The 57,671-nt window shown below is 47.5% G+C and carries 51 protein-coding genes (1 of these 51 running past the window's edge); 16 read left to right on the top strand and 35 right to left on the bottom strand.

Annotated features, from left to right (window positions below):
* Window positions 1–39: 39 nt before the first annotated feature.
* The 3 genes from ACXAH1_RS01000 to ACXAH1_RS01010 all read right to left on the bottom strand — a co-directional run bounded on the left by ACXAH1_RS01000 (window position 40) and on the right by ACXAH1_RS01010 (window position 2,652).
* Entirely contained in the window at window positions 40–1,038 is a 999-nt protein-coding gene (locus ACXAH1_RS01000) for an aldo/keto reductase (protein WP_475193069.1), read from the bottom strand.
* Window positions 1,039–1,175: 137 nt separating this feature from the next.
* Complete coding sequence (locus tag ACXAH1_RS01005; RefSeq protein WP_475193293.1) at window positions 1,176–1,901, bottom strand: HAD family hydrolase; 726 nt, start codon at window positions 1,899–1,901, stop codon at window positions 1,176–1,178.
* On the bottom strand, window positions 1,888–2,652 hold the full coding sequence (locus ACXAH1_RS01010) for an AfsA-related hotdog domain-containing protein (RefSeq protein ID WP_171045257.1): 765 nt from the start codon (window positions 2,650–2,652) through the stop codon (window positions 1,888–1,890). Before ACXAH1_RS01010 ends, ACXAH1_RS01005 begins: the two co-directional genes overlap by 14 nt.
* A gap of 273 nt (window positions 2,653–2,925) precedes the next feature.
* Between ACXAH1_RS01010 and ACXAH1_RS01015 the strand changes: the two genes are divergently transcribed.
* Window positions 2,926–3,636 (top strand): hypothetical protein, encoded by a 711-nt coding sequence (locus ACXAH1_RS01015; protein ID WP_253046570.1) that lies wholly within the window; start codon window positions 2,926–2,928, stop codon window positions 3,634–3,636.
* Window positions 3,637–3,730: 94 nt separating this feature from the next.
* On the opposite strand, the gene ACXAH1_RS01020 is transcribed toward ACXAH1_RS01015, so the two are convergent.
* The 7 genes from ACXAH1_RS01020 to radC all read right to left on the bottom strand — a co-directional run bounded on the left by ACXAH1_RS01020 (window position 3,731) and on the right by radC (window position 10,214).
* On the bottom strand, window positions 3,731–5,074 hold the full coding sequence (locus tag ACXAH1_RS01020) for an aspartate aminotransferase family protein (RefSeq protein ID WP_475193072.1): 1,344 nt from the start codon (window positions 5,072–5,074) through the stop codon (window positions 3,731–3,733).
* Window positions 5,074–6,204, bottom strand: coding sequence for an aminotransferase class III-fold pyridoxal phosphate-dependent enzyme (locus ACXAH1_RS01025; RefSeq protein WP_475193074.1), 1,131 nt, complete (start codon window positions 6,202–6,204; stop codon window positions 5,074–5,076). Before ACXAH1_RS01025 ends, ACXAH1_RS01020 begins: the two co-directional genes overlap by 1 nt.
* 11 nt (window positions 6,205–6,215) lie before the next feature.
* On the bottom strand, window positions 6,216–7,742 hold the full coding sequence (locus ACXAH1_RS01030) for an AMP-binding protein (protein ID WP_475193076.1): 1,527 nt from the start codon (window positions 7,740–7,742) through the stop codon (window positions 6,216–6,218).
* Window positions 7,743–7,750: 8 nt separating this feature from the next.
* On the bottom strand, window positions 7,751–8,641 hold the full coding sequence (locus ACXAH1_RS01035; protein ID WP_475193077.1) for a TauD/TfdA family dioxygenase: 891 nt from the start codon (window positions 8,639–8,641) through the stop codon (window positions 7,751–7,753).
* Window positions 8,642–8,856: 215 nt separating this feature from the next.
* The gene (gene rpmG / locus ACXAH1_RS01040) at window positions 8,857–9,012 is read right to left on the bottom strand and encodes a 50S ribosomal protein L33 (RefSeq protein WP_005493124.1); all 156 of its coding nucleotides are present in this window, start codon (window positions 9,010–9,012) and stop codon (window positions 8,857–8,859) included.
* A 12-nt stretch (window positions 9,013–9,024) separates the two neighbouring features.
* Window positions 9,025–9,261, bottom strand: a complete 237-nt coding sequence (gene rpmB, locus ACXAH1_RS01045) for a 50S ribosomal protein L28 (RefSeq protein WP_010383680.1) — start codon at window positions 9,259–9,261, stop codon at window positions 9,025–9,027.
* A gap of 278 nt (window positions 9,262–9,539) precedes the next feature.
* Window positions 9,540–10,214, bottom strand: a complete 675-nt coding sequence (radC, locus tag ACXAH1_RS01050) for a RadC family protein (protein WP_054014844.1) — start codon at window positions 10,212–10,214, stop codon at window positions 9,540–9,542.
* Between the two features lie 160 nt (window positions 10,215–10,374).
* Between radC and coaBC the strand changes: the two genes are divergently transcribed.
* From coaBC to ACXAH1_RS01065, 3 genes are all read left to right on the top strand, one after another.
* Window positions 10,375–11,574 (top strand): bifunctional phosphopantothenoylcysteine decarboxylase/phosphopantothenate--cysteine ligase CoaBC, encoded by a 1,200-nt coding sequence (coaBC, locus tag ACXAH1_RS01055; protein ID WP_475193080.1) that lies wholly within the window; start codon window positions 10,375–10,377, stop codon window positions 11,572–11,574.
* Between the two features lie 156 nt (window positions 11,575–11,730).
* A complete protein-coding gene (gene slmA / locus ACXAH1_RS01060) occupies window positions 11,731–12,321 on the top strand; it encodes a nucleoid occlusion factor SlmA (RefSeq protein ID WP_138545261.1) in 591 nt (196 codons plus the stop codon).
* Window positions 12,322–12,473: 152 nt separating this feature from the next.
* The gene (locus ACXAH1_RS01065; protein ID WP_475193081.1) at window positions 12,474–15,233 is read left to right on the top strand and encodes an alpha/beta hydrolase family protein; all 2,760 of its coding nucleotides are present in this window, start codon (window positions 12,474–12,476) and stop codon (window positions 15,231–15,233) included.
* Window positions 15,234–15,276: 43 nt separating this feature from the next.
* Here ACXAH1_RS01065 and ACXAH1_RS01070 read toward each other — a convergent pair whose 3' ends face one another.
* Together ACXAH1_RS01070 and ACXAH1_RS01075 are read right to left on the bottom strand one after the other, a co-directional pair.
* Window positions 15,277–17,466, bottom strand: coding sequence for a YgiQ family radical SAM protein (locus ACXAH1_RS01070; RefSeq protein ID WP_475193083.1), 2,190 nt, complete (start codon window positions 17,464–17,466; stop codon window positions 15,277–15,279).
* Between the two features lie 63 nt (window positions 17,467–17,529).
* On the bottom strand, window positions 17,530–19,716 hold the full coding sequence (locus ACXAH1_RS01075) for a bifunctional diguanylate cyclase/phosphodiesterase (RefSeq protein ID WP_475193084.1): 2,187 nt from the start codon (window positions 19,714–19,716) through the stop codon (window positions 17,530–17,532).
* 184 nt (window positions 19,717–19,900) lie between these two features.
* Between ACXAH1_RS01075 and ACXAH1_RS01080 the strand changes: the two genes are divergently transcribed.
* Both ACXAH1_RS01080 and ACXAH1_RS01085 read left to right on the top strand, forming a co-directional pair.
* A complete protein-coding gene (locus ACXAH1_RS01080) occupies window positions 19,901–20,425 on the top strand; it encodes a hypothetical protein (RefSeq protein WP_475193087.1) in 525 nt (174 codons plus the stop codon).
* Window positions 20,426–20,427: 2 nt separating this feature from the next.
* Window positions 20,428–21,309, top strand: coding sequence for a TIGR03899 family protein (locus tag ACXAH1_RS01085; protein ID WP_253046549.1), 882 nt, complete (start codon window positions 20,428–20,430; stop codon window positions 21,307–21,309).
* 62 nt (window positions 21,310–21,371) lie between these two features.
* Here the strand turns inward: ACXAH1_RS01085 and ACXAH1_RS01090 are convergent, their stop codons facing one another.
* The 7 genes from ACXAH1_RS01090 to dusA form a co-directional block, all read right to left on the bottom strand.
* A complete protein-coding gene (locus ACXAH1_RS01090) occupies window positions 21,372–22,133 on the bottom strand; it encodes a TIGR04219 family outer membrane beta-barrel protein (RefSeq protein WP_475193088.1) in 762 nt (253 codons plus the stop codon).
* A gap of 4 nt (window positions 22,134–22,137) precedes the next feature.
* On the bottom strand, window positions 22,138–23,112 hold the full coding sequence (locus ACXAH1_RS01095; protein ID WP_253046968.1) for a DUF2333 family protein: 975 nt from the start codon (window positions 23,110–23,112) through the stop codon (window positions 22,138–22,140).
* Between the two features lie 32 nt (window positions 23,113–23,144).
* Window positions 23,145–23,657: a copper chaperone PCu(A)C gene (locus tag ACXAH1_RS01100; RefSeq protein ID WP_475193090.1), complete on the bottom strand. Its 513-nt coding sequence runs from the start codon at window positions 23,655–23,657 to the stop codon at window positions 23,145–23,147.
* Window positions 23,658–23,796: 139 nt separating this feature from the next.
* Window positions 23,797–24,120 carry a hypothetical protein gene (locus ACXAH1_RS01105; protein WP_475193092.1) on the bottom strand — a complete coding sequence of 108 codons (324 nt, stop codon included), beginning with the start codon at window positions 24,118–24,120 and terminating at the stop codon, window positions 23,797–23,799.
* A gap of 9 nt (window positions 24,121–24,129) precedes the next feature.
* Window positions 24,130–24,336: a PspC domain-containing protein gene (locus ACXAH1_RS01110; RefSeq protein ID WP_475193095.1), complete on the bottom strand. Its 207-nt coding sequence runs from the start codon at window positions 24,334–24,336 to the stop codon at window positions 24,130–24,132.
* Between the two features lie 60 nt (window positions 24,337–24,396).
* A complete protein-coding gene (locus tag ACXAH1_RS01115; protein ID WP_475193096.1) occupies window positions 24,397–25,062 on the bottom strand; it encodes a PspA/IM30 family protein in 666 nt (221 codons plus the stop codon).
* Window positions 25,063–25,233: 171 nt separating this feature from the next.
* Window positions 25,234–26,211, bottom strand: a complete 978-nt coding sequence (gene dusA / locus ACXAH1_RS01120) for a tRNA dihydrouridine(20/20a) synthase DusA (protein WP_475193098.1) — start codon at window positions 26,209–26,211, stop codon at window positions 25,234–25,236.
* Between the two features lie 435 nt (window positions 26,212–26,646).
* Between dusA and ACXAH1_RS01125 the strand changes: the two genes are divergently transcribed.
* Both ACXAH1_RS01125 and ACXAH1_RS01130 read left to right on the top strand, forming a co-directional pair.
* Complete coding sequence (locus ACXAH1_RS01125; RefSeq protein WP_475193099.1) at window positions 26,647–27,852, top strand: IS256 family transposase; 1,206 nt, start codon at window positions 26,647–26,649, stop codon at window positions 27,850–27,852.
* A 23-nt stretch (window positions 27,853–27,875) separates the two neighbouring features.
* Complete coding sequence (locus ACXAH1_RS01130; RefSeq protein WP_475193101.1) at window positions 27,876–28,244, top strand: site-specific integrase; 369 nt, start codon at window positions 27,876–27,878, stop codon at window positions 28,242–28,244.
* Window positions 28,245–28,558: 314 nt separating this feature from the next.
* Here the strand turns inward: ACXAH1_RS01130 and ACXAH1_RS01135 are convergent, their stop codons facing one another.
* From ACXAH1_RS01135 to ACXAH1_RS01170, 8 genes are all read right to left on the bottom strand, one after another.
* Window positions 28,559–29,677: a hypothetical protein gene (locus ACXAH1_RS01135; RefSeq protein WP_475193103.1), complete on the bottom strand. Its 1,119-nt coding sequence runs from the start codon at window positions 29,675–29,677 to the stop codon at window positions 28,559–28,561.
* Between the two features lies 1 nt (window position 29,678).
* Window positions 29,679–31,385, bottom strand: a complete 1,707-nt coding sequence (locus ACXAH1_RS01140) for an AAA family ATPase (protein ID WP_475193106.1) — start codon at window positions 31,383–31,385, stop codon at window positions 29,679–29,681.
* 9 nt (window positions 31,386–31,394) lie between these two features.
* A complete protein-coding gene (locus ACXAH1_RS01145; protein ID WP_475193107.1) occupies window positions 31,395–32,759 on the bottom strand; it encodes a restriction endonuclease subunit S in 1,365 nt (454 codons plus the stop codon).
* Entirely contained in the window at window positions 32,760–34,352 is a 1,593-nt protein-coding gene (locus ACXAH1_RS01150; RefSeq protein WP_475193108.1) for a class I SAM-dependent DNA methyltransferase, read from the bottom strand.
* A gap of 55 nt (window positions 34,353–34,407) precedes the next feature.
* Complete coding sequence (gene fic, locus ACXAH1_RS01155; protein WP_475193111.1) at window positions 34,408–35,511, bottom strand: protein adenylyltransferase Fic; 1,104 nt, start codon at window positions 35,509–35,511, stop codon at window positions 34,408–34,410.
* A gap of 291 nt (window positions 35,512–35,802) precedes the next feature.
* Window positions 35,803–39,318: a type I restriction-modification system endonuclease gene (gene hsdR, locus ACXAH1_RS01160; protein WP_475193112.1), complete on the bottom strand. Its 3,516-nt coding sequence runs from the start codon at window positions 39,316–39,318 to the stop codon at window positions 35,803–35,805.
* A gap of 1,077 nt (window positions 39,319–40,395) precedes the next feature.
* Window positions 40,396–41,412: a UDP-glucose 4-epimerase GalE gene (galE, locus tag ACXAH1_RS01165; protein ID WP_475193113.1), complete on the bottom strand. Its 1,017-nt coding sequence runs from the start codon at window positions 41,410–41,412 to the stop codon at window positions 40,396–40,398.
* A 77-nt stretch (window positions 41,413–41,489) separates the two neighbouring features.
* Window positions 41,490–42,362, bottom strand: a complete 873-nt coding sequence (locus ACXAH1_RS01170) for a TolB-like translocation protein (RefSeq protein ID WP_475193115.1) — start codon at window positions 42,360–42,362, stop codon at window positions 41,490–41,492.
* Window positions 42,363–42,532: 170 nt separating this feature from the next.
* Between ACXAH1_RS01170 and ACXAH1_RS01175 the strand changes: the two genes are divergently transcribed.
* From ACXAH1_RS01175 to yjjG, 3 genes are all read left to right on the top strand, one after another.
* Window positions 42,533–43,432 (top strand): phosphoribulokinase, encoded by a 900-nt coding sequence (locus tag ACXAH1_RS01175; protein WP_138550802.1) that lies wholly within the window; start codon window positions 42,533–42,535, stop codon window positions 43,430–43,432.
* Between the two features lie 74 nt (window positions 43,433–43,506).
* Window positions 43,507–44,040 (top strand): inosine/xanthosine triphosphatase, encoded by a 534-nt coding sequence (yjjX, locus tag ACXAH1_RS01180; protein WP_475193117.1) that lies wholly within the window; start codon window positions 43,507–43,509, stop codon window positions 44,038–44,040.
* A complete protein-coding gene (gene yjjG, locus ACXAH1_RS01185) occupies window positions 44,037–44,732 on the top strand; it encodes a pyrimidine 5'-nucleotidase (RefSeq protein WP_475193119.1) in 696 nt (231 codons plus the stop codon). Before yjjX ends, yjjG begins: the two co-directional genes overlap by 4 nt.
* A 31-nt stretch (window positions 44,733–44,763) precedes the next feature.
* On the opposite strand, the gene rlmB is transcribed toward yjjG, so the two are convergent.
* The 3 genes from rlmB to ACXAH1_RS01200 all read right to left on the bottom strand — a co-directional run bounded on the left by rlmB (window position 44,764) and on the right by ACXAH1_RS01200 (window position 50,249).
* Complete coding sequence (rlmB, locus tag ACXAH1_RS01190; RefSeq protein WP_138550805.1) at window positions 44,764–45,504, bottom strand: 23S rRNA (guanosine(2251)-2'-O)-methyltransferase RlmB; 741 nt, start codon at window positions 45,502–45,504, stop codon at window positions 44,764–44,766.
* A gap of 2 nt (window positions 45,505–45,506) precedes the next feature.
* Window positions 45,507–48,002, bottom strand: coding sequence for a ribonuclease R (rnr, locus tag ACXAH1_RS01195; protein WP_475193122.1), 2,496 nt, complete (start codon window positions 48,000–48,002; stop codon window positions 45,507–45,509).
* Window positions 48,003–48,086: 84 nt separating this feature from the next.
* Window positions 48,087–50,249, bottom strand: a complete 2,163-nt coding sequence (locus ACXAH1_RS01200; RefSeq protein ID WP_475193125.1) for an ATP-binding protein — start codon at window positions 50,247–50,249, stop codon at window positions 48,087–48,089.
* A gap of 246 nt (window positions 50,250–50,495) precedes the next feature.
* On the opposite strand from ACXAH1_RS01200, the gene ACXAH1_RS01205 reads away from it, so the two are divergent.
* The 3 genes from ACXAH1_RS01205 (at window position 50,496) to ACXAH1_RS01215 (ending at window position 53,413) form a co-directional block, all read left to right on the top strand.
* The gene (locus ACXAH1_RS01205; protein ID WP_475193127.1) at window positions 50,496–51,359 is read left to right on the top strand and encodes a DMT family transporter; all 864 of its coding nucleotides are present in this window, start codon (window positions 50,496–50,498) and stop codon (window positions 51,357–51,359) included.
* The gene (locus ACXAH1_RS01210) at window positions 51,356–52,075 is read left to right on the top strand and encodes a glycerophosphodiester phosphodiesterase (protein WP_475193130.1); all 720 of its coding nucleotides are present in this window, start codon (window positions 51,356–51,358) and stop codon (window positions 52,073–52,075) included. Before ACXAH1_RS01205 ends, ACXAH1_RS01210 begins: the two co-directional genes overlap by 4 nt.
* A gap of 132 nt (window positions 52,076–52,207) precedes the next feature.
* Window positions 52,208–53,413, top strand: coding sequence for a methyl-accepting chemotaxis protein (locus ACXAH1_RS01215; protein ID WP_475193132.1), 1,206 nt, complete (start codon window positions 52,208–52,210; stop codon window positions 53,411–53,413).
* A gap of 34 nt (window positions 53,414–53,447) precedes the next feature.
* Here ACXAH1_RS01215 and epmA read toward each other — a convergent pair whose 3' ends face one another.
* Both epmA and efp read right to left on the bottom strand, forming a co-directional pair.
* Complete coding sequence (epmA, locus tag ACXAH1_RS01220; protein WP_475193136.1) at window positions 53,448–54,446, bottom strand: elongation factor P--(R)-beta-lysine ligase; 999 nt, start codon at window positions 54,444–54,446, stop codon at window positions 53,448–53,450.
* Window positions 54,447–54,550: 104 nt separating this feature from the next.
* Window positions 54,551–55,117, bottom strand: coding sequence for an elongation factor P (gene efp / locus ACXAH1_RS01225; protein ID WP_253046514.1), 567 nt, complete (start codon window positions 55,115–55,117; stop codon window positions 54,551–54,553).
* Window positions 55,118–55,158: 41 nt separating this feature from the next.
* On the opposite strand from efp, the gene epmB reads away from it, so the two are divergent.
* A complete protein-coding gene (gene epmB, locus ACXAH1_RS01230) occupies window positions 55,159–56,178 on the top strand; it encodes an EF-P beta-lysylation protein EpmB (RefSeq protein ID WP_475193138.1) in 1,020 nt (339 codons plus the stop codon).
* A gap of 54 nt (window positions 56,179–56,232) precedes the next feature.
* Here the strand turns inward: epmB and ACXAH1_RS01235 are convergent, their stop codons facing one another.
* Entirely contained in the window at window positions 56,233–56,430 is a 198-nt protein-coding gene (locus tag ACXAH1_RS01235; RefSeq protein WP_040644570.1) for a hypothetical protein, read from the bottom strand.
* Window positions 56,431–56,502: 72 nt separating this feature from the next.
* Here ACXAH1_RS01235 and ACXAH1_RS01240 point away from each other — a divergent pair, with 72 nt between their 5' ends.
* Entirely contained in the window at window positions 56,503–56,796 is a 294-nt protein-coding gene (locus ACXAH1_RS01240; RefSeq protein ID WP_253046510.1) for a prephenate dehydrogenase, read from the top strand.
* A gap of 64 nt (window positions 56,797–56,860) precedes the next feature.
* Here the strand turns inward: ACXAH1_RS01240 and ACXAH1_RS01245 are convergent, their stop codons facing one another.
* Together ACXAH1_RS01245 and ACXAH1_RS01250 are read right to left on the bottom strand one after the other, a co-directional pair.
* Window positions 56,861–57,346, bottom strand: a complete 486-nt coding sequence (locus ACXAH1_RS01245; RefSeq protein WP_475193142.1) for a DUF3016 domain-containing protein — start codon at window positions 57,344–57,346, stop codon at window positions 56,861–56,863.
* 164 nt (window positions 57,347–57,510) lie between these two features.
* Window positions 57,511–57,671 carry the 3' end of an efflux RND transporter permease subunit gene (locus ACXAH1_RS01250; RefSeq protein ID WP_475193143.1) on the bottom strand. 2,896 nt of this gene lie beyond the right edge of the window, so 161 of the gene's 3,057 nt are visible here — the last part of the coding sequence; its start codon lies beyond the right edge, outside the window; it ends in the stop codon at window positions 57,511–57,513.

Here is a 57,671-nt window from a genome sequence, read left to right on the forward strand (position 1 = left end):
TGTTGAGGGGCACCCAAACCTGGGTGCCGGAACTTTGGATTACAGGTTAGTGCCTGCCAGAATCGCTTCCGGGTAGCGCTCACCCGCGACATTATCGCGAGAGAACAGCTCATCCAGAGACGTGATGATCGAGTCAGACAGGATGACGTTCTGTGCCGCAAAATTGTCGCGCAGATATTTCACACGTTTGGTGCCCGGGATAACATGGACGTTTTCATGACGGCTCAGTAGCCATGCCAGTGCAACCTGGCCTGTTGAGCAGCCAAGCTCGCGACTGATCTCTTCCACTTTATTAACCAGCGCCAGGTTAGTGTCGATATTTTCTTTCTGGAAACGAGGGAGTTTGGCGCGGAAATCTGAAGCCACGTCCGCCTGCTCGATTTGTTCTTTACTGATCTGCCCGGTTAAGAAACCACGCCCCAGCGGGCTGTAAGCGATAAACTGCACACCCAAGTCAATACAGGCAGGCAGGATCTCAGTTTCAATATCACGGCTCCACAGTGAATACTCACTCTGCAGTGCTTCAACCTGGTGTACCTGGTTTGCACGACGCAGTGTATCGGCAGAGACTTCAGACAGACCAATGGCCTTAATCTTGCCCTCTTTAACCAGCTCAGCCAGCGCTTCCATAGGCTCTTCGATAGGCACATTCGGGTCACGACGGTGCATATAATAAATGTCCAGCGCTTCGAGGTTCATACGCTTCAGTGACGCCTCGCACGCTGCTTTGACATATTCTTTGCTGTTATCAATGATCAGGTTGTATTTGTCGTTTGGATCGCGGCGAATACCAAATTTTGAGGCAAAGACGATATCATCACGCTTACTACCAATGTCACTGACAAACTGGCCCAGCAATGATTCGTTGTGACCCTGACCATACATATCCGCTGTATCGAAATGGTTATAACCCATATCCAGTGCAGCGTGCAGCGTTTCCAGAGATTGCGCATCATTGCGCTCACCGTAGAACTCACTCATTCCCATGCAGCCCAAGCCAATTGGAGATACCAGTTTGTTTGCTAGTCGTTTAGACATAATTCTCTTCCATTTTAGTTAAGTTAAATTGTGTTCAATTACATTACCTGGATGCCAGAAACAGCCTCCCCGCGACGGGGCACTTATTTCTGGTTATCCTGCTGTAGTTATCCAGTTGCGTTTATTGTTGATTAAAATTAGTGGCAGACGTACTGCCTGAACGTACAGTTCTGATCAGAAACTGTGGTGAATACTTCATACCCGACGTCCTGATTTGCAATCAGAGTTGGCGCCAGCGGATCCACCAAAAACCCTTTATTAACAGCACCTAACATAGGGAAGTCACTGAGGTCATCACCAAAAGCCAGGCAAGCATCGGCAGAGATCTGGTGCTGACGTAAAAACTGCGCAATAAAATGTGCCTTCCCCTGACCTATGCTCGGCAGGTCATCCAGCTCACCTGTATAGCGTCCATCTTTTTGCTGTTGAGGCGCGCACAACACATCACTGACCTGCCACACTGCCGCAAAAGGTGCCAGCAGGTGATACCCGGATCCGGATACCAAAATGGTGTTATATCCGGCTTGCTGTAATGCCTTCAGTGCCGCCAGTGGAGCCGGCTTAGTGTAAGCATCTGGCTCGGGCAAAGTGGCAAACCACAGTTGCGCCGCCTCAGCAAACGCACTGACTGCAACCCCCTCAAATAAGGTGTAGTAAAAGCGATTGATTTCACTGCGTGGACGCTGCGCTGCAAATAAGCGCTCCAAGCGCTCGCGCCAGGCTCCGAAACGTTCAGCCGGAACCAAAAGCGCTTTGTCCTGTAAAAAATCGGCGAATGAAAACATACTTTTCAGGTCGATAAGCGTGTTATCGACGTCAAAGAAAGCGCAGGGTCTCTGCGCGATGACGTTAGGCTGCCACATCACAGACGGCTCCTTGCTCTGCCAATGCCGTTTGCAGGTGCTCCACCGCCTGCTTGGCCATGCTGCCTTCTTTGCGAGACAGGAATTTCTCCGGGTAGGTACTGAACTTGGTCTTCACACGAGCACAATCCTGACCGTTTTGCGATAAGGTCATCTCTACATCGAAGCACAAAGTGCCGCGTCCTTTGTCGGTGAAGCTCAAAATGCGATATTCCAGCTCCAGCGGCAGTGGAAACGCAAAGCTCAGATATTCACTATCCAGCGAGTTAATCACGAAGTAACTTTTTTCAGCATCGGCCAGGAAATAGCGTTCGGTAATAGCCAAAAACGCCTGACGTGCAGATTCTGTCAGCACCATGCCCTGAATGTGGTGCCCGGTGACATGGTCACCCATTTCATCGCAGGCATCGTCAATATAAATAGGCAGGCGGTATACATTGTCTTCAATTTGTTGCGGTTCCCCTAACATACCGTTGCGTTTTTGATGTTTATGGGTTTCCTGTTTATTCAGCTTATTAAAGGAAGGAGTTGCAAAGGCTGCTGCCATGCCTTTTTCCTCTGCCAAATTAAGTAGCGCCTGGTAAGCATCTGCACAAATTCCCTGACCTAATACAAACTGGGTGGTCGAGAGCTGTTCATCATTGGTTTCCAGCATAGTGCGTGCTTGTTCATAAGTAGTAACGCCCGGGTTTTGTGCAAAGTTAGTGAATTTATTCCCGACCAGTACTTGGGTTTGCTTAACTGTTTTCATGATTATCTCCGTTGATGTTGGTTTATTAAGCCCGCGGCAATATTGTTGTTGCTGTCTGCCGCTTTGGTGTTTCCCATTAAAATCAACAATCGCCATGAAATATATTTCACAACCCAACACGCTGTTTCAGGTACACCGTGAAATGAAGCGATAAGCAAAGAAATATCCTGAAATGGTCTGAAATAAGGTTCCGGGTCAGACTGGTAAGCAAGTCAACACCACGTTGACAACCAACAATAACGAACTCAACTTCCACACTAAGGAACAAAGACAATGAATAAATTTCTGACTCTGGCAGCAACCACCGCACTGACTTTTGGCACAACCAGCGCTATGGCGCAGGATGATGACTGGCAAGACAATGAGATGGCTTACCAGCAAGCACAAGATGCGCCGCCATTTAACATTAAGCGAATTCTCAGAAATAAAACCTTTTTACGCAGCCTCAATAAACAACATGCATATTTTGAGGGCAGCCAGATTGTGCGACGCTTTTTCCTGTGCATTCCGGAAGCGTCTAACTTTAAGGAGGATTATGTACGGGTTGATGAAGTCAAAGCCTGCTTTAATGACATTGTCAGCCCGGCGATTGAGCTGGATCTCAATGGTAGCCTGTCCACCGGGATTGATTCCACCATACAGATCGCAACAGAAGGTCTGGCCCAACTGAGACAGAATGCGTCTTTTTCACCTACTTCTTTCTATATCAGTCATTATGAAGAAGGTAACCGCCCGGGTACTGGCAGAATGGAGTTGAACTTTAATGTGCTGGTACATCAGGAAATTGTGCAGTCCACGGATGTTGAGCTGCCATTTGAGCCACTGTTAGGGCCGCAGCTGTTCGTCAGCAATAACACCTTAGGCGTGATTGCCACTAAGCCGGGTGAGTGGAAGATTGATTTGCTAAAAGTACGCTCCATTTTCACTGAGCAACGCCCGGATATCAGTTACCAGAATCCATTCCCTAACTATCCGATCAACTAATTGGGTGAATCCGCATCATCGCGGGTGAACTTCCATCTCCAATGTGGTCCCAAGCCCAAAAGACTGGCCTCGCGCCAGTCTTTTTATTTTTCGGTTATGCCGCTTTGACACCGGTAATTTTATATAACCACTTCCTGGGCATAGTGAACTGACGTTTGATCAGCGCATTCATCAGCTTCAGGAATAGTTTTGGACGCTTACCTAAGGTTGCAAGCACCCCTTCCAACGCTGTGATACAACGCGTGACCTCATCATGAGACACAGTCAGTGGCGGATAAAATCTTAGCACCGGATGCGTTGCCTTTTCATTCATGGAGTGACCCAAATGAATGTTGTGACGTCCCATCATCATAGTAATCGCCGTTTCAACTGCCGGACTGGCGCACTTTAATCCAGTCATCAGACCAACCCCGGGCACGGCTAATACCAGGTCTGGATATTTAGCTGCCACCCGGCGCATCTCGCTAAGCAGATATTCACCTTGCTTTTGCGCAAGTGACACCAATTGCTTCTGCTCGATAAAATCCAATGCTGCCAGAGCGGCGCTGCTGCTATAGGGGTGGCCCCCGGCAGTCGCGAAGAAAGCCTCATCCACCTGGATGTCATTGCGCAGTCGCCTGTCCAGGCGCTCGGAGAAAACCGCAACGGCAATCGCCGCATGTCCACCGGTCAGACCTTTAGACAGGATCACGATATCCGGCTCGACCTGATCATAGTCAATCCCGAACAGTTTGCCGCAACGGCCAAACGCAGTCTGGATCTCATCCGCAACCAGGTAAGTGCCATACTCCCGGCACAGACTTTCTACTTGTTTCAGATAACCCAGCTGAGGCACCTGCAGGTAAGGCCCACCCAGTATGGGTTCAATGAAAACGGCTGCAGCCCCGCCTGCGATGGCTTCACGCATTTGTGCTATGTCACCAAAATCCACATACACGACGTTATCTGCCAGCTTACCAAATGGTAATCGATGACCACGCTGACCAAGAATATTGAGCGCCCCCAGAGTTTTACCATGGTAACTGTTACGGGCTACCACGATCCGGTCGCTGCTCGGGTGAGCCGTGATCACCGCACGCATAGACAGTTCACAGGCCTCGGCACCCGAATTGCAGTAGTAGCTGCGATTCAGGTCGCCCGGCAACATCTCTGCCAGGCGCTGTGACAAACGCTGTGTTTGCTGATCTTCCACTCCAACAGCACCAATTGACACTTGCTCCAGCTGCGCCGTCACCGCGGCCTGGATCTCAGGCTGGGTATGACCGACGATGAATACACCGTAACTACAGGCAAAGTCGAGGAATTCATTACCAAGATGGTCGCGGATCACTGTATTGTGCGCGGTTTGTTCCATAGTACGGCGGCTCACTCGGTACAGGCTTGCTGCTGTAGGGTTCCAGTGTTCATCTAAAGTCTCTACTGTTTGTTGCAGATCCATTATGCTGCCTCCTTGACGTTAACTTGCTTGATGATTTTACTTAATGTGGCGCAGGCCTGTGCTAGTTCACTGTCGCTGATCATCAAAGGCGGAGTCAGATGCAGCTCATGCCCCCGGGTAGCGACCAGTAACCCGGCTTCAGCTAATGCCAGCTTCATGGCATCCGCTTGTGCGGCGTTTTTCAGCGTGACATACACCAGGCTCCCCGCCTGCTTGCAGCTTGCCTGTCCGTCTATGCTGCTCACCAATTGCGCACCAATCTGAGTTTGCCTGTTCGCAATCCCCTGAGACTCCAACGCAAGTAGTGCCTGTAATGCCGCCACACAACTGGCCGGGTTTCCGCCAGTAGTGCTGCCATGCAGCGATGGGTTTTGCTTGCCGTAGACCAAATCATTCAGTGCCTTGTGTGTGACATATCCCCCCACCGGCACACACCCTGCGTTCAGGGCACCACCAATGACCATCACATCGGGTACCACTGAAGTCAGTTCAGTGGCAAAATTGCGACCACAACGACCCATGCCCGTATTCACTTCATAGGCAATCATGGTGGCACCTGTACTCTTGGACAGGGTGCGCATGGTCGTCAGGAAATCTTCGTTCAATGGCAACAACTGCTGTTGCGTCAATACAGGCTCGTAAACCACAGCAAGCGTTTGCGCGGTAATAGCGCTGGCTAACGCCTTACTGTCATTGGCTTCGACAAAGACAGGACGCAATGGCAGATAATCCAAAGACACGCCTGATTGTGAGAAATACTGGCCATAGCTCAGACAACCTAAATGGCTCCCGGATACCACCACCACCTGATCGCGATCCGGGTTTGCACCGCGGGCAAGCTTCAGTGCCCCATCAAAAGACTCTTCTCCGGAGTTACAGATATAGCTGACAGACAGCTCGCCTGGCATCAGCTGTGCAATTTTATCCACCAGACTTGCCAGTACAGGGGTGATCATTACTCGGTTTGACAATGGCATGGCCTCGACCTGGGCCTTAACCGCCGCGACAATCTCGCGCTGCCCATGACCAAAACCGCCACTGCGCAAGTCTATTGCTGTACTACCGTCATCAAATGTCAAAGTAGCGCCAGAGGCGCTTTGCAGCGTCCGGCTTGTTGAATTTACTGTCATCATTTGCTCCTTTATGCTGCGATATCAGCAAAGAAATCCTGGGCTATCTTGTCCCGCATCGGACGCCCGGTTACGGTAAAGTAGCGGCGTCTGAGTGATTCACTCAGATGTTGCACCCGTACTTGCTGGATCTGACAATATGTCGGTAGTCTCGAGGCCACCTGTGCCAGCGCAGTCTGGATCTGTGCTTCGTCCATTTCTTGGTTAGTAAACACCACACCGGAAATGCTTTCCTGTGCTTCACCGAACACCACCACATCAGCCACATCATCCAGCTCTTTGTAGGTCGCCTCGACCCACTCCGGGCTGACATTACGGCCACTGGACAAAATGATGACATTCTTGATCCGACCTTCGATATAGAGGTAACCCTGTTCATCAAAGTGAGCCAGATCACCGGTATGCAAAAACCCTTCGTCGTTGAACTCGCATGCACTGATATCGCGATTAAGGTAGCCGGCACACAAGCTGGGACTCTTAATCAGCAGCTCGCCTTCTTCAATCCGTGCTTCAAGCCCGGGTAATAGCTTGCCAACACTGCCCAGTTTTTTCCCGGCACCAGTGTTAATCGCCACCACAGATGAGTTTTCGCTCAGTCCGTAGCCTTCATCAACCTCCAGTCCATACGCTTGCAGGTCAATCAGCAGTTGTGCCGACACTTTTGCCCCGCCAGTAACAACGTGTACCTGATTTGAACCGAAGATATCCGCAACACTTATTTCACCACGCTGTAATATGCTGAGTGTCTCCTCAAGTAGCTTAGGAGGCAGGTAAAGGACATTGCAGTCGGCATAACGGACACTTTCCAGATATTCGTCCGCCATACCGCTTTGGGTACTGAAAGGCCGGATCCCGCTCGGCAGTAAAGTGCAGGAGCCGCCGCTGCTAAAGGGCAAATAAATGGCCAGCACCTGCTCAATCAAGAGTGAAAACGGCACCATAGAATAGTAATGCCAGGGACCCAGATGTTGATAAACCTGCGTCAGCGTCTCTATCAGACCACCCAGCCCGGCATCGCGGATCAACACGCCTTTTGGTGCTGACGTTGTGCCCGAAGTATGAATGATTTTAATCACATCCTGCTTTTTCAGCTGGGATAGTAACTCCGCATTGGGTGCTTTGTCGGTGGCTTTGATTAGGGTGCCATCAGAGAAGATCACGCCAACCTGAGGGGCTGCGGCCATGATCCGTTTTGCCACCTGAAAATCATCCACAAAGCAGTAGCCAACCGGCTCAAGCAAATGCGCAATTTGCTCGTCACTGAACTCAGTTGGAATTGGAACACTGATCGTTTTGCTCACAATGCAGTGGGTATCCAGCAAAATCCAGTTCGCACTCGGATCTATCGCTATCGCGACAAGATGCTGATCGATGTCTGCCACTTGTGCGGTTAGTCTGGTATTGAGCTGTGCCAGTGCATGACGAAAATCCTGCATCGTCAGTTGCTGTGCACTGCCACACTGCTTAACGACAACCTGCTGCGCCTGCGTATTTTGAAGAAATTGTCCGACGATCTCGGTTAATTTAGCCTGTTTCATATCCACTCCTATGCCACATAACTGAGCGCGTTGAATAATTCGCGATCGGTGTCGATGATTTCGCGACGACCGTGCATCACCCGGGTGTTATCGAGTACCACGACATCATGATCCTGCCAGTCAATGTTTTTGGTATGGGCTTCGGTGACCTCATTAATGTGCTGCCAGACAGCCTTATCAATTTTCTGATCATCCCCAAAGGTGATTTTAGGTGGTTCATAGTTATAGGAAGGACCCAGCAAGCTGTTGGCAAACCCTTTAACCTGACTGAACTTAGACTGGCGGATTGCAGGCACAACCAGCTCTGAGTACACCACCCCCTCTTCAAGTAAGGTAAAAGTCTGGCCAGGATTGTGTGCAGCCAGTTGTTGCAAGTGCTCAAAGGTCACTTGTTCGATACGCTCCAGGCCATCCACTTCATTGAGCGTGTACTTTTTCCATAGTGCTTCAGGTAAGTGACGCGCATACTTGATTTGTCGCGTGGTAAAGTCTTGGTTGCAGGCAGGATCCAGGTCATCCAACACGCTATAGCCATCGCAATAGGTTGTCTGAGAGCCTCGTTTCGCCGCTTTTTTACAGTAAAACCAGGCGAGATCCGGCAAGTTTGGCGCGTTACCATTTTCTAAATGCAGTCCGACCGGATCGGTACCGGCATCGACCAGCTGTGCATTATCAGAAAAATGCTTACGTGCGGGGTCCAGTGTCACTTTGTCGCTGGCGCGGGAAACCAAGGCTGAAAATGCATCCAGAGTGGTGTCAAAACCACGGAATAAAACCGCACCATGTGCTTTCACCAATTCCAGTACATCTTCTCGTGTCAACGCATCCAGGCCCAGTGCAGCATTCGCCTCGACTATTTGGATCTCCCCTTTTTCCCGATTTTTCAGTGTATATTTCATTACCATCTCCTTTTTGAATTCGATCGGAGATAGCCTAAGGGATTGCCCGACAGGCAATAACTGTCCAACTAAACAGGTAGGTCTCAAAGAGGTGGGAGTTCTAGGCTAAAAGCCCTAATTAACAAACAGGTAGGTATGAGTAAGAAAAGTAGCATGGCAGAAAACAGGCAATAAAAAACCCGGCCGGAGCCGGGTTTTTCGAATCTGAAAGCGAATTACTTGATTTTCGCTTCTTTGAAGATCACGTGCTTACGTACTTTAGGATCGTACTTTTTGATCTCCATTTTTTCAGGCATGTTACGCTTGTTCTTGTCGGTAGTGTAGAAATAACCAGTACCAGCAGTAGAAACTAGACGGATCTTATCACGCATGATTTAAGCTCCTTATACTTTTTCGCCGCGAGCACGGATATCAGTTAATACCGCGTCGATGCCTTTTTTATCGATGATACGCATACCTTTAGTAGTAGTGCGTAGAGTAACAAAGCGCTTTTCGCTTTCAACCCAGAAACGGTGTGTTTGCAGGTTAGGTAGGAAACGACGCTTAGTTGCGTTGCGCGCGTGTGAACGGTTGTTACCAACAACCGGGCGCTTACCTGTAACTTGACAGACTTTAGACATGTCTATATATCTCCAATAACTTCGCTCGAGCTTAATTTCCCCTTAGGCCTTCAAACTGTTTGCCCTGGGTAAAATCAAAGGGCGCTCTTTATACAGTATTTACAGGCAGAGTTCAAGGATCTGATGATATCCTAATCAGCTCATGGGTAAATTTGATAGCGGCCAATTATAATGATCCATGGCCGCTTAGGAAAGTAAAAACTGCATTTAAATTAAACTATTTTTAATTTATGCTAGGAAAGCGGGGTAAAACCAATCAAATAGCGCATAATCGGGCGCTATAACAGCCCTCTTTGTGCGAATGAGAGGCAACAACTGCCTGCCACTATCATGTGATCCAGTACCTGAATATCAACCAAAGCCAGCGCGCGCTGCAGCTTATTGGTGATCAACCTGTCAGCTTCACTGGGTTCGGCAACACCTGATGGGTGATTGTGCGCAAAGATCAGAGCCGCCGCATTATATTTGAGCGCAGCTTTGACCACCTCTCTGGGATAGACACTGGCCGCATTGATGGTCCCTGAAAATAAAATTTCATCGCGGATCAGGCGATTCTGATTATCTAAAAACAGCGCCATAAAGACTTCATGATGCAGCCCCTTGAGCTGAATTTTTAAGTAGTCACTGACCGCCTGAGGCGAACCAAACTGCGCATCACGTACCACTTCCTCCAGTAAATAACGTCGACTAAGCTCAAGCACGGCTTGTAACTGAACATACTTGGCTTCACCTACCCCTTTATATTCACAGAACTCACCCAGGGTGACGTTCATCAGATTGTGTAACGAGCCACTTTGTTCGATTAGAGACTGAGCCAGTTCTATCGCATTCATGCCGGCCACACCCGTGCGTAGAAAAATAGCCAGCAATTCGGCATCACTCAGAGATCCCGCACCACACTTTAATAAACGCTCTCTTGGTCGCTGCGCTTTCGGTATTGCCATCAGTTGCATAATTCCTCCTTGTTAATCAAGTCAATCTGCTGAACAGGGGTGTAAATTGCTCATCATCACGTCACTGTGATGATCTGAGTGTAGACGGGCAGCAGAATAATTCAAAACCACAGGCGGGCTATGCTATCTTAGCGCTAGTTTCAATTTGCAGGGGCCGAGCATGAGCCAAACACACAAGCGTATTCTTCTGGGGATCAGCGGCGGAATCGCCGCCTATAAATGTGCCGAACTGGTACGACGGTTAAAAGATCAGGCCTGTGAAGTCAGGGTTGTAATGACGGAGTCAGCCAAACAATTCATTACCCCGCTGACTATGCAGGCCGTATCCGGCGAGCCCGTTGCAGACTCATTGCTCGACCCGGCAGCCGAAGCCGCTATGGGGCATATTGAATTGGCCAAATGGGCGGATCTGGTAATGATTGCCCCGGCCAGCAGCAATATCATCGCCAAGATGGCCAGCGGTATCGCCGATGACCTGCTGACGACCTTGTTACTGGCAACCCCCGCTAAAGTCGCTATTGCACCGGCCATGAATCAGCAAATGTACGCGCACCTTGCCACCCAAAATAACCTCGTCACACTGGCAAGCAGAGGTGTAGCAATATGGGGACCAGGCCAGGGCGAGCAGGCCTGTGGTGATGTTGGAAAAGGCCGTATGCTGGAGCCTAATGAACTCGTGTCACTGGCACTCAAAGCTCTCACCCCCGAAGCGCAGCTGCTGGCTGGTAAAACAGTCACCATCACCGCGGGACCCACACGTGAAGCACTCGATCCGGTGCGCTATATCAGCAACCACAGCTCAGGTAAAATGGGGTATGCGTTGGCCGAAGCGGCACTTGCATTAGGCGCCAAAGTCAACCTTATCTCAGGTCCGGTCTCGCTCACCCCCCCTCAGGGGTGTGACGTCCATTCCGTGAGCAGTGCATTAGATATGCATCAAGCCGCTATGACGCTGGCGCCCGGATCAGATGTGTTTATTGGCTGCGCCGCGGTTGCGGACTATCGTGCCGCCGATATTGCCGAACAAAAAATCAAAAAGCAGGGCGATGAGATGACCCTGACGCTGGTGAAAAATCCCGACATCATTGCCGATGTTGCCGCGCTGACCGCGCAGCGACCCTATACCGTTGGCTTTGCCGCTGAAACTCAGGATGTCGCACAATATGCACAAGGTAAATTGAAAAACAAAGGTTTAGATATGATCTGCGCCAATGATGTGAGCCAGGCAGGGATCGGTTTTAATGCCAATGACAATGCACTTACCCTGTTCTGGGACAAGGAACAACAATCTTTACCGCTGGCAAGCAAGTCAGAGTTAGCGCTTACTGTCGTCAAAGCAATTGCGGGTAAACTTAATTAAGTTCATGTTAAAAGACTGGAAAGAAGCTGAATAAAGCATTAACATGGCCAGATAATTGAGTACAGGGCCCATTGTGCAATCGTTCAGGTGTGCGTAACGACTGCCAGCTCACGGGCCCGCTCCTACTAAAATAACGATAATCATAAAGGAAATCTCATGCCAGCGACTAAACGCAGTAATCGCAAAGAGCAAATACTTCAATCCCTTGCGCAGATGCTTGAAACCAGTCCCGGGCAGCGTATTACCACCGCCAAGCTGGCGACGGAAGTCGGTGTTTCTGAGGCTGCGTTGTATCGTCATTTCCCCAGCAAGGCCCGCATGTTTGAAGGGCTGATCGAATTTATCGAAGATACCTTACTGTCTCGCATTAATTTGATCCTGGAAAATGAGAAAGAAACGCAAAGCCGTGTATACAACATCCTGATGCTGTTACTCACCTTTTCCGAGAAAAACCCGGGGATCACCCGTATTCTTACTGGCGATGCACTGCAGGGTGAACAGGAACGATTACGAGAGCGTGTACAGGGTTTGTTTGAAAAGCTTGAGACGCAGTTCAAGCAAGTACTGCGTGAGCGCAAATTACGCGAAGGCAAAACCTTTGCCAGCGACGAAGCCGCCCTGGCAAACTTTTTTCTGGCCTATGTGGAAGGCAAAATGAACCAGTTTGTTCGCAGTGACTTCAAAGCCAAACCCGCAGCGAACTTTAGCAGTCACTGGCAAGAACTACAGCGTATCTGGTTGCCATAAAGGCGCGCCTGACGTTTTTAACTTGTGGTTTGTATGGCGGGCCTTGTCCGCCTGGCTTTATCCAGTTTTTCCTCACACCCAACGCAGCACTGTTTTGTCTCCCAGATAAAAGTGTTACAAAGTTACAACTCCTATCGAACAAGAATCATATTATGACGTTTGCTAAATCTTTACTCACGGCCGCGCTGTTTTCAGCTTCCGCACTGGCCGCTAAACCCAATCTGGAGTTTAGTGATGTATTTGACTTTAAATATGCACAAGGCAGAGTCTTGTCAGAAGACGGGCGCTTTGTTGCGCTCAGCGCAAAGCCCTACCGCGGTGATAGCACAGGTCAGGTTTATGACCTCAAAACCAACCGACTGATTGCCAGCGTTGAACGTGGTACCAAAGCTCAACTCAATCGCGCCGCTAACTGGGCTGCTTTCACTCAAGTCCCCAGCTTGCTGACGTCAGAGACGTCTGATAAAAAAGCCCGCAAAGAGCTCAAACGTGCGCTGGTACTGGTCAATACCCTCACTGGAGAGCAACGTACCTTTGATGCGGTCAAAGACTATCAGCTGAGCGGCGATGGCCGCTGGCTGGCTTACCGCCAGGATATAAAAGCCGAGCCGTCAGAAAAATCAGAACAAAGCGACGACGCTAAAATCCCTGCCGATAAGAAAGACAAAACCTATCCACTGGTTATTGTGGACTTAAACTCAGATCAGCAGTACCAATTTGAACAGGTTGGTCGTTATGCATTGAGTCCGGCAGAATACGGCGTACTCATGAGCCAACACAATGAAGACGGCGCAGGCAATCAGATACAGTACTTTGACCTTGCTCGCGCTCAGGCCAGTGTGCTGATAGATGAACCGGGTGTGACCCTGTCACATATCGCCTGGCACCCCTACTCGTCACTGGTCGCCTTTACTCAGGGCAATTATGTCAACGACGATACGCGCCGCCGAGCTTACCAGGTTAGATTGTGGGATGCCAAAGTAGACCGCTTTACAGAGGTCGTGCAACCACAAGGCTGGTACAGTGCCAAATCAGCGGCACTAAGCTGGTCGGAACAAGGCGAGCGACTTTACTTTGAAAACCGCCCGCTATTGGCGCCAAAGCCGGTTGAGAAAAAATATCAGGATCAGGCGTCACTGACAGATCTGGATACCATTATGGCGCAGTCAGGTCTTAAGGTCTGGCATAATAATGACGCCCAGATAAAACCCCGGGAGATCAAAACCTGGGAAGAGACAAATCGTGATCGCAATTACCAAGCAGTGTACCACTTGAACAGTCAACGTGTTGCGCAGCTCAGTGATGAAACGGCCCGTGACGTCACACTCAACCGCGAAGCAACTTTCCTGCTTGCCAGTAATGATCAACCCTACCTGGAACAGATCATGTATAAGGGCTTCTATGCGGACTATTATGCTGTTCAGGTTGCCACTGGCGCACGCAGCTTTATTGTGAAAGAAGCCCCCAATCGCCCGACCTTGTCACCCACAGGCAAACACGCCGCTTATTTTATGCATGATCAACTTTGGCTCAAAGACTTGCATGCGCAAAAAGAAACGGCTGTGAGCAAAGCCGTTCGCGATGCCTTGTTTGGAGATGACCGCCATGATTATCCAGAACCTAATCCAGGCTATGGATTTGCCGGCTGGCAACAAGACGGCGGTACACTATATGCCTACAGTAAATTCGATATCTGGGCTTTTGATGCTAAAACAGGTCAGGGCACGCGCCTGACACAGGGCAAGGAACACCAGACACAATACCGGGTTATCAAGCTGGATAAAGACTTTGTCGGCTTTACATCAGATGAGCAGGTGTATCTCTCAGCTCATAATCTGGCAAACAAGCAAACACACATTGCAAAACTCAACCTGGCAACAGGCAAGCTAACCACTCTAACCTCCGGCGAAGCCAAGTACAGCCTAATAGAAAAAGCGAAGCAGGCAGACACGCTGCTGTTTACCAGACAGAGTTATCACGAATTTCCGGATCTGTGGCAAACAGACAGTACCTTTGATAAACGCAACAAAATTACCAACCTGAACCCTCAGCTGAGTACCTTTGCATGGGGACAAAAACCGGAGCTGGTGCAATATCAGGGTTACAATGGTGAACAATTACAGGGAGTGCTGATCAAACCCGCTAACTATCAGCCCGGCCAGAAAGTCCCTGTGGTATTCTATTTTTATCGATACATGAGCCAACGCATGTACGACTTTCCACATATGGTGCTGAACCACAGACCAAATCTGCCGATGTTCACCTCCAATGGTTATGCCATATTCCTGCCTGATATTCGATTTGAAATCGGTTATCCGGGTCGCTCTTCTACGCAAACATTAGTCAATGCTGCACAAAAGCTGATTGACCTGGGTGTGGCTGATCCTGACAAAATTGGTCTGCAGGGACACTCCTGGGCAGGCTATCAAAGTGCCTTTGCCGTCACTCAAACCGATATGTTTAAAGCCGTGGTATCTGGTGCACCGGTTTCAAATATGACCTCAGCTTACAGCGGTATTCGTCTGAAGTCGGGCCTGGCGCGCCAGTTCCAGTATGAAACCGGGCAGAGCCGGATCGGCAAGCCGCTGACCGAAGCGCCTGAGCTATATATAGAGAACTCTCCGGTCTTCTATGCCGATAAGGTCAAAACCCCTATCTTACTGATGTTTGGAGATAAAGATGGCGCTGTACCCTGGCAGGAAGGGATCCAGTATTACCTGGCACTGCGTCGTCACAATAAAGATGCGATCTTCTTGCAGTACGAAGGCGAGCCACATCACCTGAAGCAATTTCCAAATCAGGTCGACTACTCCATCCGCATGAAGGACTACTTTGATCACTATCTGATGGGCAAACCCGCCGCAGACTGGATCAAGTCCGGGATCCCTTATCGCAAAGAGAGCAGCAACTAAAATAAAAAAGCCGCTATTAAGCGGCTTTTTTTTACTCAGTTCACTAGCGTTTGGTGCTACGGCCTGAAGGTTTATTCTTACCGACTCTGGGCTTGGTATTGGCCTGGTTAAACTGGCCAAAGCCACTGTGGCGGGTCAGTGCTTTAGTGCCGGGCTTGCGTCGGGTGTTGCTCTTACCTTCATTGCGTCCTGCTTCAGGTACTAAGCACTGCGGTCCGCGACCGATCAAGTTTGCCTTACCCATTTTTTTCAGCGCCTCGCGGATCATCGGCCAGCCAGCCGGATCATGGTATCGTAAAATCGCCTTATGCAGACGGCGCTGCTTAGCTCCTTTGGGCACAGCCACCACTTCTTTGTTGTTTTTGATATTACGCAACGAGTTCATCTCAGTATGATAAATGGTGGTTGCGTTGGCCATGGGAGACGGATAGAAGTTTTGCACCTGATCGAGTTTAAAGTCATGGGCTTTTAACCACAACGCCATATTCACCATGTCTTCATCCGTCGTGCCCGGATGTGCAGAAATAAAGTAAGGGATCAGGTACTGCTTTTTGCCCGCCTCTTTGGAATACTTTTCGAATAGCTCTTTGAACTTGTCGTAAGTGCCCATGCCCGGCTTCATCATTTTAGACAGTGGCCCCTGCTCAGTATGCTCTGGCGCAATTTTCAGATACCCGCCGACGTGATGGGTGACCAGCTCTTTGACATAGCGCGGATCCTCAATCGCCAGGTCATAGCGTACACCTGAGGCAATCAAGATCTTTTTCACCCCGTCAACATCCCGGGCTTTACGGTACAAGTCTATGGTTGGCGTATGATCTGTGTCCATATGCTTACAAATATCCGGGTATACACACGACAGGCGACGACACGTACTTTCTGCTTTTTTACTCTTACAGCGCAGCTTGTACATGTTGGCCGTTGGCCCTCCCAAATCGGAGATCACCCCAGTAAACCCAGGGACTTTATCGCGGATCTGCTCAATCTCATCAATGATAGACTGCTCAGAGCGACTCTGAATGATGCGCCCTTCGTGCTCTGTGATTGAGCAGAAACTACACCCCCCGAAACAGCCTCGCATGATGTTCACTGATGTTTTTATCATGTCATAGGCTGGGATTTTTTCATCGCCATAACTGGGATGCGGTACACGTTGGTAAGGTAACCCGAATACTTCGTCCATTTCCTCAGTTTCCAGCGGAAAAGCTGGTGGGTTTACCCACACACTGCGATCACCATGGCGCTGAAACAATGCCCGGGCACAACCCGGATTGGTTTCCTGATGCAGGATCCGCGATGCATGGGCGTACAGCGGCTTGTTTACGCTAACCTGCTCATAGGCAGGCAGCTTAACATAGACTTTTTCCCAGGGTTTGAGCCTGGGTGGCTGCACCACAATGGGTTGCGCCTTTGTTTCGGCCTGCTGTTTTTCGGCCTGAACAAACTCCGACTTACTGCAGCCTACATCATCTGCCCCATACGGGTTCGGGATCGGGTCGATTTTACCTATTTTATCGATCGCCGTTGAGTCGCTACCGCGCCATTCTGGCAAAGGTTCCTTACGGATCACAGCAGTCCCGCGCACATCCTGTATGGTGTCGATTGATTCACCGTTTGCGATACGATGTGCAACTTCAACCAACGGGCGTTCAGCATTACCATAAATCAGCAAGTCCGCTTTGGCATCAAAGATAATGCTGCGACGCACTTTTTCCTGCCAGTAATCATAATGGGCAATCCGGCGCAGGCTCGCCTCAATGCCACCAATGACCAAAGGCACATCTTTGTAGGCTTCACGACAACGCTGACTGTAGACCACCACGGCACGATCGGGCCGTTTACCACCTACATTACCAGGGGTATAAGCATCATCATGACGAATACGCTTTTCTGCGGTGTAACGGTTGATCATGGAATCCATGTTACCGGCTGTCACCCCAAAGAACAGATTAGGTTTACCCAGACTCATAAAGGCGTCTTTGCTCGACCAATCCGGCTGAGCAATGATCCCAACCCGAAACCCCTGTGCTTCTAATACTCGCCCGATCACCGCCATACCAAAGCTGGGGTGATCTACATAAGCATCACCCGTGACAATAATGATGTCGCAACTGTCCCAGCCCAGCGCATCCATCTCTGCACGACTGGTGGGTAAAAAGGGGGCGGGACCATAACATTCGGCCCAGTACTTGGGATAAGAAAAAAGCGGGCGCTCTGCCTGTAACGCATTCATGATGACGGCTCAATGCTGAAAAAAGAAGCGGATTATACTGAAAAGCACCACAGCTTCCCAGTACTAGCTTTTCAAATATGCGAGCAAATCATCTTGTGCCATAGGTCTGGCAAAGAAAAATCCTTGCACTTCATCACAGCCTAATGCCCGGAGAATATCAGCCTGTTCCTGTGTTTCCACACCTTCAGCAATGGTTTTCAGGCCAAGGTGACGACCTAACGAAATTACCAACTCAGCAATGGCACCTGAATCTTCCTGGGGGATCCCTTTTACAAAAGCACGGTCAATTTTGAGTCGGGCTAAAGGTAATTTTTGCAAATAGCTCAATGACGAGAACCCTGTACCAAAATCATCTATCGCGACCTCAACACCGAAGGACTTAAGTTCACTCAGTGTATGCACCACCGTGTTGATCTCATCCATCACAACACTCTCTGTTACCTCAAGTTCAATTTTCTCAGGCGGGACATCGTGTTCCATAATGGTTTGTTTAACCTGCTGAGCGTAATTGGCCACTTTAAATTGTGGCACAGAGACATTGACCGCCACACTGATATCATGGCCTAGCGAGCTTAATTGCTTTTGCATACTACATGCCTGCTCCAGCACCCACTGACCAATTTCGACAATCAAGCCCGCATCCTCGGCCAAAGGTACAAACACCCCGGGAGAGATATAGTCACCTTTTCCGGTAGGCCATCTTAGCAAGGCCTCGCATCCTATCACCGTCATAGTTTGCAAACACAATTGCGGCTGGTACCACACCTCAAGCTTTCTTAGCTCAAAGTCTTGTCTTAGCTGGCGAATGAGGCCTAATCGCCAGGCCATTTTTTCTTCCAGATCTGAGCTGTACCAATTGAGTGTTTGCCGTGCTTGTTTGGCCTGGTTCAGAGCAATATAAGCCAGCTTCAGAGTCTCCAGGCCCTGCGGCGAGAAATCACTTTGACAGCACACACCAATGTGGAAATGCATAGTCAGAACATGCTCCCCGACCTGATAAGGCACGGTAAGCGCATCCAGAAACAGGGTTTCGTCGAACCCTTGCTTTGGTAACAACACGCCAAATACATCGGCACCAATGCGTGAGAGTAACTCCCCTTGCGGGCACTCTTGTTCCAACCGTTCCTTTACAGCCAGCAGTAACAAATTACCGACTTCCTGACCCAGCCCGTTGTTGATATCTGAAAACTGAGCGATATCAATCAGCACAAACACCAGCTGATCGTGCTCTGGTTTGTAATATTGCGCGATTTGATCCACAAAGTTTGCGCGGTTCGGTAACCGCGTGAGGGCATCTTTATAAGCAACATCGCGCAGTTCGTTAATCAATTTAATATTGTCCAGACCCACACTGACATTGGTTAAAAAGATTTCCGCAAACTGCATTTGCGCCGCACTCGGCGGCTCAGCCACTTCAAGATAAATGGCTGCACGGCGATTTTTGCCTTGTAACAAGAAAGTAACGTCATGGTCGGTTTGCTGGTGTGCATCCATATCAAAGCAATTTTGCACCTGCATTATCACCCGGCCATTGTCGACTTGTTCCAGGCCCTGGCCGATATGGGTTAGGTAAGTTTGAGTACCCCCAAAGACAATCACTTTGGCGTCCTTTTCAATCGCACCGGCAACCAAGCCATGTGGTTCTGAGCCAAGGATTTTGGCCAGTTGATTCACCACAGATAAGCCAAATGAGGGCATATCTGTGTGACCTAAAATGGCATGAGAGGCTTCCAGAATATTGGTCAGTGCCAGGCTCTGTTGCTCCAATTCACAGATCTGTTGATAAGAACGAATGGCTGTTAACAGGGATGTGACCAGCTTACCGCGTGTCAGCTCGGTTTTCATTTTATAGTCATTGATATCATATTCTCGAATGACTTTTTCTTCCGGTGCATAGCCGGGCTGACCCGTACGCAAAATAATCCGAACCGCATAGTTGCCAAACTCTTCGCGGACTTTTTTAACCACAGACAAACCTGCGTCGTCACTTTCCATGACAACATCAAGTAGTAAGATGCAAATTTCAGGATTGTGCGCTAAGACTTCAAGCGCCTCTTTACCAGAATAAGCATGATGAAACTTAAGTGCACGTCCCCAAAACTCAACGCCGGATAAGGCCAACTTAGTGACGGAATGAATTTCTGGATCGTCATCCACAACCAGTACATCCCAATACGCGCTGACTGTCTCTAGTGAGTCATGCGTTGAGTCTTGATCCGCAAACAAAAACTCTTCTTGTTCTGACGCCATCATCAACCTTATGTTCAACTACTTAGTTTCTGCGCACATGGCACATTTGCCTATGTGTTTTCTTATAAATTATGATAGGTTTTTACTATCAAGATCCATACCCGTTAACACTCAAGTAATATTATAGTCGATGTTCAACTACTTGTGCTCGTTAACTAAATAATATAGCGGCTCAAAGCAAGTTATGACAGCAACTATTTTCCGAGCTTTTCTATTCGGCGTCGTTTTTATATTTGGCCTGGGCGTCCTGACCGCTTTGCTTCCCGCTCACTATCAGGCCCATGCGAAGCAAACAATCGCTGCGCGAGATGTGCAAACCGTGAAGCAGTATTTAAATGTCGAGAATTGGCAAGGATTATTGACGCCACAATCTGACTTACAGCTGTCCTTTCTGACTCAGACTCAGCAGGTAGGTGGCTATGGTGAATTGGTCCACCCTTGGGGGCTGGCCGAAATAACCGTATTAAGCCTGAACGAGCAAAGTGTGACAGCGCAAATCAGATTTGATACCGAACACGTCGCACATATTCAGCTTGCTGTGAGTCAGCAAGAAGAAAGCGTGGTGGTAACACTCAGCGCCAAAGGTGAAAACCATGCGCCTCTGGTCGGGGGTCTGTATGCCCGTTTCGCCGCTTACTATGTTGAGCAGCAGCTAAAAATGATGATGAACCAAATTGTCAGCCAACTAAAATTACACAGACAGGGATAGGTATGACTATTAAAAATGCTCAGGCGCGCTCTAGTTTGGCACTTCTGATAGAAGAAAAGCTCGGCTACGCCATGATCAAACAACCTAAAGCCGCGATCCAATCCGAAGATCGGCGCTTTTCAAGCACTCCTAACCCTAATCAGAATCAATTTATCGTACGCAGTGAACACGGCGTACTAAAACGTGCACTAAAACGAAATCAGTTACAGCGCATTGCTCAGCAGCGCAATATTGAATCCATTATGGGCATGTCGCTAACCCTATGCCCGGATGTTACAAGCCGGGGACGGCCCGATCCTGACTGGCTGGAGCACTTTATTGCGCTCGCCGAAGACATTGCCAACAGCGCAATGCAAAAACTATGGGCAAAAATACTGGTTGGAGAATCAATCTCACCAGGCACCTTTTCAATAAAAAGTTTGCAGACCCTGAAGCAGATGACACAAAAAGAAGCGGATGCACTACAACGCTGTGCCTCACTGTGTGGCTATCTGGAAAAAGAGGACAGTTATCTGATTTTACTTGGCTTTTACAAGAAGCCTTCGCTATTTGATTTACTGAGAAAAGGGGCAAAAGAGTCGTTGAACCTGGCTCAGGCGGGATTAAGTTTTCCGCATATACTGACCCTGATGGATATTAACCTGATTTACCGCCAGGAGATTGAATCAGCAAACCTGCAAAAAGGTCAGTCTATGACTCTGGCATACCAAGGTAAACACCTTACTATCGAGGCCAACAGCAACGATCTGGTACTCAGTTATTACAAGCTGACTCAAACCGGAGATGAACTTAAAAAACTCATCAACACCCCGGTCAACAAAACCTACAGGCAATTGCTTGGTAAAGCACTGGAAGAAGAATTTACTCTGACCTGGGAGTCATGAAAGGTGTAAACGTATCTAAGCACCCAGCGGATGCTTAGATATGCTTCTGTAAAACGCGGTTCTTAGAAATGGATCTGTAAACCAGCGAACGGGCCCGATGCATCCAAATCAGTAGTGATATCGTCGACATCATCCAACTCTACCACCATAGAGCGGTAGCCAGCACGTACCGCAATATCCACTGCCATGTTGTCGATGAATTCCCACGCTACACCGACCTGGAAGTCCTGAATTTTACTGTCATCGATAGCCAGTAAACTACCTTCAGCAAAGACGCTCAAGCCAGTGAGCGGCAGGCCAATTTCCCCTCTCAGATAACCGAGTGGAATAAACCCTGAAAAGTCGACAGTCTCAGTGGTGGTTTCACCATTAGCAAAACCCGTTACGCTGATATCACCGTCAAAGTGCTTAGCATTCAGACCGAAGTCAAAGGACACCAAATCATTATCGAACAATTCGTAGTACAGGATGTAGTCCATATGATTCAGATCGCCTACGGTATTCACTGTACCACCCACGGTAAAGCTCTTGTTACCGAAGTCGAAGGTTTCATTCAGTACCGCTGAACCATCTAGTTTTAGCTCGGTATACTTAAGCTTGACGTTCGGAACCAAAGGCACTGGGTGTTCCAGTGCAGCATAGAAGCTCGAAAAGTTCTTCTTTTCAAAGTCAAATTCTTGCTGGTTACCCGTGTTAGCAAAGCTCCCCTCAGGTTCTGCTCCCCAAGCTTCACCACCTAGGTACAAACCTAACAGAGTGTCTGCTTGTGCTGCAGGTGCGAGGCAGGCCAGAGATAACGCTGCCGCTAAACAGTACTTTTTCATTTATTTATCCTTGCGCTAAAAGTTCACTGAGTTCAATAAGAGCCGCATTGGCTCGAGAAATATAGTTAGCCATCACTAACGAGTGATTGGCCACCAATCCAAAACCACTACCATTTAAAATCATCGGGCTCCACACGGTTTCTTGTGTGGCTTCAAGTTCCCGGATGATCTGTTGGAGGCTCACTTTTGCATTTTTCTTCTCAAGCACATCCGCAAAATCGTATTCAACCGCTCTTAAAAAGTGTAACAAGGCCCACGTCGCCCCGCGGGATTCATAAAAAACGTCGTCAATTTTCCACCATGAGGTTTTGACTTCGTGGTGATTGGCGGCGTAGGTTGCCTGATTAGCGGCGCTGTCACCAGCCAAATCGGTATTCAATCTGTCCTGTCCGACACTCGCACTGAGCCGCTGGCTTAAACTCCCCAAGCGCTTCTCGGCCTCTTTTAACCACCCTCTCAGGTTGTCTGCTCGGGCATAGAATTGACTGCTCTGATCAACCGGGTTAGATATCTGCAACAAGTAATCGTTTAGGTGTGCAATACCTGTGCGATACTCCCCTTCTGCACTTGGCCATAACCAGGCCGTAGAGCTGATATTAAACTGTGGTTGCGCTTTTTTAAGACTAGGGTGCTCCGTAGACTGCGATTGCGAACGACTGAAATCCTTACGCATCGACAAGGCCATATCACGTACCATTTCCAGCGCGCCATATTCCCAGGCAGGCATATTATCCATCATCACACTGGGAGGTAGCACATCATTAGATAAGTAACCACCCGGTTTGTCGAGCAACGTCTGCGACACGGTGATCAATGTATGCGTGGTAACATAACCTGTGACCAGCTGGGTATTTGACTGTTCAGCATGACTTTTCGCATTGCCGACCACATCGAACTGGTCTGGCTCGGCACTCCAATATACCGCCAGGCCGTAGCCCAGCACCAGCACAGTAACCAAAACGATCCAGAATTTAGCCATGTGATTGTGTGTGTTGTGATCCATCAAGACTCCTAGTGATGCTGATGTCCATTGTTCGCGTTATGCATCTGCGTTTTAAGCGAAATCACTTCAATCAAACCATAGACGCGATTTCCATCAGCAAAATATAGTGTAAGTTTACGATTTTCGCCCACTTTTAATGGTTTTGTTGGCTCAAAAGCCATCAGGTGATACCCACCAGGCTTAAACTCAACCTGGCTACCAGGTGCAATCTCCAGTTTATCTATCTGCTGCATGCGCATCATACCGTTGGCATGTACATGTTCGTGGATCTCCACTCTCCCCAGCCCCTCAATCTCGGCTTTCACTAAGGTAATTGCCAGCTCAGTGGTATTAGACAGGGTGAAATATCCCGCGGTCGACTTGGCGGCGGGCAGAAAATCACGAATAGTGGCGTGCGTTAATGTCACAGGAGCCTGCTCAGCGTGAACATGCTGGTGAGACTCGCCATGTGTGTGGCCGGAGTGAGCCTGCGACATCCAAGGTAATGAACACAGCATAAAGAAGGCTAAATTTTTGATCATAAGCGCTTTCCTTGTTGAGTATAGTCTGTTCACTATACCACATTGCCCTTAGTTTACCGCGCTTTCATCACCATTTCTTTACAGCTACTGAGCTGTTTAGCCAGTCGTGCCTGAAATGCAAAACGCCCGGCCAACCAGTTTAACAGAGCACCTGTTTGTCACTCACCAGCCAACCAATGGCTACCAGGAATAACAAAGGAACGGCGATCAGGATCGAATTAAATAACAGTGCCAATACTAGCCCAATGAGCACCACTAATATCACGCCAAGCAATCCTATACTCAGCAACGCCAGCAAAGCGAAAACGGCAATCATAGCCACAAACAGGCTGAGCATTTCGATCCCTACCCAGCTTACATCCGTGACCACGTCAGGAATGCTGAACCAGGCCAGGGGTGAGGACACCCAGGATAAAGCCGATAATACAACCAAACCAACCAGTAAGATAAATGCCGCTTTCATAATGCCTCCTCAGGAACGCTCCGACAGTACGAGCCAGGCAATAAAGTACGCCATCAGCACTAAAACTGGTGCTTTCAATGCCAATAATACGGTGATAAGGCGAACCAGCCAGGTTGGCATATCTAGTCTTTTTGCTAAATTGGTACACACCCCCGCTATTTTTTTACGGGGTTGCTGCGAACGTGTTGTGCTGTAATAAGTGTCATGTTCTGTCATCAGAGTTCTCCTCATTGCTGCTATACTCGGGGCCCATCTGGCACCTGAGTGTGCCAATACCTAAGCTGAGTGTGTTTTTTGTTTCAGTTCGGCCAGCGCCTTATCGACTTGCTCTTCGCGCGCCAATGTCTCCAGCGCCTGCCACTGCGCTTGTTCTTTACTCACTAACTCATAGCTGTCTACCTCAGCTTCAACCCGCTCAACCTTGCGCTCCAGGTGCTCAAAACGTGCCATAGCTTCTTCTACCGACTGCTGACTCGCCACGCTGCGGGCTTTCAGCTGGGTAGTGGCGGTGTGTTCACGGCGCGTCAGCTGGGCTTCTTTATGGCGCAGCTGATTGAGCTTTTCTGTCAGCGTCTGTGCGTCCTGCTCCAGCTTGTTGTAAGCCTGTTGCAGCTGTGCCGCTTCCTCTTCAATCTGTTGCTGTGCTTCCTGACATTTTTGCTTTTCCACCAACGCCGCACGGGCCAGATCTTCGCGGTCCTTTTGTAACGCGTACTCAGCTTGCTGCTGCCATTGCGCCGCTTTTTTGGCCAGCGCCTGTTCCCGGCGGGCCAAGGCTTTTTGCTCACAGATCACCTGAACCACAGTGCTGCGGCATTCGCTGAGCGCCTCCTCCAGCTGAGTCAGTAAGTGACGCTGATCCTTCTTGGGATCATCCGCTTTGTCGAGCAACGCATTGAACTCGGCTTTGATTAAATCTTCAATTCGGTCGATTAAGGCCATGACAGGCTCCTTGATAAGCTAATGTGAGTTAACTTATTCCAAGGTTTGTGCCAAAAACCAATTACAATTTAAATTCAACAACTTAGTATGTTTTAGGAAAAAAGAGAGGAGAGATTTCTGAGGGGTGTTGGTCAAAAAAGCACATAGTTAGCCTTTTTGACCATATTACTATTAGAGTTCTGGCACAAAGGTCAGGGCTTTTTCCATCACACTGATATCGGCGCTCTTACCATGACCATTTTCAGACAAGTGGCGACGGAAGCCTCGCGCACCCGGCTGATTCTGGAAAATGCCCAGCATATGGCGGGCAATGTGCCAGAAGTTCGCCCCTTTAGACATTTCCGACTCAATGTAGTCGTACATGCTACGGACGACCTGATGACGGGTCTGAGTAAACGCGGGCGCGCCATACAGGGCGCTGTCGACTTCAGAGAGCATAAACGGGTTGCTGTAAGCCTCCCGGCCAATCATCACGCCGTCCAGGTGTGCCAGATGATGCTGACATTCCTCAATGGTTTTCACACCGCCATTAATGCTGATGTGCAGATCGGAATAATCCTGCTTCAGCTTGTACACACGAGGGTAATCCAGGGGCGGAATTTCTCGATTTTCCTTCGGACTCAGGCCCTGCAACCAAGCCTTACGGGCGTGAATAATAAAGTCATCACAGCCGGCGGCCTTTGCAGTCTCAATCAGCTGGGTCAGAAATTCATACGAATCCTGCTCATCAATCCCGATACGGGTTTTCACCGTCACCGGAATAGACACTTCGCCTTTCATCGCTGCAACACATTCAGCCACCAGCTCAGGCTCAGCCATCAGACACGCACCAAAACGGCCATTTTGTACCCGATCCGACGGGCAACCCACATTGAGGTTCACTTCGTTATAACCATATTGCTCCGCGCGCTTGGCACATTCAGCCAGCGCTTTAGGGTCGGAGCCACCCAACTGCAACGCCACTGGCATTTCGTGCTCACCAAAGTGCAGGTAATCACCCTTACCAAAGATAATGGCACCCGTGGTGATCATCTCTGTGTAAAGCACCGCGTGTTTGGTCAGCTTACGGTGAAAAGTCCGGCAATGGCGGTCCGTCCAGTCCAGCATTGGAGCGACACTAAATCTGCGGTTAATTGGTTTTTTGCTCATATTATTCTCTAAGCCTTGTGTTTACTGGGTTCAGCTCATGCAACACAAGCAACCTCTCAACTTCAAAATCGTTCGTTAAACCATCATTTTGGGACCCCAAATAGGACCCCTAGCGTTGTCTGGACCCTAAATAGGACCCAGAAAATGACGCTAAGTTACATCATATGACGGAGAAAAAAGTGGCGTATTTTACCATAGAAGTCGTTGAGCCAGCCAATAAGAAAAATAAAGTTAGGTATAGCGCAACATTGCGAGAAAAGACATGCGGCCGCGTTAGCTTTAGCAAACGCAAAACCTTTGACTACAAAGCTGCAGCTACCAAGTGGGCAAAAGAGCTCATTCACTCATTAGAGAACGGCGAGAAACCTACAGAGAGGTAGTGTTCAATTTTCTGTGTCATTTCGATAAGTTAAGATACAAAAAGAGAAATGACCCATGACTACACAAAAATTTGATTTAGATTCTGTATTGAAAGCGCTCCAGGACGGCAAAAACCTCACTGGTAAAGATGGAGCGCTCACCCCGTTGATAAAACAGCTCACTGAAGCCGCAATGAAGGCTGAGTTGGAAAACCACTTAGCTGAAAGCTCCGAGCCCACCCGTAAGAACGGTAAATCCACTAAAACCGTCAAAGGGCCCACTGGTGCATTTGAACTTGAGACACCTCGTGACCGAGCAGGCACCTTCGAGCCGCAGTTGGTGAAAAAGCACCAAACCCATCTGACCGAAGACTTAGAACGTAAGATTCTTGCGCTGTTTGCCTTGGGTAACAGCTACCAGGATATCCGCGCTCACATCGCCGATATGTACGATATATCTATTTCCAACGGTACTATTAATGCCGTAACAGACAAGCTACTGCCTGAGCTCCAGGCTTGGCGTGAACGTGATTTGGAAGCCATATATCCCATTGTTTGGCTTGACGCTATTCACTACAAGATCAAAGAAAACGGACGTTATGTCAGTAAAGCCATCTACACCATTTTGGCTCTCAACATCGAAGGTAAAAAGGAGCTTTTGGGCCTCTATCTCTCAGACCAGGAAGGTGCCCATCACTGGCTAAGCGTGTTGACCGACCTTAATAATCGAGGCGTTAAAGACATCCTGATTGCCTGCGTGGATGGCCTCAAAGGCTTCCCTGAAGCCATTGAAACCATCTATCCGAACACAGAGATCCAACACTGTATCATTCACCAGATCCGTAACTCACTCAAATACGTGGCATCCAAAAACCAGAAGGCTTTCATGGCGGATCTCAAATGCGTTTATAAGGCTGCAACCCTGAATGCTGCTGAAATAGCGCTGGACGAACTGGAAGCCAAGTGGGGTGAAAAATACCCTTTGATCATCAAATCATGGCGCTGTAAATGGCCGACACTCAGCGCTTACTTTAAGTACCCGGATTACGTAAGAACGCCTATCTACACGACAAATGCCGTGGAGGCTGTACATCGCCAGTTCCGAAAACTGACCAAAACTAAGGGCGGTTTTGCCAATGAAAACAGCTTACTAAAGTTACTCTATGCCGGTATACTTAAAGCTCAAGAGCGCTGGACGCATCCTATCCAGAACTGGAATCTCACGCTGTCGCAGATGGCTATCCACTTTCCAGGACGCTTGGATGACTACATCGAGCTTTGAGCTCAGTAGGCTGACACAGAATTATGAACACCCTCTACAGAGAGGGTGTTCATAAACAAGGTAACGATATGTTGTTGCCATTATTAGACAAAGGAAGAGCCCTTGAGCTTATTTTAAAACAGCCGCGTACCAGTAAATTTATCTTTCCTTACAACCCCAAAACAGTTGATACAGGTTTTAGAAGGGTCATTCGTAGTCTTGGTATTGAAGATTTTCAATATCGAGATTTACATCGTGAAGGTTGTAGTTTACTCATCGAAAAAGGGTTTAGTTTACCGCAAGTTGCGGCAGTATCTGGGCATAAAGATCTGAAGATCCTGCACGACATCTACGTCACAGTTTTCCCTGAAACTCTTATTCACTTAGAAATGACTAAAAGCACAAATAACTAAAGTACAAACTGTTTAGATGATAGATTGGTTCACAGAGCCAATCTGCTTCAAGCAACCTGCTTACGAGTTTTCTGAGAACACTTCACCTCAAAATTCACGAATAAGTGAACCCCCAAAGCTTCATGATGTTATAGCAGCGACTAATAACAACACCATGGAGGTTATCTAGCTCATTAAGCTTTGTTCTTGTATGAACAGGCATCATCTCCCCTTCTTAAATACTCACGAAGGGTCAATGTTAGAACTGCGTCTTTAAATGTCAAAAATGCAAATAAGTGCTAGGCGTTTGTACGAATGATAGTTTGATATAAAAGCTAATCACCTTGGATTATATATTCGCCACCTTCCTCCCCTTGTTCATTGCTAAATTCAAGTTGCGCCCAAAATGCCGATTTATCAACAGCATTGATAGCAGAAAATACTTTTCGTTCCCAGAATGCCCACTCCTTCCGCTTTAGTGTATTTGCATTTACTGGCCTTGTTTTACTTTGTACACCAACATCAAGCTCTTGTGCATCTGAAGGGTTAATCTCATCTTGGATAAGATTAACTATCGAAATATACTTACCTTCAACTCTATTGCGGATTTCATATACATCGTCCCATGTGTTCAGTTTATCTAACGTGGCTGCATTACGAGTATTCCACTTTAGTATCGCTTTAGGTTCTGGGTCTAATAAGTTTTCAATTTCAACAGTTAGAAAGTTCTGGGCATCTTCTGTAAATGGATTTAAAGCTAATCGATTCAGGCCATTAGTGCATTTAAAAAGATCTTTAGCCTTCTTAGCATCTTGATTACATGTTCGGCAAAGTGGTACTAAGTTGTCAGGATGGACAGCATAAAGAGGATACTTAGATTTACAAAGTTGATGGTCATAGTCAGCTCTCCATTGCTCTTCATCATCAACATGAGCCCTAAACGGAGCAAGCTTTTCCATACCACAAGCTCGACAGACCTCCCCGTTAATCAATCTAAAATCATTAAAATGATTGCCAATATTTTTATTGTTTGCTGCTGTAATTACGCCTTGTAAATCTTTTGTAGAACAATACAAGTGACTTGCCAGGTTTTTCAACGCCTTAAAGCTTTTATCTGAAAGAAAGCTCAGCAAAGACCGGTTAGGGGCTGAAAAAAACGTATTTAAGTTCTGATTGTTTTGCATTGTAACGAATAACTGGTGTCGTACTGCTTGAGCTTCTTCTTTTAAAGCTAAGAACAGCTTATGAAATTTATCGCGCGTTAAATCTCCTTTTGCTCCAGCATTGTTAGCTTTCGCATTGTCCCAACATGCTTGACCTACAGCATGTCGAGAGAGTAAAGACCGCTTAAACCGACCTCCAGCTACCGAATGTTGTAGAAAGTATAATAACTCCTCGTTTAACTTTTCAAACACCATAAATTTAGGGCTATTAGGGTCTAGAACAAACAACATATCAACCAAGCTTCCTTAGCAAATAGGCCTTTTCGGGAGAGCTTCCCAAATTCTCTCGAATCCATTCAAGCGCTTGAGCATCTCCTTGCTCCAATTGCCTTCGAATCTCATCTACTACTGTTTGTGAAATTAATGAACGTAAACCAAAGAACTGCTTAATTAGTACATCAAAAGAGGCGCCATAAGTTTGCTCACGCGACGGTTTCATATGAACTTTAAATTGCTCATCACGCTCAAAGAAATAAACATTTTCCTGCTTTAAGGATGAAACCATAAAAGGTGAATGAGATGTCATTAGAAGTTTAGTTCTGCTGATGTCTCCCCCTAAACACTGTTTTATGTGTTTGTGGAAGTACGTTCGCCAAGCAGGGTTATAGTGAGTTTCGGGTTCATCAAAAAGAAAAAGCGCCTGCCTCTGATTACTTGGATCTTGGCTAAATACCTTTAAACACGCTAGTGTTTGGAGTAATTGTGCCTCGCCATCTGATAAGTCATCATAGTTAGCAAACTCGCCTTCGTCATCAGCCAATTCCATCAACCGGATAGTGAGTGGCAATTTGCTTTTTAATGGCTTCTTAACGGTTCCAAGGAAGTCGTCTCTTCTTAGCGCAGTCCTGTCTACACCACGCCAGTTTTTGGCTCCAAGTTGTTGTAACTTATATAAACGAGCAAAGAAAATTACAGGATCGCTGTAGTTCTCTTCTCTGAGCCGTGACAAGGTTTCAACATCATTAAAATCAAATGCAATTTTTCCATGAAGGTAGTCCAGTTCATAAAGATCGAACTGGGTATCTGTTGTTTGCTTACCAATTCCTTCAAAGTTATCTCTGCCCGCAACCCTTATCAATACTTTAATATCGCGAATAGACTCCTCTTCCCCAAGGTCTCCCCGTAAATCATACTCAATAACCAACCGAGAAGGATGTTTGAATCTCAGTTGATCAAACACATCTTGACGGAAAGCACGATCTAACATGGCTAATGAAGCAACAACTAATCCTGCACTGTCATAATCTAAATATACAAGCTGACTAAGACTAACTGGTCTTTCTCGAAGCGACATAAGGCCATCTTGTTCAAGAGCCTCACCTGTTGGAGCATCAAATATGTGCGGATATCGGGTTAAATATTTTTCATTCACCTCAACCATTTGAGTATCATTCAGCTCACCAGATAGTTCTTTTCGCCATTTCAGCTTCGTATTCATGACATCAAAGTATTGAACTGCATTTTTTAAAAATGCTCGCTGCAAATTCTCATTCAGACCTGACGAATAACCAACGATATAATCAGGAAGAGTCAGTTCTCCAATACCTATATTTTGCCAAGTCTCATTTGTATCAATATAACATTTAACGTCACCATCAGTTTTGATGTTAACTTTAAACTTTGGATTATGGATTCCTCCAGCAACTGCCATACGACTACCAGCGACCATGTTTGCTGAGCCAGCACTGTGATTAGTCGGACGGCTCAATTGATATACTATAGCCACATCAAAACCTAATGGTTTTCGAATTCTAAACTCGCGACGTTGACAGCGCTCTATAAATGCAAATGATTCGGCAACAAGCTCCAAAAGTTGCGACTTACCACACCCATTTAACCCTATAAATGCGAGTAAAAAACTATTGGATTCAGAGAAGTCGAAAACGCTATCGTGTAACCCCTTATAACTTCCTGTCAGCTCCAAACTAATTAACTTCATACAACTTCCTTATTTCGCTTTTCTCTTCTTTGTAGGCTTTAGCTTTTCTCGCTCGTTTTTGATCTTTTCAAGCAAGGCTTCTGCTGAGTTTTCACCGCTGATTAGTTCAGGGTTTTGCTCGCGCCACTTGGCGGTGAGTTCACCACGGAAAGCTTTGGCTAGGATCGATTGAGTGAGTTTGTTGACGCGCTCTTGAGCGGCGCTGACTTCGGCTTCGACTTTATCGGCATAGGCAAAGAGCTTTTCAACACGACGGACGATTTCGGTTTGTTCTTTAATATCTGTGTATGGCGCAGGTAATTCTTTAATCCTTTTTAATGCTAATTTACCTTGAGCTCCAGATTTGATTTCTAAACGAATTAAATCCTGCAAAGGTTGTGACATCAACCAGTATGCCAAGAACTTGCTTACAATAGGTTTCTTAAAGTCGGTTAACTTCGCTGCATTCTCAGTTAAATTTGCTCCATTACTTTCAGGAGGGATTACTCCTGCGTCTCCTATAGAAGCCCCGACTATTGTTATGTATAAATCGTTTTCACTTACCGTGTATCTACTGATCTGAGCCTGAACTTCTTTAGTTATATATAACTGTTTAGATCTGGCGTCATCTGTTTTGATTACAGTTCCCTGTTTCAATTGGCCGGCTCGGATATAGGGAAATCCTGTATTCTCTTCGATCAATTGTTCTCCTTTGGGTAAGCGTTTTCCACCTTTAACTTCGGCTAGCTTTCCTAAGGTTAACTCCTCCCAATGTATGCCATTTTCTAAGCGCCACTCTTCCGTCAATTTACCGCTGACGGCGGCGGCGAGGACGGATTGTCGGAATCGTTTTAGGGTGTCGGGGACGGCGTCGAGGCGCGCTTTAATGCTGTCGACTTTCGCTAGTAGCTTATCCAGCTTGTCCGCAATCACTTTCTGCTCGGCGAGTGGGGGGAGTGTAAATGGTGCAGCAGAAAATACTTTGTGTCCTATATGTGGCTGCGCTGTTTGTTTATGATTCTCTGCTAGGTAAATTTTAAAAATTGGACCAATAAAAAAATAATATGCAAATTCACGACTAATAGCAGTAGTATCAAAGCCTATTTTAAATAAATTATTACTTAGTACACCGTACCCTCCTGTAAAAATTGCACCTGGAGTGCCGGTATTTGCCATTATTAATTCATTCTTATTTACAATCTTGTTTGGATAAATATCCTCAACATATTTTGGAGAGTTTTCAGATTTAAAGTCACTAATATAAAGATAGCGAATATAGTTAGGTGCTGAAGAAAACAATTGTTTCGATTTTGCTATTTGTACACCTTGCGTTGCTGTAAATATATCGCCAACATTTGTTAGCTTCCAAGCTGTTGGAGCAATTAATTTATCCATCTAAAAATCCTTCAACTCAGCCAGCAGCTCATCCAACTCCGCTAGTGCAGTAGTTAAGCCATCTTTGGCTTCTTGCGCTAACACTTCTGGTGCAGGTAGGTCGGCGGCATCGACACTATCTTTGTCTTTTAACCAACTGATATCGAGAGAGTCACCTTTGGAGTCGCGGATCCAGTCGCGAGTAAAACAGCGCCAACGTGAGTGGGCTAACTCATCGTCTACCCCTTTATTTTCAGCCGCGTTGTCGACTTCTACTTCGCGAGCGTCGAAGCTGTATTCGCCTTCGGTGCGTGGTGATGTGCCGTCAGCGTTGTCGCCGAACACTTTTTCAAAAGGTTTTAGGTGGCTTTCACCAAATGGTGTACGTTTACCAAATGAGGGCATATTGGTTCTTAAGTCATAGACCCAAACATTTTTGGTGCAGCCTTCTTTTTGGCTTTTATCGTCTGCTGCGCCTTTAGTGAAAAACAGCACGTTGGTTTTTACGCCTTGTGCGTAGAAGATACCTGTTGGCAAACGTAAAATGGTATGCAGGTTACACTTGTCCATTAAGTCACGACGGATATCGGTACCCACGCCAGCTTCAAATAACACATTATCCGGTAATACCACCGCGGCACGGCCACCCGGTTGTAAGTTACGGTAAATATGCTGTAGGAACGCTAATTGTTTGTTACTAGTGCGATAGGTTAAATCGTCACGGGTAATAGATGCTTCACCGCCTTTTGAAGTACCAAAGGGTGGGTTTGCTAATATGACATCAGCTTTAGCTAAACTTGAACCCACTTGACCTAAAGCATTACCTAAATGCACCGCGCCTTCGTCGTCGCCTTCAATATTGTGCAGTAAGCAGTTCATAAGCGCTAAACGGCGGGTGTTGGGTACTAGCTCTACCCCCATATAAGCTTTAGTTTTTTGAAATTGCTGCTGTTGCTCGTTTAAATCAAACAAGTCATCGGTTTGTTCTTTGATGTAGTTATCAGCGGCAATCAAGAAACCTGCAGTACCTGCTGCCGGGTCTTGAATAACCTCCCCCGCTTGCGGCTTAATACAACGCACCATAGAGTCGATAAGCGCACGCGGTGTGAAGTATTGCCCTGCGCCCGATTTAGTCTCATTCGCGTTTTTCTCTAGTAAGCCTTCATATAAGTCACCTAGGCCATCTTTTGCTGCACTGAACCAGTCGATTTTATCAATGGCTTCAATAAGCTGTTTTAAATGGCGAGGTTCACGTAAGCGTGTTTGTGCATCGGCATAAATTGCTTGAATAAGCGGATCTTCATGAATAGTCACTTCGATGGTTTGACCTGGATTTTCAGGGTCTGCTTCAGTGCGTTTACCGGTTGATAAAGCAAGTAAGATAGCTTTGTAGTCGTTAAGTAATACAAGTCCGTCTTTACCGCTTAAATCTTGCCAACGGCAACCTTCTGGCAATGGGTGACGGTTTAAAATGCCGGCTTCGTTGTTTTCGTGCACCATTTTAATAAACAGCAGCAATACCAGCTCGGTTACATAGTCTGAATAGTTAATACCGTCATCACGTAATACGTCACACAGGTTCCATAATTTTTGTACGATGTCGTTGTTGGTCATTTTGAGTCCTTTATGTGCCTTACTTTTATACTTAGCTTTCTGCAAGCTTCTCGAATTAGTAAGGCAAGAAATTATTATTGTCTGTTGTCATGAGCGTAATTAGCTTAGGGTGAACAAATAGCTTTTCTTTACCTGCTGTGACTTCGGTTAGTACACCAATATCGCAGAGTTGCTTTAGGTAAACAGAGGCTGTTTGTCGTTTTGCTATGTCGCTTTCCACTAAGTTGTTAATGCGGCAGTAAGGCTGCTCAAAAATCACTTGCACTAACTCATGGCTATAAATTTTGGGTAGCTGTTCTTTTACAAATACGGTTGTGTGTTCAATAAGCTCTCGCACTGCAGCTATTTTATTGGTTGTCCATTTGGCGGTTTGTTCTACTGCATTAAGCATGTAGATAATCCATGGCTGCCAATCACCATCACGGGTTACCGACAAGAGCAGTCGATAGTAGTCTTGCTTGTTTTGTACGATATAGCGACTGAGGTACAAAATAGGCAGCGTTAATAAATTCCGCTCTATCAGATATAAAATGTTAAGTACCCTGCCAGTACGGCCATTACCGTCAATAAATGGATGAATTGCTTCAAACTGATAGTGGGATACTGCCATTTTAATGAGTGGATCAATATCATCTTCTGCGTGAAGGAATTGCTCCCAGTTTGATAGCAGATCTCGCAATACTTGCTCGCCTACTGGTGGCGTATAGATGATTTCACTCGTTGCCTGATTACTCAGCACAGTGCCTGGCACTTTGCGTATTTCCATCTCAACCGACTTAATAGTACTACACACTTCTACTGCAGTATTGGTGTTTAATGGCCTTCTTGAAAGCTGCATAAAGCCTTCATACAAAGCAGTACGATATCGTAGTGCTTCTTTGGTAGCATTATCAGCACTACTGTCTTCTTGCGCATACTGAAATAGTTTATCGGTTGTAGTGACGATGTTTTCTATTTCAGAACTGTCTTTTGCTTCAAGTAATGGAATGAGGTTGATCAGAAGGCCTTGGTTTGGCAGTAGCTCCCCTGCTTGCTTTAGTTCTGCTAACGCAGCCCTAGCTGGTATACATGCCTTAAGTATTTCAATACTTTCCAAGGTATCACCTAACGGCGGTAATGGTGGCATGGTATTAAACGGCTGCTCAGCTTGCCATGTCATGTTTAAAAAACCTTAAAATATCAACATAACGATTAGCTTATGTCGATTGCATCAACATGTAAACACTTTATGTCGAAAAAAGATCGATATTTCGACATGTAATAAACTTATGTCGATACTATCGACATATAAAGAAGTTGTGTCGATATAATCAAAATTTTTCGACACGTAATTAAGTTATGTATAGAAAAAGCCAAAAAAGATACATATGCCTAAATATGCGCAGTTGCCATAACCGTCTTGCTAGCCTTATGCCTGCTCAAGGCAGTTTTACGCCTGCTCAAGGCAGTTTTACGCCTGCTCAGGCCATAATGCGTCGTTTATTTCATTTAATACATCGTCTAACTGGTCATTCAAAACTCTATTAAGCGTTTTAATACCACCATGTGTTGCGAAGCGCTGATTAATAAAGCTCTTATCAACAACCACTTCATGGGTAAGCTGTTTAGCGAGTCGGTCAAGCCATTTACGTTGTGCAGGTGCCCAGTTGTGCAGTTGATACATTTTCTGCATAGCCAGTTGCACACGCTCAGAAAATGGCATTAAGGCTTCACCAATAGCTGCTTGGCGGATGTACCCCACGATAGAAGCCGCAATGTCTTGATTGGTTTTATTCTTCCAAGCAGTTTCTAATGTTTTTTCACCAAAGCCTGCGGCATCGAGCATTAGTCGTACTTCTTTCAGTTGTTCGCGTGTTAAGTCTTTTGGTTTGTTAACCACTGTGGCAAGCGCTACTGACTCATTAATTTGGTGTTTAATGAAGCTTTCAAAGCTACCAAGGTAATCTTCTGGACGCTTATATTTGCCATAACTTTGCTCACGGACCTCTAGTTGATCCTCATGTGTTGAGATAAGAGGGTAACGCTCTGAGCCTAGTAATAGATTGACCGCAGTAAGCTGAGGTAATAAGCCACCGCTATCTTTAATAAACTTTACTGCTTGCTTAGGACCTAGTTCACGCAGGTGCTGTGGAAGTTTATCTGTTTCGGTTCCCCAAAGCTGAGTGAGCTCTTCAAGCTTCTCTTTGATGTCTTGTCGAGACTCCGCTTTTTTCTTTGCCTTACGCAATATACGCATGACCTTTTGGCTAAGCTGATCAAGCAAGTCATCTGCATGGGATGTATCTGCTGCTTCACCTTTTGTATCGAGGGCTTTTTCTAAACGCTTCTCATCGGTGAGCTCATCCACTAGCTGTTCTATGGTGATGTTTGGGTTTTTCACTAAAGGCTTCATGGTAGAAACATCTTCAAGTGCAGCGTATATATCAACTGGATCGTAAATACGGAAAACCGTTTTACCAATGTCATCACAACGACGTGTTGCGCGCCCTATCATTTGCTCATATAAAATGCGCGAACGCACTCGACGCATAAACACCAAATTACAAATTTTTGGTACATCGATACCTGTTGTTAGTAAATCGACAGTAATGGCAATGTTCGGATAGTCTTCGTTTTTAAAACGGCTAATGGCCTTTTCAACTTTGTCGGTTTGACCTGTAATTTTTAATACTGCAGCTTGATTGTAATCGCCGTTATAAATCTCTTTGAAGGATTCGTCGAGTAAGCGTTTAACCATGTCAGCGTGCATATCGGTTGCGCAAAAGATCATGGTTTTCTCTTCACCAAATGGGTCAAGTTCTTTAACCAACTCTTCGCAGATCACACGATTAAAGTTTTCGTTAATCACGCGCTTATTAAATGCTTCTACCGCAAAGTTAACTTCATCTTCCAGTTCGGCCGACTCTACTTCACCTGTTCCTGTGTTGATGGCACTGACTTTTTCACCCTTCTCAAATTTAATACCCGCTTTTGATAGCTTAGTTTGGTATCGAATAGGCGGTTCATGGTCAATTAACCAGTCTTCAGCAACGGCTTCACGATATGAGTAGGTGTATACGGGTTTGCCAAATATTTCAGTTGTATGTTTCGCTGGCGTAGCTGTTAAACCAATACGCACCGCATCGAAATAATCGAGCACACGACGATAGCTAGACAGGTACTGAGAAGCATCTCTTGTTTCAAGCTCTCCTTCAGTCATTTCTTGGTCAAGCGTATAACCCCTGTGCGCTTCATCAACAATAATACAATCGAATTCGTCAACAGGCGGTGGCGAGTCTGACATAAATAAGCGTTTAACCATTGCCTGAACGGTTGCCACTTGAATACGTGTTTCTGCTTCAGCCGCCATATCGCCAAGCTCAGCAATGTTATAAATTTTAGAAAGCGGTTTACTTTCTTCGAGTGGCGCTTCATTAAAGCTATCTAGTGCTTGAGTCCCAAGAGACGTTCTGTCGACTAAAAACAATATCCGTTTAAAGCGCTCAGCTTTTAAAAATCGATACATCAAGCCAATAATCGTTCGGGTTTTACCTGTGCCTGTTGCCATGGCTAACAAACATTGCTGGGCATCTTGCGCTAACGCTGTTTCAACGCCTTTAATTGCCTTTTCTTGATAGTCGCGCAGCTTAAGGTAGCCGAAACCTTCGTTCTTTAGTGTTTGCTCTGCAGCTTGTTTACTGCGAGTTAATTTATCTTCAAGGCCTATTGGGCTGTGAAAATTAGCTAGCGACCTTGCAATGTTACTGTGGTCACGCACATCGCGGAACCAAATCCCTGATTGTTCCGCTAGCTGTTTTACAAACGGACGTCCATTAGATGAATACACAAATGGCACATGGTAGTGGCCTTGTTCTCCCTCTGGCCATGCAATGGTTCTGCCCTCAAGCTCCCAAGCTGGTATTAAAGGAGGCGTATTTTTAAATCCTTTGGAATAGCGTTCAGCTTGACCTATTTTACCGGCGACATTGGTGTTTTCTTTTTTAGCTTCTACCACTGCTATCGGTGTTAACCCTTTAAACAGAACATAATCGGCATAGCCTTTTTTACCCTCATACTCCGTTGGCCACTCGGCAATCGCCATGTTTTTGCCTTTTTCAGGCATAGTTTTGTTCTTTTTAAAGTTTAAGTTTTCAGTATCTGTCTCCCAACCAGCTTCAATTAAGTGCTGATCGATAACAATACGAGTAACCTCTTCATTGAGGTATAGCACCTTAGTGGCTTCTCTAAGCTGCTTGGCATAAATCTTTTGCTTTTGTTTGGTTGCTTGTTTTTCTTCGTCGCTTTGCTGCTGCTCTTGTTTTTGCGTCGTTGCTAATTTTTCGTTGAATTCAGCACGCTGCTTTTCTAACTCTTTATCTTGTGACTCGAACAATGATTTATATTGGCGAGCCTCTTTGTCCATTTGCTCAGCTAATACGGCGTACTCTTCTTTTTCTTGCTGTAAGAGCTGAGTGAGCTGTTGATTTGACTCAAGCTGTTGGTGAGTATTTGTCAGTTCAGACTGTAGCTTTAAAATTTGTTTTTGCAGTGCTCTATGGTGTTCACTTGGGTCTTCTGGCGGCACAAATGGACCTGGCTTAAAATTGGCTGGGCATTTATCTGACGACTTATGAAACCAAATTGCCAGTTGGCGAGCAACACGTAACCCGTCCATGGCTTCTTTATGTTTTGTCTTAAACCGATGAGTTGCTTTATTGCCTTCAATACGAAGGTGGTGAAAGACATCTTTAATAAGCGGATCTAAATTTAAGTCACGATGAATTCTAAAGAGTAAATCTTTTTGGCTAGTCTGTTCATCAAAAAAAATCCCTGCACCAGTCGCAATTTCCTGTGCAATTGCTTCGCCAAACTGTCGCAATTTTATCAATGTAGTATTTGGGTCTGTCGCAAAAACGGCTTCTGCGTTATGCGCTAATTGATAAAAAATAGGGTCATGACTTTCTAAAAAACTGAAATTACTCGCCACTGATATCGTTCCTTCGAGCCGTTATTTTTTGTCTTATTGTTGCCTAGAATAACGGATTTTGTTCAACTTTCACAGAGGGTTAGTCAAAGTCTTGGCAAGACGATATAACCGTTTCTCTGCAATACCTTGCAGAATTCTATTTAAAGTGAAATTTGAATTATCATTCTGATCAGAAGATAGCTTACAGCTCGCTTGTTTATAGTTCTGCAATGACTCGCAGAACTATTGTCATTTAAGCTAGCGTCATGACCTCATGCTCTGATGTTAAAACACTCTCTATCTAGCTCTTTTCCTGCAATATCTTGCAGAAACTCTTATCCCTATGAAATTGGCGGCTATTGCAGGATGATCGTTTTCCTGCGAGGAATAATATGCAGAGTTAAAGCAGTTCACCGCATAGTTTTACTATGGCATCAAATACCAGTTCGGCGGCTGCTCTTTGGTAGCTATAAGACTGAAAAAGGTCTGAAAGCTAGAGAGGTTCGTATTAAGCGCTTAAGAGCTAAAGAGCTAAATACGGAAATACATTGAAAAACGTATCCGAAAATTGCCGTAAGCAGGCAATCATATGGAATACACAAAAAATACCCCGTTCAGCCTAATCAAGACTGAGTAATAATCGACTTAACACTTAAATTTATGAATGGAAAAAAGAAGAAGGACCAATTGAGCTAATTCAGAACGAATTGAATTGGGATATTTTGGACCCCAAATAGGACCCGAGAATTTATGAGACACCTTCAAAGCCTTACCTACCAAGGGTTTCAGTCTGCTCTGTGTAAGTCCAACATAGGTGCAACGGAAAAGCGGCGAAACGCTGTATCGCTTGTATTTACTGGGCTTGAGCCTGAATTGTCTGAGTTTGTCATACTACCTCTGAAACACTCTGATCACGGTTCAAAACCGCCACCAGCGTCAATAAACGAACCACATTCCAGCCTATGTTCTGCAAATTAGGCGCCGCTTGTGGTCATCACAATAGATAAGGGGAAGAATTATACACGCTGTTGTGGTTAGTTTCATCCAGCGCAGATAGGTTGAGGAGTCGGCGACCATAGTGAGCCGCCTGTTGAAGGGTTAACCTTCATACCCGTTCGGGTTTTGGCTTTGCCAACGCCAGGTGTCCTGCATCATTTCATCAATGCCACGTTCAGCGCGCCAACCCAGCTCATTCAGGGCTTTTTCAGGCGCAGCATAACAAGCCGCAATATCGCCGTCGCGGCGTGGTTTAATTTCGTAGTTGATGGATTTTCCCGCCGCCTTTTCAAAGGCTTTCACCATATCCAGTACCGAATAACCATTGCCTGTCCCCAGGTTATAGATATGGCTACCAGCCTGCTCAGCAATCTTATCTAAGGCTTTAAGATGACCAATGGCCAAGTCAACCACATGGATATAGTCTCTTACGCCAGTGCCGTCATGGGTATCGTAATCGTCTCCGAATACGCCCAACTGTGCCAATTTGCCCACCGCAACCTGGGCAATGTAAGGTAATAAGTTGTTGGGTATGCCATTGGGATCTTCACCAATCTGACCCGAAACGTGCGCGCCAACCGGATTAAAATAGCGCAAAATGGCAAACGCCCAGCGCTCATCAGACTTGGCTAAGTCCTGCAGGATCATCTCCACCATCAGCTTTGACGTACCATAAGGGTTGGTTGTGCCGCCAACAGGAAACGTTTCACGAATGGGCAAACTGGCCGGATCGCCGTACACAGTGGCAGACGAGCTAAACACCAGCTGGAATACCCCAGCGTCGCGCATCGCGTCTAGTAAGGTAAGCGTGCCCTGAACATTATTTTGATAGTACTCAACTGGTTTTTGTACTGATTCGCCCACCGCTTTCAAGCCGGCAAAGTGAATAACCTGACTGATCTGGTGCTGAGCAAACACCTTGTCCAGAAAGGCTTTATCGCAGATATCACCGCGATAAAAGGTTGCATCGCGCCCGGTTAAGGCCTGGACACGCTGCAATGACTGCTGTGATGCATTACTCAAGTTGTCAACAATGACGACGTCCTTTCCTTCAGAAAGTAACTCCAAAACGGTATGTGAGCCAATATATCCGGCGCCACCGGTAACTAAGACGGTCATATTTCTTTTCCTGAATCCATAATAATGCTCATTGTAATTGATCATGTCCTATGTGTCAGTGGTTGGCCAGCAAAGTGCTACTTCGTCTTTGCCGGGTCACACACAAACACCAATCGCTTTCCTTGCTTACTCAAACGCGAGATTGTGCCGGGACAATATGCTGACAAATTACGCCACAGAGTGACCTGTTCCGGCTTGTCTAAATGACGTGTATAAATTCGACCTGCAATGGCATAAGCCACCGTATTGTCATCAAACCAGGTGTAGTACTGCACCTGTGCAGGTAATGCAAAGTGCCCGGTGATGATCTGGGTTGGCGCATCAAAGCTCGCGAACCATTGCTGTCCCTGCTCGGTATAGGTAAAACTGTAGATTTTGCGCGCGGCGTTATAAGCCAGAGTACGGCCAATATCACTGGCCAGGACTTTCGGCAGGTGTCCGTTTAAATCGGTAAACTGCAACGTGTGCGGCTCACCAACAATAAACATCACCAGCTGATCATTCTCCCCCCAGGCGTGATACCCCACGGGGGAGATATGGGTAAACAGCCGCTGAGGCGACTGCTCCTTTGAAAATGGATAATACCAGAGCTTCTGTGAGCCATCGGCTTCAACCACCACAGCTGAGAGCCCATCACCATGAGGGTATAACGTCGGAGAATATTCAGATACCGGAGTGTTAGTCAGATTGCGAGCGTTCTGTGTCGTAAAATCGTAGAAAAACAGATCGGTCTGTGCGCCATCCTCACTGGATACTTCCTGAGTGAAGTAGACACCATTGTCGACAACCAGAGGTTGATTGTGATAACCATCTGCCGTGCTGATTGGCGTTACTGACAGTGCCTCGCCTTGCTCTTCTACCAGCCAGAGTTGCGATACTGGCATTGCACTTAACGCCTGAGTTACGCCCAGCAGCAACCAGGTTGCGATAATCTTTTTCAACAATGTCATTGTGTTATATCCCTTGCTTTTTTCGCTATCATACCGAGCGACAGCAGGAACTCAATCTCTGGCGCTCAAGTCACCGCGAAATGCCTTGCGAATTTTCCCTTATCGAGTAACATCGAATGGTGTTAATCGGAAGTTACGCTCAGTCCAGCTGGGCCAGGTAAGGGGACAAAATGTCTGCAAAGCATCCAATCATTGCGATCACGGGGAGTTCTGGTGCCGGTACAACCACCACGACAGCTGCGATAAAGCATATTTTTCGCAGCCTGGACGCCAAAGCCGAAATCGTAGAAGGTGATAGCTTTCATCGTTACACCCGCCCGGAAATGGACAAGCTAAAACGAGAGGCCCTGCAAGAAGGTAAACATCTGAGTTACTTTGGTCAGGAAGCCAATGATTTTGCAGCCCTGGAAGAGCTGTTTGCCACTTATGGTCAGACTGGCACCGGGCAAGTCAGGCGCTATTTGCATACCTTTGACGACGCTGTACCCTATAACCAACTACCCGGTACTTTCACCCCGTATCAGGAGCTGGATAGCAACAGTGATATGCTGTTTTATGAAGGTCTGCACGGTGGCATTGTTACCGAAGAGCACGATGTCGCCCACCATGTTGATTTACTGATAGGCATGGTGCCCATTATTAATCTGGAATGGATCCAGAAACTGATCCGGGACACCCATGAGCGAGGCCACTCACGAGAAGCGGTAATGACTTCCATTGTGCGCAGTATGGATGATTACATTAACCACATCACGCCGCAGTTTTCGCGTACCCATATCAACTTTCAGCGCGTTCCCACGGTAGACACTTCCAATCCTTTTAGCGCCAAAGACATCCCATCGCTGGATGAGAGCTTTGTGGTAATTCGCTTTCGGGATATCAAAGACGTTGATTTTCCCTATTATCTGCAGATGATCCAGGGCAGCTTTATGTCCCGAGTGAACACTTTGGTCGTGCCAGGTGGTAAAATGGGTCTGGCCATGGAGTTGGTATTAACACCACTTATCAAAGACTTGCTCACCAAAAAACGGGCGCTTGAGCAAATCGTTCCGCTCGACTTACCAGTTTAACGCCCGGTTACACTTCACCGCTTGCAGCCGTGCTATCACAGCCGTTACACTAGCGATTTTTCAGGGCATCGCAAATGGCAGTTATTAAGGTACTCGTCGGGTCAAAGAACCCGGTTAAGATCAATGCCGCACGGCAGATATTTACGCAGTATTACCCGGATCACGATATCCAGTGTGAAGGCTTGCATGCTCCAAGTGGGGTCGCTGATCAACCATTGGGAGAGCCGGACACTCTGTTAGGTGCACAAAATCGCGTGCATCACTTAGTTGACCACCACACAGCCGATTATTACTGCGCTATGGAGGGCGGTGCCCACCAGTTTGCTTACGGCCCCGCTACCTTTGCTTTTGTGGTGATATCTGACGGACTAAAGGAAAGTGTAGGTCGCAGCGCCAATCTGCCACTGCCGCAACGCATTTATGATGCATTGCTTGGCGGTGAAGAATTGGGCCATGTTATGGACCGTATGTTCGATACCGACAATATTAAACAAAAAGGTGGGGCAATTGGGTTACTGACCAATCACCTGGCGACCCGCGAAAGTGCTTATACCCAGGCCCTGCTGCTGGCTATGGCCCCCTTTAATCATGCCGAGCTGTATTCATGAAATATACCCATATTCTTTTCGATGCCGATGAGACCCTGTTCAGCTTCAATGCCTTTTTAGGTCTGAAAACCCTGTTTGCCCGCTACGGCGTGGACTTTAGTGAAGCCGATAATGAAGAATATCAGCGCATCAACAAACCGCTGTGGGTGCAATATCAGAACGGCGAAATCACAGCAAAGACACTACAAGTGACACGATTTAAATTCTGGTCCGAACGCCTGAATGTGCCAGCTGAGAACCTCAATCTGGGCTTTCTGGAAGCCATGGCTGAGCTGTGTAAGCCGCTGCCAGGGGCAGCTGAATTACTGCATGCCCTGCAAGGCAAAGCCACCCTGGCTATCATCACCAATGGCTTTACAGCCCTACAGGAAAAACGCCTGGCACATACTGGATTTAAAGATTATTTTCATAGCATTGTCATCTCTGAGCTGGTAGGCGTGGCGAAACCCGACTCAAGAGTGTTTGAGCATGCCCTGTCACTACTGGGCAATCCGGATAAGTCACAGGTACTCATGGTTGGCGACACCCCCGCCAGTGACGTGCTGGGTGCCAACCGTTTTGGTATCGACAGCTGCTGGCTACGCCACCCTGGTGCCACTTGCCCGGCAGAGATCAGTCCGACCTACACGGTCGATACCCTGTCTCAGTTACAGACGCTGCTGCTGGATTCAGAAACAAAAAAGGCAAGCTAAGCTTGCCTTTCTCATGCGCCAGACCATGGGGCTACTGAGCATTTCGCTGACGCAGCACCTCAAACAGGCAAATGCCAGTGGCCACCGACACGTTCAGGCTGGACACTGTGCCTACCATAGGTATTTTCACTAAAACATCGCAATGTTCGCGAGTTAGCCGGCGCATACCATCACCTTCAGCTCCCATCACCACTGCAATAGGCCCTGTGAGACTGGCATCAAATAGTTCAGTCTCTGTTTCACCTGCGGTACCAACGACCCAGACACCCGCTTCTTTGATGTCTCTGAGGGTACGTGCCAGGTTGGTTACCTGAATAAGCGGTACTGTTTCTGCTGCTCCGCACGCCACCTTTCGGGCCGTGCCGTTTAGTTTTGCAGATTTATCTTTTGGCACGATTAACGCGTGTGCACCCGCGGCATCGGCACTACGTAAACAGGCCCCCAGGTTGTGCGGATCGGTAACGCCATCCAGTACTAAAAAGAACGGCGCAGACTCTCTGGCTAAGATCTCATCCAGATCGCGCTCATTGAGTATTCTGGCGGCTTTCACATTGGCAATGATCCCCTGATGTTGCTCACCATTGGCTTTGTTATCCAGCGCCTTACGTTGCATAAACTGGACTGAAATACCGAACTTGCGCGCTTCATTGACTACCGCATTAAGGCGTTTGTCGTCCCGCCCTTTTAACGCATAGATCTCTAAAAAACGCTCTGGGGTGGTAGATAAAATGGCTTCAATGGAATGGAAACCATAGATTAATTCATTACTCAAAATTATGCTCCCGCACTCGATTTGTTTCTTTTACGCGCGTTTTTTCCCGGCCGCTTTGCCTTAGTCTTGCTGACGCTTTTCTTGGCTTTCTTCTTAGAAGTCAAAGTGGCAGCTTGTTTGGCTTTTTTAGCTTTGCCTTTGGGCGTGGTTTTCTTACTCTTTTTCGGTTTTTTCCCGTCACCTTTAACCGCTTTCGCGTCTTTATCGGCTTTGCTGTCTTTGCTGGCTTTGCCCGGGATCTTGCCGTCTTTCAGTTGTGCACGAACACTGTTAGCCGTGCTGTCTGTCGTTGTTTTTCGACGTCGTCTGGCATAGCGATCCGGCACCGCTTCTTCCGCCAGGGCCAGATTGATGCGCCGCTCATCCAGGCTCACGGAATTTACCACCACACTCAGCTTGTCACCGAGTCTGAATACGCTGCGACTGTGCTCACCAATCAGGCAATATTTGGCACCATCAAAATGGAAATATTCGTGACCCAGATTGCTGACATGGATCATACCATCGATTTGCAGCTCATCGAGTCGTACAAACAGACCAAAGTTAGTGACTGAGGAGATCACTCCGGTAAACTCATCACCTACATGATCCTGCATAAATTCGCACTTAAGCCAGTCTGCAACCTCGCGCGTGGCATCATCCGCGCGACGCTCGGTCATTGAACACTGTTCACCCAGCTGGTTGGCCTCATCACTCTCATAAACGTAGGCACCCGACACCTGCTGTCCCTGCTCCGCCAAAATCCCTTTGATGGCACGATGCACCACCAGATCCGGGTAACGACGAATGGGTGACGTAAAGTGTGCATAGGCTTTCAGGGCCAGGCCATAATGACCAATGTTATCTGGCTGGTACACTGCCTGCTTCATCGAACGCAATAGCATTGTCTGGATAAGCTCTCGCTCGGGACGCTCCCCCAAACCAGCCAGTGCTTCGGTGATCTCTAACGGAGTCGGCTCATGGCCAAGCGTGCTCTCGATCCCCAGATCTTGCAAAAATAACCTAAACTGGCTGAGTTTTTCCGGATCGGGCTGGTCATGCACCCGATACAAGGCACTCGCTTCATGTTTTTCCAGCAAGCGTGCGGCCGACACATTCGCCAGGATCATACATTCTTCGATCAGCTTGTGCGCGTCATTACGCACCACAGGGACGATCGACTCAATCTTACGATGGGCATTGAAAACAAAGCGGGTTTCCAGGGTTTCGAACTCAATGGCACCGCGGGCCTGTCGCTCAGATTTCAGTGCCATATACATCTGGTGCAATTCGCTGATATGCGGGTACAGTTCACTATACTGCTCACGCAATCCTTCATCGCCCTGCAACATCGCGTGGACTTTGGTGTAGGTCAGGCGGGCATGAGAATTCATAACGGCCTCATAAAACCGGTAACCGGACAAACGCCCCGCTTCGGACACCGTCATTTCGGCCACCATGCACAAGCGATCCACCTGTGGATTCAAAGAACACAGGCCATTGGACAACACTTTAGGCAGCATGGGGACCACCTGCTCAGGGAAATACACTGAGTTCCCCCGAGCAATAGCTTCCTTATCCAGTGCACTGCCTTTAGGTACATAGTGAGACACGTCAGCAATGGCAACCCACAGGCGCCAGCCGCCAGACTTTTTACGCTCGCAGTAAACTGCATCATCAAAATCCCGGGCATCTTCTCCGTCTATGGTGAGCAGCGGCAGTTCACGTAAATCGACCCGGCCAAGTTTATCGGGCTCGGCAACAAATTCGCCGTGTTCAGCGACCTGATCCAGCACCGCCTGTGGCCACTCATAGGGGATTTCATGATTGCGCAGCGCCACTTCAATCTCCATACCCGGCGCCATATGATCGCCAAGTACTTCTGTGACTTTACCCACTGCATTCATTTGCTTACTGGGGCTTTGCGTGATCTCCACCTGGACCATCTGATTATGACGGGCGCCATTTTCGCTGCCAGGTAAAATGATAATGTCCTGAGTAATGCGCGGGTCTTCGGGCACAACCACTGCCATGCCATGCTCAACAAAAAAGCGCCCCACCAGCGGTGCCCGTTCTTTTTCGAGCACGCGTACAATACGCGCATCCACTTTGCCACCAGAGCCACGGGAGCCCGCTTTCGCCAGCACCCAGTCACCGTGTAATACTCTGTCCATCTGATACTTAGTGATAAACCAGTCTTTGGCTTCCCCTTCTACTTCCAGAAAACCAAATCCGTCTCGGTGCCCGATGACACGCCCTTTTACCAGGCCGTCTTCGGTTGGGATCACGTAACATTTAAACTTATTGAAAAACAACTGACCGTCACGTTCCATAGCCCTCAGGCGACGTTTAAACGCGATTTGCCGCTCATCTTCAAAGACCTTAAGGTCCTGACAGAGCTGATTGAAGTTAGTCTTGTTATTGCTTTTCTGAATATGGTCAAGAATAAACTCGCGGCTGGGCACCGGGTTGTCGTATTTTTCTTGTTCTCGGCTGAGATAAGGATCCTGTTTAGACATTCACTGAGTATGTAGAGAAGTTATACCTGTATTCTAACTCAAATCCTGCCAATGGCCCACCTAACCTTGCGCTTTTTCAAGCACTCAGGCATTCATGCGCTGGTGGCAGGATTGCAGAGCCGAGGCACTTTGCTTTGCAAACTGATGCAACGCAGACCAGTCAATGTCGCGCTCCTGAGCCGCACGCCGTCTGGTCTGGTGTAATGCCTGACGCAGCGCATACAACCCTAACTGTTCAACTTCGTGCTCCAGTTGTAATAATTTCTCACGTAAAGACTCATCGGCTTGAATATCAGCCAGCCCCCGCAACTGAGCGAACTCGTAGTCCAGTCTGTCACTGAGGTACATTAAGCGAGAGGAAAATTCTGAGCGTTCGGTTGATTCACTTAACTGGCGCTCAACAAAGGCCAGGTCAACATAAGCCGCTTCTGTTGCAGCCAGACCACTATTGTTCTGTTGCACAATGCGCTCTAACGCCTGGCGCAATGCGTTGATACGCAATGGCTTTTCCAGGCAATCATAGATACCGGCCTGCTGATACGCCTGACGGGCTTGCTGATCCACATCGCCTGTCAGCGCCATAACAACCGCAGATGCCAGGGCTGGCAGCTGGTTACAGTTTGCCTGATACCACTCCAACCCATGGCCATCCGGCAAATGCATATCCAGCAATACCACATCAAAATGGCTGTGCGTCAGTTGTGCATGGGCCGCAGCAAGGTTCTCAACCAGGCAGTAAGAAAGGCCCAGATTATCGAGGTATCCGCGAACCACTTCCCGGTTCAGGTGGTTGTCTTCCACGACCAATACAGACACCTCCCCCAGGGACGTTGGTTTACTGTCTGCCACATCAAGTTGTTCAGCCAGTTCCGAATTGACCTGCATTTCAAAGAAGAATTCGCTGCCTTTATCAGGCTCGCTTTCGACTTCCAGGTCAACCCCCATGTTCTCTAACAGCTGCTTGCATAAAGCCAGACCCACCCCGGCACTGTCAGCAATAGCACGCGATGCCCCAAAGGTCACAAAGGGGTCAAACACTTTTTGTTGTTGAGCTGAGCTCAGTCCAATCCCGGTGTCTTTCACCGCAATGCGCAGCTGATGACGCGTCTGGCTAAGCGCATAGCCATAGACAATCAACTCCACCTCTCCACGCTCCGTATACTTGATGGCATTAGAGAGCAGATTCTTGATCACCAATGTAAAAGGGTCTTTGTCCAGCATCACCTGTAAATTGGTATCAATACCTTGCATTGTCAGCGTCAGCTTTAAGTGCTTTTTCTCAGCAAGCGGTCTGAAAAGCGTCATCAGCTCCTTAAGGTGATGTGCAAGATTGACTGGTTCAACGGTGGTGTTGGGCACAGTACCACGTGCCTGCAACAGAATTTGGTTGGCCAGATCGGACATCGACATGGATGTGGCAATAATCACATCACAAAACTGCGCATGCTGTTGTGGCTCGCGCGGCGCACGTTTAAGCAACTCGGCATGCCCGACAATGGCATTTAAAGGCGTTCTGAGTTCATGACTTAGTAAAGTCAGAAAGCGTTCTTTATGCTGTGCTGCCAGCTCGGCACGATGGCGTAACTCATGGAGCTCTTTCTCACGCCGCCCACTACACAATAAACATAACGAGAAACACAAGATCAGAGGCATGACAATCACGGACACAGAGAAGAACTGATTCACCCAATTATTCGTCGTCAGGCTATCGTGCTGAGTATAATGATGGAGCATCAGCACCCGCACAGTAAAGACTGCAAACAGGCACACACAGGATAAGGCGAAGGCCCAGTGCGCCGGAGAAAAACTCTGCCACTGACGCCGCTGGCCCAGCCAAAGTGCCCGCAGACATAAGAGCATACTCAGTGCCCAGCCAAGATAATTGAGTATTACGCGGGCGATGAAGTTGGCATCAATATAAGTGTAGTACAGGTAGCCAGGAAAGAAGATGGCGCCAAGTAACCACCAGGGCCAGCTTAGGCGCGGCACAGAAAAAAACGCTTCACTGCCCCGACTCAGGCAATACAAACCAATTAAGATCAGACTGTTTGGGATAAAAATGGTCCAGGTCACGGGCAAGGAAAAAGAAGCGATGAAAATACACCCCAGCGCAGTACAGAGTGAAAAGCCGGCCCATAATGCGGTACCCAGCAGGCGGCGATGAATGAACCAGTTGACCATCATAAACAACGCACACACGCACGAAGTTAAAGCCAGGATCTGTAAAAGTTGTTTAGGATCGCCCATACCGCATTAAACATCGTCAAAAAGAACTACTAGTATAGTATTAATTTTGTGCTCGCAGGAAGCAAAATCTAATCCACACGGCATTACACGAGATTACACCTAACCCTTTTATCCTATAAAGTGTCAATGAAATCAGGTTTTACACTGCATGAGTGTGTGCATTGTCCAGAGTATCGTGTTTTGTCATTGTGCTTTAGTGACATCTGTTTACCATGGTAAGCTGATGAAAAACATACCGAGTTCGCTATGCGCCCCGAACAATCCTCATTAGTTAATTTACACCTGGCTGTACTGCTGTTCGGTGGTACCGCGTTATTCTCTAAGTTAATCTCCCTCTCAGCGCTGGATATTACGGTCTATCGTACCGCCGTCGCTTTCATCACACTGGCATGTATACTCGCCTTCAAAGGCAGTGTATTTAAGCTCAATGCGGCGAAAGATTATGCCATAGTGGTGCTGCTGGGTATTTGCGTCGGACTGCACTGGGTGACGTATTTTGCCGCCATGCAAATGGCTGGTATAGCTGTGGGCGTGATTGCGTTTTTTACCTACCCAGTGATCACTGTTCTGCTTGAGCCGCTATTTTTCCGCAGTCGCCTGAAACGCAAAGATGTGTTTACAGCTATCGTGGTGATGTTGGGCATTTATTTGCTTGTGCCATCGAGCGATCCCGGAAACCAAGTCACGCTGGGTATACTCACTGGGGTCATTTCCGGGGTCTTATTTGCACTGCGAAATCTGTTGCAAAAAAAGTTGTTTTCCAGCTATGGCGGGCCACATACTATGTTTTATCAAACCCTGATAGCCGCCCTGATGCTGTGTGCTTTTGTTGAGGTTCCACCGACAGAATTAAGCACGGATAACCTCATTCTGATCGTACTGGCAGGCTGTGCCTTTACGGCGATCCCGCATGCGTTATTTGCGTCCAGTTTACGTTACTTATCAGCGACAACCGCAGGGCTGATTTCTTGCTTACAACCCTTGTACGCAACAGTGTTGGCTTATATGCTGTTGGCAGAAACCATAACTCTAACCACCCTGGCAGGGGGCGTCCTGGTTGTCAGTGCAGCCTGCTATGAAACGTGGTCGATCACAAGGAATAAGCTATGATCCAGGTTTTTGCACACCGAGGTGCCAGTGGAAACTATCCGGAAAACTCACTCAGCGCCATTCAGGCGGCACTGGAAGTGGGGGTCGACGGCGTAGAGCTCGATGTGCAAAGTTGCCTGGATGATTACGCCATTATTCATGATACCTGGCTGGATCGCACCACCAATGGGCGGGGTAAGGTCAATGAAACCAGTCGTGAGGCTTTGTCTCAGCTCAAGCTCAGTAATAACGAGCCTGTGCCTACACTGCAACAAGTGCTGGATACCATCGGCCAGCAAACCACGATAAATCTGGAGCTCAAACACACGTTCAGTCTGGATAAGTTTGTAGCAACCATAGAAGACAATGTGCAGCGTGGTGTGATAACCAGAAACCAGCTATTGCTGTCGTCATTTGACCACCACCAGTTGCTGTGGCTCAAACAGAAATTGCCCTGGGTAAGGATTGGCGCACTGACGGCGTCAATTCCGCTTACTTATGCGCAGTTTGCTCAGCAACTTCATGCACAAAGCATTCATATTGATAAAAACTTCATTAACCATGAGTTTGTTCAGGATGCCAAACAACGCGGCCTTAAAGTTCTGGCTTACACCGTCGATAAAGCCAAAGACATTGAATTAATGTTAGATTATGGTGTAGACGGCATATTCAGTAATTATCCTTGTTACGCCAAAATGGTGATCCAGCAGCTTAACCATTCGTCTCAGGCCAATTGACAGGGTAGACAACTCACCGGATTATGCCGCTGACTAAAATAATTTGCTTAACCTGTAAACAGTTGCACCTGCCGGGTTTACTCTATACTGTATGCTAAAAGGCACAGTGAAGAGCCAAATATGAGTTTATACATGCGCATATACAATTTGATCGAAGAATCTTTGTTCTTCACCCTCACCCGTAAGATTTTTGGCAATCTGGGGTTTTTATTAGTTTTTCAAATCATCACCTTGCTATGGCTACACGGTGAGCTGACTGAACACGGGGGATCTACCGGGATATTCTGGTTGCTTGCGTTGATCTCAGTCGGTGCGTTTATCTTCACCTTTTTCTATATGCGCTACCTCATTGTGCGGCCCGTGCAAGCCATGCGAGATACACTGGAACAGATCAATCGTCAGGACGGCGATCTGGATGCCAGACTGCCCCAATTTACCTACGACGAATTTCGCGACCTCAGTGAGCAATATAATACCTTTACGCAGCATCTGAGTGAGTTGCTGGCTGCCACCTATCAAAGTGCAGAGGCAGCCAATCGCAGCAATCAACAGGTTACCGACTCAATGAAGCAAACCGCCTTGCTGGGTGGCCAACAGATAGATCAAGGTGACACCATTATCGCTGCCAGCGATCAAGTCACACATAGCCTGCAAAGCATAGTGCACAATACCGACCAGGTGTATCAGGCCAATACCGAAAGCCTGCATTTTGTCCGCGGCTCGTCACAATCACTGGCCACTTTGGTCAAAGAAGTGCAGCAAATTACCCATCTGCTGGGTAGCTTTTCTTCAACCGTCGCAGGGTTAAAAGAGAACAGCGAAAATATTCGCAGCATTTTGAAAATGGTCGAAGAATTTTCCGATCAGACCAATCTGCTGGCGCTGAATGCCGCCATTGAAGCTGCTCGGGCTGGTGAAGCTGGCCGCGGCTTTGCGGTGGTGGCCGATGAAGTTCGCAACCTGTCGGTTAAGGTTAACGACGCGACCCGTCAGATCAGTGATTTTATCAACCAAATGGATGTGTTAGTGGGAGAAACGCATCAGGAGTCAGAACAGCTGATAGATCACTCCAGTTCCGCCGAGCAAGCCATTCGCACCACCTCACAGGGGTTTGCCGATATGTCTGAGGACTTTGAGCGTAACCAGTCACAACTCGAAGAAATCGTCAGTGCAGTGCATCAGCTGGAATCGACACAGCAACATACCCATGGCTCCGTACAACGGATTGTAGAGTTAGGACAGTCGGCCAAAGCACAGATAGATGCGGCCCTGGCGGACTGTCAGGACGCACAGCAACGCTCCACCAAGACGCAACAAGAGCTAAAACGTTTTGTGTAGGGCCAGCGCTCTGGCCCTGAAGAACACCTTTGGCTCAGGCTCTGTCTATATCAAACGCAATAACTTCTTTTAATTGCGTTTTACCAGTTGCCAGCATCACCAGGCGATCGACGCCCAACGCGACCCCGGCACAAGCAGGCAAACCTTGTGCTAATGCCGCCAAAAAGCGCGTGTCTTTGGCCACTGGTGCCAGCCCCATTGCCGTGCGCAGTGCGTTGTCCTCATCAAATCGGGCGCTCTGCTCAACCGCATCCGTCAGCTCATTAAAGCCATTGGCCAGCTCCATACCACGATAGTACAACTCAAACCGCCCCGCGACTCTCGGGTCGTCGGCGTTGAGCTGAGCCAGTGCAGCCTGAGTGGCCGGAAAGTGATAGACAAAGCACGGTGCCTGCTGGCCAATTAACGGCTCAATCTCCATACAGAACAGGAGTTGCAGCAGCGTATCGCGATGTTGCTCTTGTTCTGCAATGTGCTCATGGCCGCGCTGACAAGCCAGATGCCTGAGGTCATTCAGCGACGCTGTGAGCGGATCTATACCCAGATGCTGAATAAAGGCCTGCTGGTAGCTCAACGATTCGGCTTTGGGACAGCCCAAAATAGTTTGCATCAAGGCATCCACCTCAGCCATCAGTGCAAACTCATCATATCCGGGGCGGTACCACTCCAGCATAGTAAATTCAGGATTGTGGTGGCGACCTGACTCTTCATTACGAAAGGCTTTACCAATCTGGTAAATTGGTCCACTCCCTGCGGCCAGTAAGCGCTTCATGGCAAACTCTGGCGACGTCTGCAGATATAAAGGCGTACCCGCTGCATGACCGGGTCCGACAAACGTGGTCGAAAAAGTCGCAAGGTGAACATCCGTGACTGACGCCTGTGCCAGGCTTGGTGTTTCCACTTCTAACACATCACGTTCTGCAAAGAACATTCGGATTTTTGCCACGATCGCAGCACGCTGGCGTAAGGTATCTATGCTGGCACTGGGTGCCCATAAGCACTCAGATGCCGTGTCTGATATTGCATGACTCATAATGACTCCAGACAAAAAATCCCGGCTGCTGCCGGGATCCGTTTAACTATGTGCTTTAGCAGTTCACCTAATGCTTGGGCAAACTGATTGTAAAGCGGGTTGGGTTACTTAACCCGACTGACGTATTCACCGCTGCGCGTATCTACTTTGATCACTTCGCCAATTTGCACAAACAGAGGAACACGTACAACGGCTCCTGTGCTCAAAGTCGCAGGCTTACCACCTGTACCCGCAGTGTCACCTTTCAAACCAGGATCTGTTTCAGTGATCTCCAGTTCTACGAAGTTAGGTGGTGTCACAGCGATTGGGTTGCCATTCCACAGTGTGATGGTACATACATCGTTTTCAACCAGCCACTTCACGCTGTCGCCCAATGCTTTTTCATCGGCAGCGATCTGCTCGAAGGTCTCATTGTTCATAAAGTGCCAGAACTCGCCATCTGTATACAGATAAGCCAGATCTGTGTCCATGACGTCCGCACCTTCAACCGATTCGCCAGACTTAAAAGTTTTCTCTAAAACTTTACCTGAGATCAGCTTACGGATCTTAACGCGGTTAAACGCCTGGCCCTTACCGGGCTTGACCACTTCATTTTCCAGGATGGAGCAAGGCTCTCCATCGATCATAATTTTTAGGCCGCCCTTGAATTCGTTGGTGCTATAATTCGCCATCGTATCCTCTAATCTTTGTATTTCGAGTAATAAACCCGCTAATGATACAAATAAATGAAGTAAATTTGCATACTAACTGGCAAAAAGAATTGGCAAATGTCGTCACCAGTGCCGATGAACTACTCAAACTGGTCGGTCTGGAGGGCCACTTCAGCGAACAGGATTTAGCCGCTAAGCGCTTGTTTCCACTTAGGGTTCCACGTCCATTCATTGCAAAAATGCGCTATGGGGATGCTCAGGATCCACTGTTGCTGCAGGTGCTGCCTCAGCACCAGGAATTCTTGGCTAAAACCGGATTTAACAAAGATCCCCTCGACGAACAACAGGCTGCACTGCCTGGCTTGCTACATAAATACCGTTCCAGAGTGTTGTTGATGCTTAAAACCGGCTGCGCTGTTAACTGCCGCTATTGTTTTCGTCGACACTTTCCCTATCAGGATAACCAACTCAATAAGCGTACTTTACACACAGTCTTCGACTACCTGAAGGCGCATCCCGAGATTAATGAGGTCATTCTGAGTGGCGGAGATCCGCTGATGGCCAAAGACGACATGCTTGCCTGGCTGCTTGAGCACCTCGAAGCCATTCCACACCTCAGGCGCCTTAGAGTACACACACGCTTACCTGTGGTGATCCCGGCCAGAATCACAGACAGCTTATGCGATATACTGAGTCATAGTCGCCTGAAGCCCGTTCTGGTAAACCATATTAATCATGCCAATGAAATCGATGTACACTTTTCCGTGGCAATGCAAAAGCTCAAACGCGCCGGCGTGATGCTGTTAAATCAGGCGGTATTACTCAAAGGGATTAATGACAGCCTGATAGCTCAACAAGCACTGAGCGAAGCCTTGTTTGACGCGGACATAATGCCTTACTACCTGCACTTACTGGATAAAGTAGAAGGAGCGAGTCATTTTGACGTCACGGAACAAGAGGCCATTACGCTGATGCACGGATTACTGGATGCGTTGCCAGGCTTTTTGGTCCCCAAGCTGGTAAGAGAAATCGGCGGCCAACCTAGTAAGACGCCGATTGATTTGGGACTGAGCCCGACCTGATACCACACGCAAACAAAGGTTTGCGAATTCAGATTAGGCACAGCATATCAATGCCTACACGTAGACGTTGATATTATTGCCCATGGTGGCCGTGGTTGATTTTGCTGGAGCTGAATTTCCAGCAGACTCAATTAAGGCCAGGGCGGCTTGTCCATCTGCTTTTTGCTGTTTTTTGGCTAGTTGCGCGCTCATTACTTCGCCACTTTGCCCCGTCCCAGACATAGCAGGTAGGTTACTTCCGGATATATTCATAAGCTTATACCTGACAAGATTGATGGATCCAAGTACAATATCGGCCAGTTCACATAAGTCTTTAGGAAAAATATGCAGACCGTTATCGAAAAGCTGAATGAAAATCTAAAACTTGTTTACCGTCAAGCACTTGATGCCGATAAAAAATTAGACGAACTACAGCAACAAGGTCACGGAAAATTCCAGGCATTATTTGCCGAAGACGCCGGTTTTGACTTTGCTGCCAAGCGCTTCAAGCCTTACGTGCTGGATGTTGCCGCTGATGTCGAAGCGCTCAGCCAGTCAGAGCAATTAGACGAAGCGCAACTTAAAAAAGCGGTTTTTAAACTCCAACAGCTAATTCAGCTATTGGCAACATTTAAGTAGTGCGCGCCATCAAACACAGCCGGGTCAGCTAACCCGGCAATATGCCCTAATCCATGACTCAGAATTACCCCTTCAATTTGTCTGCGATTTCTTCTTTGTACCAAGTGCTTAACAGCCGCTTATCATAGTAAAACTCACTGTCTCGCCCGGTTCTCACCCGATCCATAAACGACAGGTCTTTAAGCACCATCTCCTCAGCCTGCGCGACCACGGTACCTGTGTTATCGGTCAGTGTGTAACTGATTTTCAGGCGTGGAAAGAAAATCGGCTTTACAATGCGAATATCATGCATGTTAAAACGTACATCGCCAGCTAAGTCAATATCATCAAAAGTAATATCAAGTTGGTAACCCTGTGGCGCATCCGTCATCAACTTGCCAAGGTGTTTCTCAAATTGAGAAGCGATCCGCTTGTGGTAACCCGCTTTGCTCTCATTGGCTGGCACCACATCACGATACTCTTTAAAATCCCGCCAGGTGACATTTGTTTCACCAGCCAGCGTAGTCAGAGGACTCAGGCAAACCAGCGTGATTGCATATAGATATTTCATGGTCTTCTCCTCATGGTTGCTCACCCATCTGCGGTCACATTAACCAAGCCGCATTCACTGTTTAATCATCTGCATTTTTTGCTGAACGCGCAATGAAAGGTAACATTTGACGACAAATTGATACCAATCCACTGACTTTAGCAGATTGATATCGACGCCCCATGCTATGCCTTCACCGAAATACGGTACAGTAACGCATATAAAACGGGCACAACACCTAATGTCAGTATAGTTGAAAACAGCAGGCCACCCATAATCGCCAGTGCCATCGGCTCCCACATTTCGCCGCCACCCAGATACAGTGGCACTAAACCCAATACGGTGG

Source organism: Pseudoalteromonas sp. AWH4_217 (assembly GCF_056161105.1).

Excerpts from the sequence above, each read along its gene's own strand:
- ACXAH1_RS01010 (WP_171045257.1), bottom strand. The coding sequence starts at position 2,652 with ATGAAAACAGTTAAGCAAACCCAAGTACTGGTCGGGAATAAATTCACT.
- ACXAH1_RS01030 (WP_475193076.1), bottom strand. The coding sequence starts at position 7,742 with ATGAAACAGGCTAAATTAACCGAGATCGTCGGACAATTTCTTCAAAAT.
- ACXAH1_RS01125 (WP_475193099.1), top strand. The coding sequence starts at position 26,647 with ATGACTACACAAAAATTTGATTTAGATTCTGTATTGAAAGCGCTCCAG.
- ACXAH1_RS01015 (WP_253046570.1), top strand. The coding sequence starts at position 2,926 with ATGAATAAATTTCTGACTCTGGCAGCAACCACCGCACTGACTTTTGGC.
- ACXAH1_RS01130 (WP_475193101.1), top strand. The coding sequence starts at position 27,876 with ATGAACACCCTCTACAGAGAGGGTGTTCATAAACAAGGTAACGATATG.
- ACXAH1_RS01235 (WP_040644570.1), bottom strand. The coding sequence starts at position 56,430 with ATGAATATATCCGGAAGTAACCTACCTGCTATGTCTGGGACGGGGCAA.
- ACXAH1_RS01150 (WP_475193108.1), bottom strand. The coding sequence starts at position 34,352 with ATGACCAACAACGACATCGTACAAAAATTATGGAACCTGTGTGACGTA.
- epmA (WP_475193136.1), bottom strand. The coding sequence starts at position 54,446 with ATGAGTCATGCAATATCAGACACGGCATCTGAGTGCTTATGGGCACCC.
- efp (WP_253046514.1), bottom strand. The coding sequence starts at position 55,117 with ATGGCGAATTATAGCACCAACGAATTCAAGGGCGGCCTAAAAATTATG.
- dusA (WP_475193098.1), bottom strand. The coding sequence starts at position 26,211 with ATGAGCAAAAAACCAATTAACCGCAGATTTAGTGTCGCTCCAATGCTG.
- ACXAH1_RS01095 (WP_253046968.1), bottom strand. The coding sequence starts at position 23,112 with ATGGCTAAATTCTGGATCGTTTTGGTTACTGTGCTGGTGCTGGGCTAC.
- ACXAH1_RS01005 (WP_475193293.1), bottom strand. The coding sequence starts at position 1,901 with ATGTGGCAGCCTAACGTCATCGCGCAGAGACCCTGCGCTTTCTTTGAC.
- ACXAH1_RS01110 (WP_475193095.1), bottom strand. The coding sequence starts at position 24,336 with ATGACAGAACATGACACTTATTACAGCACAACACGTTCGCAGCAACCC.
- ACXAH1_RS01140 (WP_475193106.1), bottom strand. The coding sequence starts at position 31,385 with ATGAAGTTAATTAGTTTGGAGCTGACAGGAAGTTATAAGGGGTTACAC.
- ACXAH1_RS01080 (WP_475193087.1), top strand. The coding sequence starts at position 19,901 with ATGACAGCAACTATTTTCCGAGCTTTTCTATTCGGCGTCGTTTTTATA.
- rnr (WP_475193122.1), bottom strand. The coding sequence starts at position 48,002 with ATGTCTAAACAGGATCCTTATCTCAGCCGAGAACAAGAAAAATACGAC.
- rpmG (WP_005493124.1), bottom strand. The coding sequence starts at position 9,012 with ATGCGTGATAAGATCCGTCTAGTTTCTACTGCTGGTACTGGTTATTTC.
- epmB (WP_475193138.1), top strand. The coding sequence starts at position 55,159 with ATGATACAAATAAATGAAGTAAATTTGCATACTAACTGGCAAAAAGAA.
- ACXAH1_RS01070 (WP_475193083.1), bottom strand. The coding sequence starts at position 17,466 with ATGAATGCGTTACAGGCAGAGCGCCCGCTTTTTTCTTATCCCAAGTAC.
- ACXAH1_RS01200 (WP_475193125.1), bottom strand. The coding sequence starts at position 50,249 with ATGGGCGATCCTAAACAACTTTTACAGATCCTGGCTTTAACTTCGTGC.
- radC (WP_054014844.1), bottom strand. The coding sequence starts at position 10,214 with ATGCAACTGATGGCAATACCGAAAGCGCAGCGACCAAGAGAGCGTTTA.
- yjjG (WP_475193119.1), top strand. The coding sequence starts at position 44,037 with ATGAAATATACCCATATTCTTTTCGATGCCGATGAGACCCTGTTCAGC.
- ACXAH1_RS01100 (WP_475193090.1), bottom strand. The coding sequence starts at position 23,657 with ATGATCAAAAATTTAGCCTTCTTTATGCTGTGTTCATTACCTTGGATG.
- ACXAH1_RS01065 (WP_475193081.1), top strand. The coding sequence starts at position 12,474 with ATGACGTTTGCTAAATCTTTACTCACGGCCGCGCTGTTTTCAGCTTCC.
- ACXAH1_RS01035 (WP_475193077.1), bottom strand. The coding sequence starts at position 8,641 with ATGAAATATACACTGAAAAATCGGGAAAAAGGGGAGATCCAAATAGTC.
- slmA (WP_138545261.1), top strand. The coding sequence starts at position 11,731 with ATGCCAGCGACTAAACGCAGTAATCGCAAAGAGCAAATACTTCAATCC.
- ACXAH1_RS01090 (WP_475193088.1), bottom strand. The coding sequence starts at position 22,133 with ATGAAAAAGTACTGTTTAGCGGCAGCGTTATCTCTGGCCTGCCTCGCA.
- ACXAH1_RS01240 (WP_253046510.1), top strand. The coding sequence starts at position 56,503 with ATGCAGACCGTTATCGAAAAGCTGAATGAAAATCTAAAACTTGTTTAC.
- galE (WP_475193113.1), bottom strand. The coding sequence starts at position 41,412 with ATGACCGTCTTAGTTACCGGTGGCGCCGGATATATTGGCTCACATACC.
- ACXAH1_RS01020 (WP_475193072.1), bottom strand. The coding sequence starts at position 5,074 with ATGGATCTGCAACAAACAGTAGAGACTTTAGATGAACACTGGAACCCT.
- ACXAH1_RS01105 (WP_475193092.1), bottom strand. The coding sequence starts at position 24,120 with ATGAAAGCGGCATTTATCTTACTGGTTGGTTTGGTTGTATTATCGGCT.
- ACXAH1_RS01145 (WP_475193107.1), bottom strand. The coding sequence starts at position 32,759 with ATGGATAAATTAATTGCTCCAACAGCTTGGAAGCTAACAAATGTTGGC.
- ACXAH1_RS01215 (WP_475193132.1), top strand. The coding sequence starts at position 52,208 with ATGCGCATATACAATTTGATCGAAGAATCTTTGTTCTTCACCCTCACC.
- ACXAH1_RS01245 (WP_475193142.1), bottom strand. The coding sequence starts at position 57,346 with ATGAAATATCTATATGCAATCACGCTGGTTTGCCTGAGTCCTCTGACT.
- ACXAH1_RS01170 (WP_475193115.1), bottom strand. The coding sequence starts at position 42,362 with ATGACATTGTTGAAAAAGATTATCGCAACCTGGTTGCTGCTGGGCGTA.
- ACXAH1_RS01025 (WP_475193074.1), bottom strand. The coding sequence starts at position 6,204 with ATGACAGTAAATTCAACAAGCCGGACGCTGCAAAGCGCCTCTGGCGCT.
- ACXAH1_RS01210 (WP_475193130.1), top strand. The coding sequence starts at position 51,356 with ATGATCCAGGTTTTTGCACACCGAGGTGCCAGTGGAAACTATCCGGAA.
- ACXAH1_RS01175 (WP_138550802.1), top strand. The coding sequence starts at position 42,533 with ATGTCTGCAAAGCATCCAATCATTGCGATCACGGGGAGTTCTGGTGCC.
- ACXAH1_RS01205 (WP_475193127.1), top strand. The coding sequence starts at position 50,496 with ATGCGCCCCGAACAATCCTCATTAGTTAATTTACACCTGGCTGTACTG.
- yjjX (WP_475193117.1), top strand. The coding sequence starts at position 43,507 with ATGGCAGTTATTAAGGTACTCGTCGGGTCAAAGAACCCGGTTAAGATC.
- ACXAH1_RS01115 (WP_475193096.1), bottom strand. The coding sequence starts at position 25,062 with ATGGCCTTAATCGACCGAATTGAAGATTTAATCAAAGCCGAGTTCAAT.
- fic (WP_475193111.1), bottom strand. The coding sequence starts at position 35,511 with ATGACATGGCAAGCTGAGCAGCCGTTTAATACCATGCCACCATTACCG.
- ACXAH1_RS01000 (WP_475193069.1), bottom strand. The coding sequence starts at position 1,038 with ATGTCTAAACGACTAGCAAACAAACTGGTATCTCCAATTGGCTTGGGC.
- ACXAH1_RS01085 (WP_253046549.1), top strand. The coding sequence starts at position 20,428 with ATGACTATTAAAAATGCTCAGGCGCGCTCTAGTTTGGCACTTCTGATA.
- rpmB (WP_010383680.1), bottom strand. The coding sequence starts at position 9,261 with ATGTCTAAAGTCTGTCAAGTTACAGGTAAGCGCCCGGTTGTTGGTAAC.
- ACXAH1_RS01075 (WP_475193084.1), bottom strand. The coding sequence starts at position 19,716 with ATGGCGTCAGAACAAGAAGAGTTTTTGTTTGCGGATCAAGACTCAACG.
- coaBC (WP_475193080.1), top strand. The coding sequence starts at position 10,375 with ATGAGCCAAACACACAAGCGTATTCTTCTGGGGATCAGCGGCGGAATC.
- ACXAH1_RS01135 (WP_475193103.1), bottom strand. The coding sequence starts at position 29,677 with ATGTTGTTTGTTCTAGACCCTAATAGCCCTAAATTTATGGTGTTTGAA.